This window comes from Kitasatospora sp. NPDC048545 (assembly GCF_040651155.1).
Taxonomy (GTDB): Bacteria; Actinomycetota; Actinomycetes; order Streptomycetales; family Streptomycetaceae; genus Kitasatospora.
In genome coordinates this window covers 57,672-112,462 of sequence record NZ_JBEZIQ010000022.1, presented here as the reverse complement: position 1 = coordinate 112,462, position 54,791 = coordinate 57,672, and the positions used below count along the sequence as shown (strand labels likewise).

At 72.9% G+C, this 54,791-nt stretch carries 53 protein-coding genes and 1 riboswitch (2 of these 54 cut by a window edge); of the genes, 30 read left to right on the top strand and 23 right to left on the bottom strand.

Annotation, left to right across the window (positions count from 1 at the left end; genetic code table 11):
- The 5 genes from AB0D10_RS21850 to AB0D10_RS21830 all read right to left on the bottom strand — a co-directional run.
- Positions 1-681, bottom strand: partial view of a peptidoglycan-binding protein gene (locus tag AB0D10_RS21850; RefSeq protein WP_360258794.1) — the 5' portion only. The gene continues 648 nt to the left of window position 1, outside the view; only the first 681 of its 1,329 coding nucleotides appear in the window; its start codon is at positions 679-681; the stop codon falls past the left edge of the window.
- A gap of 262 nt (positions 682-943) precedes the next feature.
- On the bottom strand, positions 944-1,855 hold the full coding sequence (locus tag AB0D10_RS21845; protein WP_360258791.1) for a pyridoxamine 5'-phosphate oxidase family protein: 912 nt from the start codon (positions 1,853-1,855) through the stop codon (positions 944-946).
- A 120-nt stretch (positions 1,856-1,975) separates the two neighbouring features.
- Positions 1,976-2,446: a VOC family protein gene (locus AB0D10_RS21840; RefSeq protein WP_360258788.1), complete on the bottom strand. Its 471-nt coding sequence runs from the start codon at positions 2,444-2,446 to the stop codon at positions 1,976-1,978.
- A 195-nt stretch (positions 2,447-2,641) separates the two neighbouring features.
- The gene (locus AB0D10_RS21835; RefSeq protein ID WP_360258785.1) at positions 2,642-3,694 is read right to left on the bottom strand and encodes an XRE family transcriptional regulator; all 1,053 of its coding nucleotides are present in this window, start codon (positions 3,692-3,694) and stop codon (positions 2,642-2,644) included.
- Positions 3,695-4,020: 326 nt separating this feature from the next.
- On the bottom strand, positions 4,021-6,183 hold the full coding sequence (locus AB0D10_RS21830; protein ID WP_360258782.1) for a protease pro-enzyme activation domain-containing protein: 2,163 nt from the start codon (positions 6,181-6,183) through the stop codon (positions 4,021-4,023).
- Between the two features lie 256 nt (positions 6,184-6,439).
- Between AB0D10_RS21830 and AB0D10_RS21825 the strand changes: the two genes are divergently transcribed.
- Entirely contained in the window at positions 6,440-7,006 is a 567-nt protein-coding gene (locus AB0D10_RS21825; protein WP_360258779.1) for a CGNR zinc finger domain-containing protein, read from the top strand.
- Between the two features lie 156 nt (positions 7,007-7,162).
- On the opposite strand, the gene AB0D10_RS21820 is transcribed toward AB0D10_RS21825, so the two are convergent.
- From AB0D10_RS21820 to AB0D10_RS21810, 3 genes are all read right to left on the bottom strand, one after another.
- Complete coding sequence (locus AB0D10_RS21820) at positions 7,163-8,653, bottom strand: FAD-dependent monooxygenase (RefSeq protein WP_360258776.1); 1,491 nt, start codon at positions 8,651-8,653, stop codon at positions 7,163-7,165.
- Positions 8,654-8,799: 146 nt separating this feature from the next.
- Positions 8,800-10,500: a phenylacetic acid degradation protein PaaN gene (gene paaN, locus AB0D10_RS21815; protein WP_360258773.1), complete on the bottom strand. Its 1,701-nt coding sequence runs from the start codon at positions 10,498-10,500 to the stop codon at positions 8,800-8,802.
- 153 nt (positions 10,501-10,653) lie between these two features.
- Positions 10,654-11,916 (bottom strand): hypothetical protein, encoded by a 1,263-nt coding sequence (locus AB0D10_RS21810; protein WP_360258770.1) that lies wholly within the window; start codon positions 11,914-11,916, stop codon positions 10,654-10,656.
- Between the two features lie 244 nt (positions 11,917-12,160).
- Here AB0D10_RS21810 and AB0D10_RS21805 point away from each other — a divergent pair, with 244 nt between their 5' ends.
- Positions 12,161-12,745 (top strand): TetR/AcrR family transcriptional regulator, encoded by a 585-nt coding sequence (locus AB0D10_RS21805; RefSeq protein ID WP_360258767.1) that lies wholly within the window; start codon positions 12,161-12,163, stop codon positions 12,743-12,745.
- 135 nt (positions 12,746-12,880) lie between these two features.
- On the opposite strand, the gene AB0D10_RS21800 is transcribed toward AB0D10_RS21805, so the two are convergent.
- Positions 12,881-13,354 carry an Lrp/AsnC family transcriptional regulator gene (locus AB0D10_RS21800; protein WP_360258764.1) on the bottom strand — a complete coding sequence of 158 codons (474 nt, stop codon included), beginning with the start codon at positions 13,352-13,354 and terminating at the stop codon, positions 12,881-12,883.
- Positions 13,355-13,503: 149 nt separating this feature from the next.
- On the opposite strand from AB0D10_RS21800, the gene pdhA reads away from it, so the two are divergent.
- The 4 genes from pdhA to AB0D10_RS21780 all read left to right on the top strand — a co-directional run bounded on the left by pdhA (position 13,504) and on the right by AB0D10_RS21780 (position 19,011).
- Positions 13,504-14,643 (top strand): pyruvate dehydrogenase (acetyl-transferring) E1 component subunit alpha, encoded by a 1,140-nt coding sequence (gene pdhA / locus AB0D10_RS21795; RefSeq protein ID WP_360258761.1) that lies wholly within the window; start codon positions 13,504-13,506, stop codon positions 14,641-14,643.
- Positions 14,643-15,638, top strand: a complete 996-nt coding sequence (locus tag AB0D10_RS21790) for an alpha-ketoacid dehydrogenase subunit beta (RefSeq protein WP_360258758.1) — start codon at positions 14,643-14,645, stop codon at positions 15,636-15,638. The genes pdhA and AB0D10_RS21790 overlap by 1 nt, the downstream gene beginning before the upstream one ends.
- A gap of 5 nt (positions 15,639-15,643) precedes the next feature.
- Entirely contained in the window at positions 15,644-17,035 is a 1,392-nt protein-coding gene (locus tag AB0D10_RS21785) for a dihydrolipoamide acetyltransferase family protein (RefSeq protein WP_360258755.1), read from the top strand.
- Between the two features lie 233 nt (positions 17,036-17,268).
- A complete protein-coding gene (locus AB0D10_RS21780) occupies positions 17,269-19,011 on the top strand; it encodes a globin domain-containing protein (protein ID WP_360258752.1) in 1,743 nt (580 codons plus the stop codon).
- A gap of 62 nt (positions 19,012-19,073) precedes the next feature.
- Here AB0D10_RS21780 and AB0D10_RS21775 read toward each other — a convergent pair whose 3' ends face one another.
- Positions 19,074-19,616, bottom strand: a complete 543-nt coding sequence (locus AB0D10_RS21775) for an NUDIX domain-containing protein (RefSeq protein ID WP_360258749.1) — start codon at positions 19,614-19,616, stop codon at positions 19,074-19,076.
- A 252-nt stretch (positions 19,617-19,868) separates the two neighbouring features.
- On the opposite strand from AB0D10_RS21775, the gene AB0D10_RS21770 reads away from it, so the two are divergent.
- The gene (locus tag AB0D10_RS21770; RefSeq protein WP_360258746.1) at positions 19,869-20,294 is read left to right on the top strand and encodes an SsgA family sporulation/cell division regulator; all 426 of its coding nucleotides are present in this window, start codon (positions 19,869-19,871) and stop codon (positions 20,292-20,294) included.
- Positions 20,295-20,390: 96 nt separating this feature from the next.
- Here AB0D10_RS21770 and AB0D10_RS21765 read toward each other — a convergent pair whose 3' ends face one another.
- Positions 20,391-20,771 carry a phage holin family protein gene (locus AB0D10_RS21765; protein ID WP_360258743.1) on the bottom strand — a complete coding sequence of 127 codons (381 nt, stop codon included), beginning with the start codon at positions 20,769-20,771 and terminating at the stop codon, positions 20,391-20,393.
- 108 nt (positions 20,772-20,879) lie between these two features.
- Between AB0D10_RS21765 and AB0D10_RS21760 the strand changes: the two genes are divergently transcribed.
- The 5 genes from AB0D10_RS21760 to AB0D10_RS21740 all read left to right on the top strand — a co-directional run bounded on the left by AB0D10_RS21760 (position 20,880) and on the right by AB0D10_RS21740 (position 26,970).
- A complete protein-coding gene (locus AB0D10_RS21760; protein WP_360258866.1) occupies positions 20,880-21,197 on the top strand; it encodes a cupin domain-containing protein in 318 nt (105 codons plus the stop codon).
- Between the two features lie 16 nt (positions 21,198-21,213).
- Positions 21,214-21,882: a thiaminase II gene (tenA, locus tag AB0D10_RS21755; RefSeq protein WP_360258740.1), complete on the top strand. Its 669-nt coding sequence runs from the start codon at positions 21,214-21,216 to the stop codon at positions 21,880-21,882.
- A gap of 227 nt (positions 21,883-22,109) precedes the next feature.
- Complete coding sequence (locus AB0D10_RS21750; protein ID WP_360258737.1) at positions 22,110-22,310, top strand: DUF5326 family protein; 201 nt, start codon at positions 22,110-22,112, stop codon at positions 22,308-22,310.
- Positions 22,311-22,469: 159 nt separating this feature from the next.
- A riboswitch (TPP riboswitch) is annotated at positions 22,470-22,605 on the top strand.
- Positions 22,600-24,414 carry a phosphomethylpyrimidine synthase ThiC gene (thiC, locus tag AB0D10_RS21745; RefSeq protein WP_360258733.1) on the top strand — a complete coding sequence of 605 codons (1,815 nt, stop codon included), beginning with the start codon at positions 22,600-22,602 and terminating at the stop codon, positions 24,412-24,414. (Overlaps the previous riboswitch by 6 nt.)
- Positions 24,415-25,146: 732 nt before the next feature.
- Positions 25,147-26,970: an ice-binding family protein gene (locus tag AB0D10_RS21740; protein WP_360258730.1), complete on the top strand. Its 1,824-nt coding sequence runs from the start codon at positions 25,147-25,149 to the stop codon at positions 26,968-26,970.
- Positions 26,971-27,682: 712 nt separating this feature from the next.
- On the opposite strand, the gene AB0D10_RS21735 is transcribed toward AB0D10_RS21740, so the two are convergent.
- Entirely contained in the window at positions 27,683-28,117 is a 435-nt protein-coding gene (locus AB0D10_RS21735) for a CBS domain-containing protein (RefSeq protein WP_360258727.1), read from the bottom strand.
- A gap of 265 nt (positions 28,118-28,382) precedes the next feature.
- Here AB0D10_RS21735 and AB0D10_RS21730 point away from each other — a divergent pair, with 265 nt between their 5' ends.
- On the top strand, positions 28,383-28,832 hold the full coding sequence (locus AB0D10_RS21730) for a DUF5994 family protein (protein ID WP_360258724.1): 450 nt from the start codon (positions 28,383-28,385) through the stop codon (positions 28,830-28,832).
- Positions 28,833-28,964: 132 nt separating this feature from the next.
- Here the strand turns inward: AB0D10_RS21730 and AB0D10_RS21725 are convergent, their stop codons facing one another.
- The gene (locus tag AB0D10_RS21725) at positions 28,965-29,351 is read right to left on the bottom strand and encodes a VOC family protein (protein ID WP_360258720.1); all 387 of its coding nucleotides are present in this window, start codon (positions 29,349-29,351) and stop codon (positions 28,965-28,967) included.
- A 44-nt stretch (positions 29,352-29,395) separates the two neighbouring features.
- A complete protein-coding gene (locus tag AB0D10_RS21720; protein WP_360258717.1) occupies positions 29,396-29,983 on the bottom strand; it encodes a dihydrofolate reductase family protein in 588 nt (195 codons plus the stop codon).
- Between the two features lie 148 nt (positions 29,984-30,131).
- Here AB0D10_RS21720 and AB0D10_RS21715 point away from each other — a divergent pair, with 148 nt between their 5' ends.
- Entirely contained in the window at positions 30,132-31,103 is a 972-nt protein-coding gene (locus AB0D10_RS21715; protein WP_360258714.1) for a LysR family transcriptional regulator, read from the top strand.
- Positions 31,104-31,137: 34 nt separating this feature from the next.
- Here the strand turns inward: AB0D10_RS21715 and AB0D10_RS21710 are convergent, their stop codons facing one another.
- The gene (locus AB0D10_RS21710) at positions 31,138-32,616 is read right to left on the bottom strand and encodes a prolyl oligopeptidase family serine peptidase (protein WP_360258711.1); all 1,479 of its coding nucleotides are present in this window, start codon (positions 32,614-32,616) and stop codon (positions 31,138-31,140) included.
- A gap of 380 nt (positions 32,617-32,996) precedes the next feature.
- On the opposite strand from AB0D10_RS21710, the gene AB0D10_RS21705 reads away from it, so the two are divergent.
- Complete coding sequence (locus AB0D10_RS21705; protein WP_360258708.1) at positions 32,997-33,512, top strand: hypothetical protein; 516 nt, start codon at positions 32,997-32,999, stop codon at positions 33,510-33,512.
- Here AB0D10_RS21705 and AB0D10_RS21700 read toward each other — a convergent pair.
- The 3 genes from AB0D10_RS21700 to AB0D10_RS21690 form a co-directional block, all read right to left on the bottom strand.
- Complete coding sequence (locus AB0D10_RS21700) at positions 33,470-34,414, bottom strand: hypothetical protein (RefSeq protein ID WP_360258705.1); 945 nt, start codon at positions 34,412-34,414, stop codon at positions 33,470-33,472. The genes AB0D10_RS21705 and AB0D10_RS21700 overlap by 43 nt on opposite strands.
- A gap of 239 nt (positions 34,415-34,653) precedes the next feature.
- Positions 34,654-36,000, bottom strand: coding sequence for a metallophosphoesterase (locus AB0D10_RS21695; protein ID WP_360258702.1), 1,347 nt, complete (start codon positions 35,998-36,000; stop codon positions 34,654-34,656).
- 284 nt (positions 36,001-36,284) lie between these two features.
- On the bottom strand, positions 36,285-37,442 hold the full coding sequence (locus tag AB0D10_RS21690; RefSeq protein WP_355668971.1) for a LacI family DNA-binding transcriptional regulator: 1,158 nt from the start codon (positions 37,440-37,442) through the stop codon (positions 36,285-36,287).
- A gap of 346 nt (positions 37,443-37,788) precedes the next feature.
- On the opposite strand from AB0D10_RS21690, the gene hisC reads away from it, so the two are divergent.
- From hisC to AB0D10_RS21665, 5 genes are all read left to right on the top strand, one after another.
- Positions 37,789-38,868 (top strand): histidinol-phosphate transaminase, encoded by a 1,080-nt coding sequence (gene hisC / locus AB0D10_RS21685; RefSeq protein WP_360258698.1) that lies wholly within the window; start codon positions 37,789-37,791, stop codon positions 38,866-38,868.
- 329 nt (positions 38,869-39,197) lie between these two features.
- Positions 39,198-40,583, top strand: a complete 1,386-nt coding sequence (locus AB0D10_RS21680) for a biotin/lipoyl-binding protein (RefSeq protein ID WP_360258695.1) — start codon at positions 39,198-39,200, stop codon at positions 40,581-40,583.
- A gap of 2 nt (positions 40,584-40,585) precedes the next feature.
- The gene (locus AB0D10_RS21675) at positions 40,586-41,389 is read left to right on the top strand and encodes an ABC transporter ATP-binding protein (protein ID WP_360258692.1); all 804 of its coding nucleotides are present in this window, start codon (positions 40,586-40,588) and stop codon (positions 41,387-41,389) included.
- Positions 41,386-42,600 (top strand): ABC transporter permease, encoded by a 1,215-nt coding sequence (locus AB0D10_RS21670; RefSeq protein ID WP_360258689.1) that lies wholly within the window; start codon positions 41,386-41,388, stop codon positions 42,598-42,600. Before AB0D10_RS21675 ends, AB0D10_RS21670 begins: the two co-directional genes overlap by 4 nt.
- A gap of 12 nt (positions 42,601-42,612) precedes the next feature.
- Positions 42,613-43,269 carry a hypothetical protein gene (locus tag AB0D10_RS21665; RefSeq protein ID WP_360258686.1) on the top strand — a complete coding sequence of 219 codons (657 nt, stop codon included), beginning with the start codon at positions 42,613-42,615 and terminating at the stop codon, positions 43,267-43,269.
- A gap of 98 nt (positions 43,270-43,367) precedes the next feature.
- On the opposite strand, the gene AB0D10_RS21660 is transcribed toward AB0D10_RS21665, so the two are convergent.
- Positions 43,368-43,619, bottom strand: coding sequence for a hypothetical protein (locus AB0D10_RS21660; RefSeq protein WP_360258683.1), 252 nt, complete (start codon positions 43,617-43,619; stop codon positions 43,368-43,370).
- Between the two features lie 160 nt (positions 43,620-43,779).
- Here AB0D10_RS21660 and AB0D10_RS21655 point away from each other — a divergent pair, with 160 nt between their 5' ends.
- Together AB0D10_RS21655 and AB0D10_RS21650 are read left to right on the top strand one after the other, a co-directional pair.
- Positions 43,780-44,646, top strand: coding sequence for a helix-turn-helix transcriptional regulator (locus tag AB0D10_RS21655; RefSeq protein WP_360258680.1), 867 nt, complete (start codon positions 43,780-43,782; stop codon positions 44,644-44,646).
- A complete protein-coding gene (locus AB0D10_RS21650) occupies positions 44,639-44,839 on the top strand; it encodes a DUF397 domain-containing protein (protein WP_360258677.1) in 201 nt (66 codons plus the stop codon). The genes AB0D10_RS21655 and AB0D10_RS21650 overlap by 8 nt, the downstream gene beginning before the upstream one ends.
- A 45-nt stretch (positions 44,840-44,884) precedes the next feature.
- Here the strand turns inward: AB0D10_RS21650 and AB0D10_RS21645 are convergent, their stop codons facing one another.
- On the bottom strand, positions 44,885-45,451 hold the full coding sequence (locus AB0D10_RS21645) for a DUF6529 family protein (protein ID WP_360258674.1): 567 nt from the start codon (positions 45,449-45,451) through the stop codon (positions 44,885-44,887).
- 4 nt (positions 45,452-45,455) lie between these two features.
- Positions 45,456-46,028, bottom strand: a complete 573-nt coding sequence (locus tag AB0D10_RS21640) for a hypothetical protein (RefSeq protein WP_360258671.1) — start codon at positions 46,026-46,028, stop codon at positions 45,456-45,458.
- Positions 46,029-46,270: 242 nt separating this feature from the next.
- Here AB0D10_RS21640 and AB0D10_RS21635 point away from each other — a divergent pair, with 242 nt between their 5' ends.
- The 3 genes from AB0D10_RS21635 (at position 46,271) to AB0D10_RS21625 (ending at position 48,383) form a co-directional block, all read left to right on the top strand.
- Positions 46,271-46,663, top strand: a complete 393-nt coding sequence (locus AB0D10_RS21635; protein WP_360258668.1) for a hypothetical protein — start codon at positions 46,271-46,273, stop codon at positions 46,661-46,663.
- Between the two features lie 196 nt (positions 46,664-46,859).
- A complete protein-coding gene (locus tag AB0D10_RS21630; protein ID WP_360258665.1) occupies positions 46,860-47,843 on the top strand; it encodes a methyltransferase domain-containing protein in 984 nt (327 codons plus the stop codon).
- Between the two features lie 180 nt (positions 47,844-48,023).
- On the top strand, positions 48,024-48,383 hold the full coding sequence (locus AB0D10_RS21625; RefSeq protein ID WP_360258662.1) for a YciI family protein: 360 nt from the start codon (positions 48,024-48,026) through the stop codon (positions 48,381-48,383).
- 14 nt (positions 48,384-48,397) lie between these two features.
- Here the strand turns inward: AB0D10_RS21625 and AB0D10_RS21620 are convergent, their stop codons facing one another.
- Positions 48,398-49,069, bottom strand: a complete 672-nt coding sequence (locus AB0D10_RS21620; protein WP_360258659.1) for a DUF4386 domain-containing protein — start codon at positions 49,067-49,069, stop codon at positions 48,398-48,400.
- A gap of 109 nt (positions 49,070-49,178) precedes the next feature.
- On the opposite strand from AB0D10_RS21620, the gene AB0D10_RS21615 reads away from it, so the two are divergent.
- Positions 49,179-49,898 carry a TetR/AcrR family transcriptional regulator C-terminal domain-containing protein gene (locus AB0D10_RS21615; RefSeq protein WP_360258656.1) on the top strand — a complete coding sequence of 240 codons (720 nt, stop codon included), beginning with the start codon at positions 49,179-49,181 and terminating at the stop codon, positions 49,896-49,898.
- Positions 49,899-50,039: 141 nt separating this feature from the next.
- Positions 50,040-51,347 carry an aspartate--tRNA(Asn) ligase gene (gene aspS / locus AB0D10_RS21610; RefSeq protein WP_360258653.1) on the top strand — a complete coding sequence of 436 codons (1,308 nt, stop codon included), beginning with the start codon at positions 50,040-50,042 and terminating at the stop codon, positions 51,345-51,347.
- Positions 51,348-51,658: 311 nt separating this feature from the next.
- Here aspS and AB0D10_RS21605 read toward each other — a convergent pair whose 3' ends face one another.
- On the bottom strand, positions 51,659-52,198 hold the full coding sequence (locus AB0D10_RS21605; protein WP_360258650.1) for a nuclear transport factor 2 family protein: 540 nt from the start codon (positions 52,196-52,198) through the stop codon (positions 51,659-51,661).
- Between the two features lie 201 nt (positions 52,199-52,399).
- On the opposite strand from AB0D10_RS21605, the gene sigJ reads away from it, so the two are divergent.
- The 3 genes from sigJ to AB0D10_RS21590 all read left to right on the top strand — a co-directional run.
- Positions 52,400-53,308 (top strand): RNA polymerase sigma factor SigJ, encoded by a 909-nt coding sequence (gene sigJ / locus AB0D10_RS21600; RefSeq protein WP_360258863.1) that lies wholly within the window; start codon positions 52,400-52,402, stop codon positions 53,306-53,308.
- A 218-nt stretch (positions 53,309-53,526) separates the two neighbouring features.
- Positions 53,527-54,315, top strand: a complete 789-nt coding sequence (locus tag AB0D10_RS21595; RefSeq protein WP_360258647.1) for a response regulator transcription factor — start codon at positions 53,527-53,529, stop codon at positions 54,313-54,315.
- A 15-nt stretch (positions 54,316-54,330) separates the two neighbouring features.
- Positions 54,331-54,791: the start of a HAMP domain-containing sensor histidine kinase gene (locus AB0D10_RS21590; protein ID WP_360258644.1), read on the top strand. Its footprint extends 1,048 nt past the window's final position; only the first 461 of its 1,509 coding nucleotides appear in the window; it begins with the start codon at positions 54,331-54,333; its stop codon lies beyond the right edge, outside the window.

The window sequence follows — 54,791 nt, the reverse complement described above, 5'->3', positions numbered from 1 at the left end:
CGAGGTCTGCTCGTAGGCCACGTACCTGGTGCGGGAGGAGTCCGTCCAGCCGCCGAAGATCGTCACGTGAGAACCGGCCTGCGGGTCGGCCGGGTCGTTGTGGATCAGCACGTCGCCGGGCTGGAGGTCGTCCTTGCCGATCCGTTCGGCGAAGTCCGGCAGGGTCCAGGTGGTCTGGCTGCTGCCGAGGCCCCAGGCCATCGAGACGAAGCCGGAGCAGTCCTGGCGGTAGCCGTCCGACCAGTAGTGGCCCATGCCGTACGGCACGCTCTGGTCGACCCAGCTCTGCGCGCGCCGGATGATCTGCGCCCGGGTGACCGGCTGGGCGGTGCCGGGGGCAGCGGAGGCGCGGGCGCCGACGGATTTGCCGTAGGGCCCGCTGATCTCGCCCTGGGGGTTCTGCGGCAGGGAGGAGCGGTTGCCGCCCGGGGTGGGGCCGGGGGTGGGGGCCGCGAGGGCCGGGCCGGCGGCGGCCGTCCCGCCGCCGATCGCGGTGCCGACGGCGGCCACCAGCACGGCGGCCCGGCGGCGGAGGCTGCGGGCCGCGGCGTGTCCGCCTTCGTGGACCGGCGCGGCGTGCAGCCGGGCCCGGCGGCGGGCACCGCAGCCCCCGCATATGCAGTCGTCCTCCGGTTCGACCTCGTCGAACTCCATGAGCGGGGACAGGTCGGTGAGGGTCATGCTCCGCCTCTTTCCCGCGGTCGCTCCCGGTCACGGCCTGACGGCGTGACAGGACCGGCCTTCCCGGGCCGGCTCCGCGTGTCATCGGGACCAAAGTCCCAAAGCGGGCGGGGTGCGGCGCGGCGGATTGAGCCGGGAGGGTGACGGCCGTTCGGCTCCCGGGCGTGGCGTCGAGGGGTGGTACCGGGTAGGGCCGGGGTGGGGAAGGCGGCGGGCCGAGGTACGGGCCGAGGCGCGGGCCGAAGCGGGGGCTGAGGCCGGGTCAGCGCGGGATGGCCGGCGAGTACTCCGGGTCAGTCCAGGTCAGCGGGGTGGCGTCGGCGAGTTCGACCACGCCGGTGACGGCCAGTTCGACCATCCGCTCGGCGCCCGGGGCGGACTGCCGGGCCTGCTCCGACCAGTCGGTGCGGGCCTCGCCGGTGACCAGCAGCGCCCCGCCGGTCTCCCAGTCGGGCAGCAGCAGGCCGGCCCGCGGGTCCAGTTCCAGGTTGCCGAGTGTCATGAACATGCTGTTGCCGGGATACTCCGGCCAGCGCAGCCGGTCCGGGGCCACCGCCTCCAGGAAGCCGGGGAAGCCGCCGCGGTGCGAGGCGTCCACGCTGCCGCCCGGCCCGGTGGTGGCGACGAAGAAGGTGTCCGCGGTGGCCGCGGTCAGCCGCTGCGCGGTGGTCAGCCGGGGGCCCGCGGCGACGGCCCGGGGCGGGCCGGCGGCCGGACGGTCCAGCGGGGTGCGGCGCTGGATGTACTTCGGGCAGTTGGAGACCACCTCGTCGGCGCTGATCAGCAGCCCGCCCCGGCCGTCCGGGACGGCGTCGCCGTTGAGCCGCATCCGGCGACGTCCGGCCGGGTCCAGGGCGATGGTGCCGACCTTGGCGGGGCGGGCCAGCGCCCCGGCCAGCGGGTCGTCCCCGGCCGGGCGGGCGGCGACCGACACCGTCCGCTCGTCCGGCGCCCGGAGGAAGCCGGCCGGGCCGGCCAGCTGGGTGGCCCAGACCCGGCCGTCGGGGTCGGCGGCGCCGACGACCAGCATCCGCCGTTCGGTCAGGAAGCGGGCGGCGACCGCCGGGACGGTGCCGCGGATCGACCGTCCGGCGTGGTCGGCCCGTTCGGTCCGGCCGGCCCGGGCCTGGGCGGCCCGCTCGCCGGCGTGGTACGGCGTGCTGGTGGTGGTCATGCCGGTCTTTCCTTCCGGAGGTCGCCCGGACCGGGCGGCGTTCGGTCGTGGGCTCGGTCGAGGGCGTGGCCGGGGCCTGGCGGGGCCTTGTCCGGGCCTGGCCGGGGGCTCGGCGGGGGCTTAGAAGAAGCCGCAGGTCGGGGCGCCGGTGGTGGGGGCGGCGGCCTCGGTCGCGTCCACGCCGGTGCGGGTGTAGACCTCCAGCCGGATGCCGTCCGGGTCGGTGAAGAAGATGCCGCCGGAGGCCGAGCCCTCGTTGTGGGGGACGACGCCGTCGTAGGCGAACCCGGCACCGAGGTCGCGCAGCAGCCGCTCGGTGGCGCGGACTTCGTCGAGGCTCTCGACCTCGAAGGAGAGGTGGTGCAGGCCGGGGTTCGCGGTGGCGAAGCCGCCGGTGCTCTGCTGCCAGAGGGTGACCACCAGGCGGCCGTCGCGGCCGAGCAGGGCGAAGCGGCGGTCGGGGTCGGTGCCCTCGTGGGTGACCTGGAGGCCGAGGACGGCGCGGTAGAAGTCGATCGACCGGGCCAGGTCGGTGACGTTCAGGCCCACGTGGCCGGTCTGCAGGGTGCGGATCGCGGTGGTGCTGGACATGGCTGGTCACTCCAGGGGCCGGTGGTTCCGGTGGGGCCGATGCCTAACCGGTACTCATGAGATTAGGAGTTAGGTGATGCGTCGTCAACCGGTACTGAAGGGAGAAGTGGTTAGCTTTTCGGGCGGGCACGCGAAAGCCCCGCCGGACCTGGCGGTCCGACGGGGCTCGGGAGGGGGCGGCGGGGGCGGGCCGGGCTAGGCCCACTCCCACCGGATGCCGATGTGGCCCGGCTGCTGGTCCGGGGCCAGGACGTGGGCACTTGCTGAAGCCCCGATCCACAGCTGCTCGCGGCGGTGGTCGACGTCGGCACCCGGTTCGCGGTCGTAGCGCTCGCAGTGCGCCGGGACGGCGGCCGGGTCGAAGTGCACCTGCAGCACGTACTCGCGCACCGGGGTGGCGAAGCGGCGGCTGTACTCCAGGGTGGGCCCGCCCGGCGGGATCTCCACCTCGTACTCGAAGACCGTGCTGTCGCCGAGGCCGAGCGGGCGGTCCAGCATCAGCTCGGCGACGGTCAGCCCGACCTCGGGGCGGCGGCGCACCCGGCCCAGCCGGCCGTGCCGCACCGCGGTGATCTCCGGGCAGCCGGTGGCCTCTTCGTCGGCCTTGTGGACGACCAGGCAGCGGCCGACGCCGCCGACGGTGGCGCGCACCACCTGGCGCATCCGCAGCAGGTTGCCGCGCCGCTCGGCGTCCACGTAGTACGAGTCGTGGATGCTCAGGCGCTCCAGCTCGCCGGCCGGCGGGGCGTCCAGCTCCGCGAAGATCGAGGCGATCTCCTGCTCGCCCGGCCAGACGTCCTCCAGTCCGAGGTGCAGGGTGTTGGCCGCGGCGGCCCAGCGGCCGCGCGGGCGCGGCGGGCCGAGCAGGGACGACAGCGCGCTGTGCGGCAGCCCGAGGAGTTCCTCCAGCAGGTGGACGGCGCGCAGCGAGCTGGCCCGCTCGGGCTGGCTCCGGCCGCGCCGCCAGTAACTCAGCGTCGTGACGCTGACCCTGACGCCGCGTTGGGCGAGGGCGGCGCGGATCCGGTCCAGGCTGAGGCCGCTGGCCTCGATGGCCAGGTGCAGGGTGTCCGCGAAGCCGCCGACCGGGGCGAGCCGGCCGGGGTTCGGCGTCGGCGCCGGGGCGGACGGGGGTGTCGGGTTCGGTGCGGGCGGCTGGCCCGCCGCGGGTGCGGGTGGTCCTGGGCGCTCCGTGTGCGACCCGACCAGCCGCAGCCGCGCGGCGTCCTGAGGTTGCTGTGCGGCCATGCGGTGACCCTCCCCACCAGGTGAGTTCGGTGGGACCGGACCGACGCCGGGGCGCGCCTCCAGGGGCTTCACCGAGCTTTGGGGAACCCTATGCACGGTCGAGAGGCTACGTCATCAGTCGTGCGTATGACAGTGGTCACGGCAGGTCGACCGGATGATTAGCGATCTTGAAACAGTGTGGAAACACGGACCTTACCGGGCCCGTCGGCCGGGGCGGTGCCGGACGCGACACCGCCGGGGCGGGCCCTGTCGGCGCCGCCCCGGCGGGGGTATCGGTGGTGCCCGCCCGGTAGCACCCGGTGTCACCGGGAGCTACCGGAGGGTGATCAGTTGACGTTCAGCGCGACGTCGTCGACCACGAAGCTGGTCTGCTGGGACGAGTCCTCGGTGCCGGTGAACTTGATCGTCACGGTCTGGCCCGCGAAGGAGGTCAGGTCCAGGGTGCGCTGCACGTAGCCGGCGGCGGCGTTCACGTTGGAGTAGGTCGCCAGCGTGGTGCTGTTCGCCTGGACGGTCAGCTTGTCGTACGCCGTGGAGCCGGTCTCCGCGGTGTCGATGTGCAGCCAGAAGGTCAGCTTCGCGGAGGTGCAGCCGGCCGGGATCGAGACGGTCTGCGACATCGTGTCGGTGTGGGTCGAGCCGTAGCCGTTCATCCAGGCCTTCCAGCTGCCCGAGTGGGCGGCCTGGGAGGAGCTGTTGTCGACCACGCCGCTGGAGGTGGTCCACGGGGCGGCGGTGCCGGTCTCGAAGCCGCCGTTGGCGACCAGCTGGGCGGCGGTGCAGCCGCCGGGCGGCGGGGTGGTGCCGCCGCCGCCACCGAGCAGGGCGGTGGTCAGGGCGTCGGCGACCGGGGAGCCCCAGCCGGTGACCTGGTCGTAGCCGGCCTTGGCGGAGAAGTCCTGGTTTGCGCCGGTGGTCACGTCGTGGAAGACGCTGCCGGAGCTGCTGCTGTTCGCGACCGTGTACAGGCGCGGGCTCGCCTCGCCGAGCACCGGCTGCCCGGCGGCCTTGGCCTTCTGGTTGAACTGGGCCGCGTAGCCGGACCAGAGCGGCGCGGCCGCGCTGGTGCCGCCGTAGACCTGCCAGCCGCCGGCCGTGTAGATCGAGAAGCCGCTCGCCGGGTCGGCGTTGGAGGCGACGTCCGGGACGGTGCGCATGGTGCCGCTGACGCCGGTGCCGGTCTGCCAGCTCGGCTTGGCGAACACGGTGGAGACGCCGCCGCCGGCGGTGCTCCAGGCGCTCTCCGAGGAGTAGGTGTTGCCGCTGCCGACCTTGAGGTTGGTGCCGCCGACACCGGTCTGGTGCGGGCTGGAGGCCGGGAAGTCGACGGCCTTGACGCTCGAACCGCTGGTCGAGCGGGTGCAGTCGCGCGAGCCGTCGTCGCCGGAGGCGGAGAAGATCGAGATGCCCTGGGCGGCGGCCTGCTTGAAGGCGTTGTCGACGGCCGTCATCGAGGAGGCCGTGGTGTCCGGCTCGCAGGAGCCCCACGAGATCGAGATGACCGAGACGCGGTTGTCGGCCACGATCTTGTTGGCCATGTCGATCTCGCCCTGGTCGCTGTTCGGGGCCTCGTAGACCAGCTGGGTGGCCTTGGGCGCCGCGCCGCGCACGATCTCGCTGTCCAGCTCGACCTCGCCCTGGCCCTGGCCGGGGGCGGAGTCGTAGTTGGCGCCGTCCACCGAGACGGTGGAGACGGCCGGGCCGGTCAGGCCGAACTGCGAGTCGTAGGTGGTGAGGTTCGAGGACTTGTAGCCGTCGAACTCCCACAGTGCGACCGTGGTGCCGGTGCCGTCGGCGCCGGTCTTGTTCAGGTTGTACGCACCGGTGTACTGCGCCGGGGACATTCCGCTCGGGCTGGCCGTGGCGGCGTTCGGGGTGATCGCGTTCGGCGTGGCCAGGCGGTTCTTGCGCACCGCGTGGTTGTCCAGACCGCTGACGCCCTGGATCACGGCGGCCAGGTCGGACGGGATCGAGGCGGCGGCGTCGTTGGCGAAGAAGGCGCGCTGCAGCTGCGGGTCGACGTACGCGCTCTCGTGCGTGCCGAAGGCCTGCGAGACCTGGGCGGCGGTGCCGTGGGCGTTGACGACCTGGCGGTTGGCGCTCACCTCGGTGACGGTGAGGCCCTGCTGGGCCAGGTAGGCCTTGACCTGGTCGACGGAGGCCTGGGTCGGGCCGAACTGTGCGGTGAACTGCTCCGGCGTCAGGTAGTGGCCGTACTCCGGGGTTCCGGGCGTGGCGACCGCGGTGAGGAAGCGGTCCAGGGCGTCGGCGTTGCGCAGCTTCAGGCTGACGGCCACCGAGATCTGCTGCTCGGCCGGGACGTCGCCCTTCTTCTCCGAGTGGGCGACCGCCGGGTTCACGGTGTTCGGCAGGGCGATGCGCGGGGCGGCGTTGGGGGTGGCGGCCTGCGCGGTGGAGACGCCGAGCGAGACGGCGGTCAGCGGCAGCACGGCTATCGCCGCGGCGAGAGCAAGGGAGCGGGGGCGCAACGGATCCTCCTCTGGCCGGCTGTGGGGGCCGGCAAGGGGTCAGGCGTTCCGGGGTCGAGAACGCTGGCTCGAACATGACAGAACCGGTGTGCGAAGTGGCTCATGATCAAGCAATTCGTTGCTAAAAAACAGTCAAGTGTGGAGGCCGGGAAACTCGGTGATTTCATACAGTGAATGACCGGAATTCACGACTCGGTCCATACCAATTCACGGCGCGGGGCCCGGACGTAGAATCGGGCCGAACCGAGGGAGGACGATGACCGACGTGAAGGCCGACCCGGGGGATCCGCGACCGCTGATCGGCGAGCCGCTCGCGCTCGACCTGCTCAACACGCGCTGGGCCGGGACACCCGTCAACGACCTGCTCACCGGGGTCGAAGGCTACGGGATCTGGCTCTCCTCCGCCGGGCTCGGCGACCGCTGCACGGCCGACGACGCGGGACTCGCGGCGATCCGGCAGGCCCGCGAGGCGATCCTGCTGGCAGCCCAGGACGCCCGCGAGCAGGGCGAGTTGGGGGACGGGGCCCGGGCGGGACTGGACGCGGTGCTGGCGCACGGGCGGATCCGGCGGACGGCCGGACCGGGCGGCGCGACGGACCTGGTCGAGGCCGACCGGCCGGAGTGGCTGGCGCCCTGGCTCGCCGCGGACGACTTCCTCACGCTGCTCGGGCAGGGGACGCCGCGGGTGAAGCAGTGCGCGCACGAGGCGTGCATTCTGCATTTCTTCGACGCTTCGCAGAACGGGCGTCGGCGGTGGTGCCGGATGGCGGTGTGCGGGAATCGGGCGAAGGCGGCGCGGCACTACGTGAAGGCGCGGGGTTAACGGACGACCGAACGAATGGTCGGGGCCCGGGGGTTCGCCGGGCGGGTTCGTCGGGCGGTGTCCGTGGTGCCCGTGGTGCCTGTGGGGTGTCGGCGGCGGCGGCGGCGTCCGGGCGGTGCGGTCCGGGCGGGCGTCGCAGCCCGCCCGGACCGGGCGTCAGGCCGGGCTGCCGAGCCAGGTGGTGAGGGCGGCGCGGAGTTCGCCCTGACCGGGGTCGACGGCGGCCCAGGCGACGTAGCCGTCCGGGCGGATCAGCAGGACGGTGTCGCGCAGCTTGCCGTGCGGGTCGGCGGGGGCGGCCGAGACCATGCGGTCGGCCCAGGGCTCGGCCGCGGCCAGTTCGTCGTTGCTGACGAGGACGAACGCTCCGGCGCGCAGCGCCTCGTAGAGCCGCTCGGGCGCGGCCGGGGCGCCTTCGACGGGCTTGCTGAGGGCGGTCAGCCGCAGGTCCGGGACGCGCTTGCCGACCTGCGGGTGGGCGTCCTTGGGGGCGGGGTAGGAGATGCCGATGCCGGAGACCAGCCGGGCACCGCGTTCGGTGACCAGGTCGAGGTGGCCGCCCAGCGCGGTGAGCGCCCCGCGCAGGGCGCGGGTGGGGGCGGATTCGGCGAGGGCGAGCCGGATCAGCGCGCCGGAGGTGCGCAGGACCGTCTTGCCGACCGGGTGCCGTTCGGTCTGGTAGGTGTCCAGCAGGGCGTCGGTGGCCCGGCCGCGGAGGGCGGCGGCGAGCTTCCAGGAGAGGTTGGCGGCGTCCTGCAGGCCGGTGTTCATGCCCTGGCCGCCGGCCGGGGAGTGGCAGTGGGCGGCGTCGCCGGCCAGGAAGACCCGGCCGGAGCGGTAGTTGGGGGCCTGGCGCTCGTCGCTGTGGAAGGTCGAGCTCCAGCGGACGTCGCGGAGGCCGAAGTCCTCGCCGAGGATGGCCCGGGTGAGGGCGGTGAGCTGCTCGGTCGTGGGGGTGGTGCCGTCCGGGAAGCGCTCGTGGCGGTCCCAGGCGATGATCCGGAACCAGCCGTCGCCGAACGGGGCGATGAAGGCGAAACCGGCCTCGTTGGCGCCGACGGTGATCGCCTCGTCGGGTTCGTGCTCCAGCCGGACATCGGCCAGGACCACGGAGTCGACCACCGACTCGCCGGGGAACGGGATGCCGAGCAGGTCGCGGACGGCGGAGCGGACGCCGTCGGTACCGACCGCGTATGCGGCGCGGTGGGTCCCCCCGTCGGCGGTCTCCACGGTCACGCCGTCGGCGTCCTGGCGCAGCCCGGTGACCTCGGCGCCGCGCACCAGGGTGGCGCCGGCCTTCTCCGCGCGTTCCAGGAGCAGCCGTTCGACGTTGTACTGCGGCGTGATCAGGACGAACGGGAAGCGGGTCTGCAGCGAGCCGAGGTCGATGCCGAAGCGGCCGAACATCTTCAGCGCGCCGAGCGGCCGGCCGGTGGCGATCAGGTCGTCGGCGAGGCCCCGGGCGTCCAGCAGCTCCAGGCTGCGGGCGTGCACGGCGAAGGCGCGGGTGAGGCCGGACCCGGCGGCCCGCTTCTCCAGCACGGTGACGCCGACGCCGGCGGCGGCGAGGTCGCCGGCGAGCAGCAGCCCGGTGGGTCCGGCGCCGACGATCAGGACGTCGGTTTCGGTCGTCGGCTTCACGGCCATGTATCAGCTCCCGGTGTTCGGAGGGCGGTTGGACGCCGTTCCCGGCGTTCTCCCAGCCTCCATCATCGCGGGCCCGGCGGGAGCTGTGAACCGCCGGGCCCCGGCGGTGGGTGACCGCCGGGGCCCGGGGTGCCGGTGGGGGGTGCTCAGCGGTGCCGGCGGATCTCCACCGTGCGGAACCGGTTGGCGACGAACGCGCCGTCGCAGTAGGCCGAGTTGGCGGCCGGGTTGGCGCCGGTGCCGTGCAGGTCGGAGAAGGCGGCGGTCTGGTTGGGGTAGACGCCGCCGGTCAGGTTGAGCGAGAGCGAGACGCCGGAGTCCAGTGCGGCCTCGACCAGCAGGGCCTCCACCTCGGGCGAGGTGGTGTAGCCGGAGGCGGTCATGGCGCCCTTCTCGCGAACCGTGGTGCGCAGCAGCTCGACGCCGGCGGCGGTGGACTCCACGGCGACGGCGAAGGAGACCGGGCCGAAGCACTCGCTGCGGAAGACCGAGCGGTCGTCCGGCTTGTCGGCGTTCAGCTTGACCAGGGCGGGGGTGCGGACGGTCGCGCCGGGGAAGTCGGGCGAGGTCACCGCGCGCGGGGCGAGGGCGAGTTCGCCGTACTCGCCGCCGGCCGCGGCGGCGGAGCGCTGCAGCACGCCCGGGTTGACCACGGCGCCGAGGATGGCGGCGGCGCGGGCGTCGTCGGAGAGCAGGCCCTCGATCGCGCCGGCGAGGTCGGCGACCACCTCGTCGTAGGTCTTGTCGCCCTGGTCGGTGCTGATGCCGCCGCGCGGGATCAGGACGTTCTGCGGGGTGGTGCACATCTGGCCGCTGTAGAGCGAGAGCGCGAAGGCCAGGTTGCCCAGCATGCCCTTGTAGTCGTCGGTGGAGTCGATGAGGACGGCGTTGACGCCGGCCTTCTCGGTGTACACCTGGGCCTGCTTGGCGTTCTCCTCCAGCCAGTCGCCGAAGGCGGTGGAGCCGGTGTAGTCGATCATCTTGATCTCGGGGCGGACCGCGAGGGTCGCGGCGACGGTGCCGCCGTCGTGCTCGGCGGCCAGGCAGACCAGGTTGGGGTCGTAGCCGGCCTCGGCGAGCACCTCGCGGGCGGTGCGGACGGTCAGCGCGAGCGGCAGCACGGCCCGCGCGTGCGGCTTGACCAGCACCGGGTTGCCGGTGGCCAGCGAGGCGAACAGGCCGGGGTAGCCGTTCCAGGTCGGGAAGGTGTTGCAGCCGATCAGCAGCGCCAGGCCGCGCGGGACGACGGTGAACTCCTTGGTCATCACCAGCGGGTCGCGCTTGCCCTGGGGCTTGGTCCAGTCGGCCCGCGCGGGCAGCCGGGTCTGCTCGGCGTAGGCGTAGGTGACGGCCTCCAGGCCGCGGTCCTGGGCGTGCGGGCCGCCGGCCTGGAAGGCCATGCCGTAGGCCTGGCCGGTGGTGTGCATGACGGCCTGGGCGAACTCGTGGGAGCGGGCGTTGATCCGGTGCAGGATCTCCAGGCAGACGGCGGCGCGCTCCAGCGGGGAGGCGGCGGCCCAGCCGGGGCGGGCGGCGGTGAGCGCGGCGATCAGGGCGTCCGGGCCGGCGTGCGGGTAGGTGATGCCCAGCTCGACGCCGTACGGGGAGGCCTCGCCGCCGACCTGGTCGCCGTCGGTGGGGTGGCCCTCCAGGGCGAAGGGCTTGCCGAGCAGGGCGTCGAAGGCGGCCTTGCCGTCCGCGGGGCCGCTCTCGCCGTACGCCTTGGGGAACTCGGGGTAGGGCGACCAGTAGTCGCGGTCGGCGGCGGCGGCGAGCGCGGCGTCCAGGGTGGCCTGGTGGCGCTCGACCAGCTCGCTGACGAGGGGGTGGGTGACCGCTGCGGACATCTGTGCGCTCCTCAGGGGGGAGGACGGGACACGTCACAGAGTAACCGAACGATCGGTCGGCTCAAGAGGGTGCAGGGGAGGGAATCCGCCGGAACGGACGGAGGGCGCGTCCGTGGCGGACGCGCCCTCCGGGTGCCTGCGGCGGATCCGGGTCTACGGCACGCCCAGCTCGAAGAGCACGTACCCGGCGTACCAGCCGGAGGCGAGCGCGCCGGTGCCCAGGACGGTGGCCAGCACCGGCCAGCTCAGCTTGCGCATCGCGATCGCGAGCGCGATGAACAGCGGGAAGGCGGGCAGCAGGTAGCGCGAGGTGTTGCCGAAGATGCCGAGGCTGCCGAGCACCGAGACGATCGTGGCCAGCGTGTAGGCGGTCAGCACCAGCGGCGGACGCAGCCGGATCATCAGCACGATCAGCACCGGCAGGGTGAACACGATCAGGGTCGCCAGCAGGTCCGGCACCGGGAACGCGAAGGGGTAGTCGCTGCGGCCCAGCAGCACGCCGCGGATCGCGTGCCAGGTGCCCTGGCCGCCGTCGAAGTAGTGCAGCCAGGCGTCGTGCTGCAGCCGGAAGTAGCCGCCCCACTCGCCCATCCGCCAGCCCACCCAGCCGACGTAGCCGAGCAGGCCGACCGGGGCCAGCAGGACGGCGGTCAGCGGGCGCAGCACGCCGCTCTCCCGCCGGTACAGCTCGACCAGTGCGGCCAGGCCCACGGCTCCTATCAGGGCCGCCGCGGTCGGCCGGTTGAGCCCCGAGACCAGGGTGATCACCCCGGCCGCGATCCACCGCTTGGTCATCACGCAGTAGCAGGCCCAGGCGGCCAGCGCCACGAAGGTGGAGTCCGAGTAGACCGCCCACTCGGCGCCGGAGCCCGGGGCGATCGCCCAGATCCCGGCCGCGATCACGCCCGTCCGGGCGTCCCCGGTCATCTTCTCCACCACGGCGTAGATCCCGGCGGCGGCGAACAGCGAGGCCACCACCGAGACCAGCATCCCGGCGCCGTACAGGCCGAAGGGGGTGACCTCCGAGGTCAGCCGCATCAGGCCCGGGTAGAGCGGGAAGAAGGCGGCCGAGTTCTGCTCGACGTTGTAGCCCTCCGAGCCCACGATCGGGACCAGCGCCGGGTGGTAGCCGAACTGCGCGACCTGCTGGTACCACCAGCCGTCCCAGCTGGCCAGCACGTCCCAGGGGTTGGCGCCGCCGCCGAACCGGGCCGGCTTCCTGGCGTAGTCGCCGGCGAAGGAGAGCAGCTTCATGAACGCCGTGAAGCCGATCAACTTGAGCACCGCGTAGCACCACACGGCCGGCCCGAAGCGCACCACCAGTGCGCGGGCCCGCTCCGGCCAGCCGTGCGCCCCGGCCGGCTCCCCGCTGCGCTGCTCGGGCACGTCGGAGGCGACTGCCGGTATTGCGTTCATCAGCCGTGGACCCCAGCCTGCTCTGGACGTGGACGGATCGTCCGCAGAGTCTAGGCCCTGCCCGGCCGATCCTGCCGGGCCCGCGACGCCGGGCATCCCGCCCGACGCCGCGGGCTGATCCGCCGAGATCGGCCGGACAGGACCCGGGCCCTGGCTCCCCCGGCTGGTGTGGACCAGAGCGGGCCGGTGCGGACCGGACGGACCCGATCGACTACCGCCGCGGGGGGCCGGGGATACTCGGAGGATGGCCGATCACACCACGCGCACCGCCTACACCGTGGAGTCACTGCTCGCGGTGACCGTCGACGTCTTCAACGAGCGCGGTTACGACGGCACCTCGATGGAGGACCTGTCCCGGGCGGCCGGGATCTCCAAGTCCTCCATCTACCACCACGTCCGCGGCAAGGAGGAGCTGCTGCGGCTGGCGGTCGGACGGGCGCTGGACGGTCTGTTCGCGATCCTGGCCGAGCCGGCGGCGGTCGGCGGTCCGGCGGTGGAACGGCTGGAGCACGTGGTGCGGCGCACCGCGGAGGTGCTGCTGGCGGAGCTGCCGTACGTGACGCTGCTGCTGCGGGTGCGCGGCAACACGGCCACCGAGCAGTGGGCGCTGGAGCGGCGCCGGGACTTCGACCACCAGGTCGCGGAGCTGCTGCGGGCGGCGGTCGCGGACGGGTCGCTGCGGGCGGACGTGGAGCCGCGGCTGGCCACCCGGCTGCTGTTCGGGATGATCAACTCGATCGTGGAGTGGTACCGGCCGGGGCTCAAGGCCGCGGACGGCGTCGCGGACGCGGTGGTGCACCTGGCCTTCGACGGGCTGCGGGCGCGGTAGCCGGTAGCCGGGCGCCGGTCGCTCGCCGGGACGTCCGGGGGCGGCGGCGCCGGTGGGCGTCAGGGGGCAGCGGGTCCGGGGCAGGGGTCCGGGGCCGCGGGTCCGCGGGGCAGGGGGCCGCGGGGCCCGGGGGCGTCAGGGGGTCTGCGGGTCGGGCGGGACCTGGTCGGTCTCCTCGAAGACCAGCATGGTGCGGGTGCCGAGCACCTGGGGGATGGACTGGATGCGGTTGAGCACGAGCTCCCGCAGGGCCCGGTTGTCGGCGGTGTGCACCAGCAGCAGGACGTCGAAGTCCCCGCCGACCAGAGCGATGTGCGCCACCCCGGGCAGCTCCAGCAGCTGCTCCCGGACCGTGCGCCAGGAGTTCTGGACGATCTTCAGGGTGATGTACGCGGACGCGGCCTGACCTGCCCGTTCGTGGTCCACCCGAGCGGTGAAGCCGCGGATGATGCCGTCCTCGACCATCCTGGAGATCCGGGCGTACGCATTGGCCCGGGACACGTGCACCCGCTCGGCCACCGAGCGGATCGAGGCGCGACCGTCCTGCTGCAGCAGCCGCAGGATCGAACGGTCGACCCGGTCGAGCCTGGACATCTGTTCAGCCGACATGACCCCCCACCCTCACCGATTGGACACCTTGCCACCAGTCGACCGCTGCTCAGGCCGAATGTCCACCACCTTGTCACGCTTCTGGTCAAGATGAACAGACGACCGAACAATCGGTAGGGAGCCCCCGCCACCCCTGGAGGTGCCCCGAGATGACCGTTCTCGACCACAGACACCACACGGGCGTGCCCGGTTGGGCGCCCGGCGCCACCGCCCCGCGCACCGACCCGGCCCCCCTGCTCCCGGACCTCTCCCCCGTCCGGGTGCTCGGCACCCCCGCGCTGGAGAAGTACGACCCGGCGCTGCTGTGCGAGCTCTACCGGCGCCTGGTCGTCGGCCGCCGCTACAACCAGCAGGCGACCACCCTGACCAAGCAGGGCCGCCTCGCCGTCTACCCGGCGTCCACCGGCCAGGAGGCCTGCCAGGTCGCCGCCGCGCTGGTGCTCGGCGAGCGCGACTGGCTGTTCCCCAGCTACCGCGACACCCTCGCCGTGGTCTCCCGGGGCGTCGACCCGCTGGAGGCACTGACCCTGCTGCGCGGCAACGCCCACACCGGCTACGACCCGCGCGCCACCCGCACCGCCCCGCTCTGCACCCCGCTCGCCACCCAGGCTCCGCACGCCGTCGGGCTGGCCCACGCCGCCCGGCTGAGCGGCGAGCCGGCCGTCGCGCTGGCGATGCTCGGCGACGGCGGCACCAGCGAGGGCGACTTCCACGAGGCGCTGAACTTCGCGGCCGTGCTCAACGCGCCGGTGGTCTTCCTGGTGCAGAACAACGGCTACGCGATCTCCGTCCCGCTCAGCGCGCAGTCCGCCGCGCCCAGCCTGGCGCACAAGGCCGTCGGCTACGGCATGCCGGGCCGGCTGGTGGACGGCAACGACGCCCCCGCCGTGCACTCCGTGCTGGCCGAGGCGGTCGAGCGGGCCCGCAGCGGCGGCGGCCCGACCCTGGTCGAGGCGCTGACCTACCGGATCGAGGCGCACACCAACGCCGACGACGCCACCCGCTACCGCACCGAGCCCGAGGTCGCCGCCTGGCGGGAGCACGACCCGATCCTGCTGATGGAGGGCGCGCTGCGCGGACTCGGCGTGCTGGACGACCGGCTCGTACAGGACGCGGCCGAGGAGGCGGAGGCGCTCGCCGCCCGGATGCGGGCCGAGTTCCACGCCGATCCGGAACTCGACCCGATGGCGCTGTTCGCCCACGTCTACGCCGAGCCGACCCCGCAGCTGCGGGAGCAGGCCGCCCAGTTGTCCGCCGAGCTGGCCGCCGAGGCCGAGGTGCAGCACTGATGTCCACTGCCGTTTCCTCCCGTACCGCCTCCATGGCGCAGGCGCTCAACTCCGCGCTGCGGGACACCATGCGCGAGGACCCGGCGGTGCACGTCCTCGGCGAGGACGTCGGCGCGCTCGGCGGCGTCTTCCGGATCACCGACGGGCTGACCGCCGAGTTCGGCCCGGACCGCTGTCTGGACACCCCGCTGGCCGAGGCCGGCATCCTCGGCACCGCGATCGGCATGGCGATGTACGGGCTGCGCCCGGTGGTCGAGATGCAGTTCGACGCCTTCGCCTACCCGGCGCTGGAGCAGCTGTTCTCGCACGTCGCCAAGATGCGCAACCGCACGGCGGGCCGGCTGCCGCTGCCGATCACCGTCCGTGTCCCGTACGGCGGCGGCATCGGCGGGGTCGAGCACCACAGCGACGCTTCCGAGGCCTACTACACCAGCACGCCAGGTCTGCACGTGGTCACGCCCGCGACGGTGGCCGACGCGTACGGGCTGCTGCGCGCCTCGATCGCCTCCGACGACCCGGTGGTCTTCCTGGAGCCCAAGCGGCTCTACTGGGGCAAGGCCGAGTTCGACCCGGCGGCCCCGGTCGAGCCGATCGGCCGGGCCGTGCTGCGGCGCCCCGGCACGTCCGCCGTCCTGATCACCTACGGTCCCTCGCTGCCGGTCTGCCTGGAGGCGGCCGAGACGGCGAAGGCCGAGGGCTGGGACCTGGCGGTGCTGGACCTGCGCACCCTGGTGCCGTTCGACGACGAGACGGTCTGCCGGGTGGTGCGCTCGATCGGCCGGGCCGTCGTGGTGCACGAGGCGACCGGCTTCGGCGGCACCGGCGCGGAGATCGCCGCGCGGGTCACCGAGCGCTGCTTCCACCACCTGGCCGCGCCCGTGCTGCGGGTCACCGGCTTCGACATCCCGTACCCGCCGCCGATGCTGGAGCACCACCACCTGCCCGGGGTGGACCGGATCCTGGACGCGGTCGCCCGGCTGCAGTGGGAGGACTGATCGTGATGCCCGTCGTGCGGGAGTTCCGGCTGCCCGACCTCGGTGAGGGACTCACCGGGGCGGAAGTCGTGCGCTGGATGGTCGAGGTCGGCGAGGTCATTGCCGTCGACCAGCCGGTGGTCGAGGTGGAGACCGCCAAGGCCGTGGTGGAGGTGCCCTGCCCGTACGGCGGGGTGGTCACCGCGCGGTACGGCGAGGAGGGCGAGGAGATCGCCGTCGGCGCGGCGCTGGTGACGGTCGCGGTGGCGGCGGCGGACGGGGGTACCGGAGAGCCGGCCGGCCCCGCCGGTGAGCCTGCGGACCGGCCCTCCGCCGAGGTCGAGCGGCCGCTGGTCGGGTACGGCGTCGCGGAGACCGGCAAGGGCGGCCGGCGGCGCCGGGTCGGGGTGGCCGCCGCAGGTGGCGCCCCGGTCGTGGCCGCCGCCGCCGTGGCTGCTCCGGCTGCCCCGGCTCCGGTGGCGGCCGCTCCGGTCGCGGTGGTGGCCGCCGGTCCGGCCGTCCTGCCGGTGATCTCGCCGCTGGTGCGGCGGCTGGCCCGGGAGCAGGGGGTCGACCTGGCCGCGCTCAGCGGGAGCGGGCCGGACGGACTGATCATGCGGGCGGACGTCGAACGGGCAGTCGCCGCCAGGGTGGCCGCTCCGGCCGTCGCCCGGCCGGTCTCCCCGTCGGCTTCTCCGTCGGCTTCTCCGTCGGCCTCGCCCGTCGGGCCGGAGGTGGTCGTCCCGCTGCGTGGGCTGCGCAAGGCGGTGGCCGAGAAGCTCAGCCGCAGCCACCGGGAGATCCCGGCCGCGACCTGCTGGGTGGACGTCGACGCCACCGAACTGATGGCGCTGCGCCGGCAGTTGAACGCGACGCCGGGCCCGAAGGTGAGCGTGCTGGCCCTGCTGGCCCGGATCTGCACGGTCGCGCTGGCACGCTTCCCCGAGCTCAACTCCTCGGTGACCGAGGACGGTTCGGGCATCGTCCGGCATTCGGCGGTGCACCTGGGCTTCGCCGCGCAGGGCGAGCGCGGCCTGGTCGTCCCGGTGGTGCGGGACGCGCAGGCCCGCAGCACCGAGCAACTCGGCGAGGAGCTGGCCCGGTTGACCGAGTCGGCGCGGGGTGGCTCGCTCACTCCGGCCGAACTGACCGGCGGCACCTTCACGTTGAACAACTACGGGGTGTTCGGCGTGGACGGGTCCACCCCGATCCTCAACCACCCCGAGGCGGCGATGCTCGGGGTCGGGCGGATCGTCGCCAAGCCCTGGGTCCACCACGGGGAGCTGGCGGTGCGCGAGGTGACGCAGCTGTCGTTCACCTTCGACCACCGGGTCTGCGACGGCGGGACGGCGGGCGGCTTCCTGCGCTTCGTCGCGGACTGCGTGGAGCAGCCGGGGATGCTGCTGCGGCAGCTCTGAGCGCGGCCGCCGCGGACGGACGGCGGTTGCCCTGGGTGGACGGGGGGCCACTCAGGGCAACCGCGATCGAGTGAGAGTAGCGCGTTGCCGGGGCGGGTGTCCGGGCTTCGCGTGATTTGTCGGATGAGCAGTTCGGGCATGCCACGCTGCCTAGGCGTCAGCAGAGACAAGCCAGGTGGTGGCGCAGGCCGGCCGGAGGCGAAACGATTCTCTTGGGTACTCGAAACGTAGCGGTGAAGTCCCGCAGAACTCTCCTGGTCCGCACCGGGCACGGCTCGGCGGGGGTCACCGCCGTTCCGGGCCTGCCGGAGCTCCCGCCCCAGGGGCCGCCGCCGGAAGCGCCGGAGGCGACCGTACGGCCGCCGATGCCGCTGGACCCGCCGGACCTGCCGCCGGTGACACCCGCGCAGGCACCCACGGCCGTCCTGCCGCCGGTACCGGGCGCCCGTGGAACGGACGCCCCCGGGCCGGACGTCCGTGGGACGGAACGGCTTCGCCCGGTGATCCCGGCGATGCCGTCCGAACCGCCGGCCGTCCCGGCTCCGGGCCACCTCGCGCCGGGCCACCTCGCTCCGGGCCACCTCGCTCCGAGCCACCTCGCTCCGAGCCACCCGGAGGCGGTCTCGGTCACCGGCACCTCGCCGGCCTTCCGCCCGCTGTTCACCGACGCCCCCGGGCTCAACTGGGCCGGACCGGGGGACAGGTGGAGCGACGCCTGGGCCGTGCGGACGCCGTCGGCGCAGCCCCCGGCCGCGCTCCCGGCGGCCCCGCTGCCGGCCGCGCTGCCCGCCGGGCTCCCCGCCGCCCCCGGGCAGATGATCGTCCCCGCCGTCGAACTGCCGCTCACCGCGCGGGACGTCGAGCTGATCCGGGTCAGCCTCGCCGCCGTCGAGCCGGTCGCCGACCGGGCCACCGCGCACTTCTACGCGCTGCTCTTCCTCCACCACCCCGAGGTCCGCTCGCTCTTCCCCGCCGCCATGGACGTCCAGCGCGACCGGCTGTTCCGCGCCCTGCTGTCCGCCGCGCGCGGCGCCGAGGACCCTGTGGCCCTGCGCACCGGACTGGCCGCGCTCGGCCGTGGCCACCGCCGGTACGGCACACTGACCGGCCACTACGCCCCGGTGGGGGAGTGCCTGGTGCAGGCGCTGGCCCGGTACACGGGCGGCCGCTGGGACACCGACACCGAGCTGGCCTGGCGCCGCGCCTACCGGCTGATCTCCTCGATCATGATCGAGGCCGCCGAGGAGGCCGCCCGCACCTCGCCGCCCTGGTGGCAGGGCGAGGTGGTCCGGCACGAACGCCCGGCCCGGGACGTCGCGGTGATCACCGTCCGTCCGGACCAGGCGTACCCGTTCCGGGCCGGGCAGTACACCAATCTGGAGACGCCCTGGTGGCCGCGGGTCTGGCGGCACTTCTCCTTCGCCTCCGCCCCGCGCCCGGACGGGCTGCTGACCTTCCACGTCAAGGCCGTCCAGGCGGGCTGGGTGAGCAACGCGCTGGTCCACCGGGCCGTGCCCGGGGACGTCCTGAGGCTGGGCCCGGCGGCCGGTTCGATGACCGTCGACCACACCGTCGGCACGGACCTGGTCTGCCTCGGCGGCGGCACCGGCATCGCGCCGGTCCGCGCCCTGGTCGAGGAGGTCGCCGAGTACGGCGCGCACGGCCGCCGGGTCGAGGTCTTCTACGGTGCGCGCCGCGCCCCCGAGCTGTACGCGCTGGCCGGGCTGCGCGAGCTGGCGCGGGTCAACCCCTGGCTGACGGTCCGGCCGGTGCTGTCCGGTGCCGGTCCGGCCGAGGGCGCGCTGACCGGTGAACTGCCCGAGGTGGTCAGCCGGTTCGGTCCGTGGACGGGCCGGGACGCGGTGCTCAGCGGCCCGCCCGCGATGGTGCGCCGGGGTGTCGGGGTGCTGCTGCGCTGCGGAGTGCCGGCTGAGCGGATCCGGCACGACCTGGTCGGCGACCTGGCCGCCGGGTGATCACCCGCGACCGCCCGAGGACCACCCGCGACCGACGGGTGATCACCCGCGACCGCCCGGGATCACCCGAGGTCGGGCGCGAGCAGCGCGCGGATGCCCTCGATGTTGGCCGCCAGGTACGCCCGCAGCCGGGGCGGCACCACGTTGACCGAGGTGACCCCCTCCCGGGTGAACGGCAGCCGGACCACCTCGTACTCGCCGTTCGGCTCCGTCACCTCCGGCCCGTGCCGCCGGCTGAGGTCCATCGACGCGAGCCGGCAGACGAAGAAGTGCTGCACCTTGACCCCGTGCGGGTGCAGCAGCGTGCCGTCGTCGTGGTGCGTGTGGCTGATGGTGTCGACGAAGGCGGGCACCACGTCCACGACCTTGCCGCCGAGTTCCTCGTCCACCTCGCGGTGCAGGGCCTCGACCACCGTCCGGTCACCGCGCTCGACCCCGCCGCCGGGAGTGATCCAGTACGGGTGGGGCGCACCCGGCCGGACCCGCCGGATCAGCACGATCGAGGCCGGGCCGTGCGGGTCGTCCGGGTCCAGCTCCAGCAGGATCGCCCGGGCGGTGCGCTTCACGACCGGGCGCGGTGGCGGGGTTCGGTGTTCGGGGCCCATGGCCACCTCCGGGGCAGGAGCGTTGTGCGGGAGTCTCCCGCGCCGGGAATGCGTCGAAACCCACGGAATGGGTCGAAACGCCGACCCGGTCGGATGCGTCCGTCCGGGGAGCCGTTGTGCTGCAATGGGCGACCACCGGGCGCACGGACGTGGGTCGGTCGCACGAAACCGTCGGGAAACGTCGAAACCGCGTCCGGTCGCCGTCGGACCCAGCGCACCGACCGTCCGGGCAGAACGAGAGGTACTGGCGCCATGCAGCACAGCACAGTCCAGGACCACCTGGTGATGAACCTCGTGGTCTCGCACGAACTCTCCCTCCGCATCATGGTGGACGCGGCGTACGAGGCCGGCGATCCGTACGCCGTCCGGTTCACCTTCCACCTGCCCGGCAACGCCCCGGTCACCTGGTTCTTCGCGCGGGAGCTGCTGCTCGACGGGATCGGCGGCCCGGCGGGCGAGGGCGACGTGCACGTCCGCCCGGACGACGCGGATCCGACGGAGGTCCGGGTCGTGCTGCGCTCCCCCGACGGCGACGCGGTGCTGCGGGCCCCGGCGGCGTCGCTGGCCGCCTTCCTGGCGCGCACCGACCGGCTGGTGCCGGTGGGGCGGGAACTCGACGGGCGGGAGCTCGACGCCGAGCTCGCGGACATCCTCCGGGGGCGCGAGAACGCGGGCTGAGCGCCCGCGGGGCCGTCGCCGACGGGACGGCGAAGGGGCCCGCACCCGGGTGGTCCACCGGGTGCGGGCCCCTTCGCCCGGGTGTGCACGACGCGGTCAGTCGTCGTCCAGGGCCAGGTGCAGGCCCCAGGCCACCAGGCTGATGATCAGCGAGCCGATCAGCGCGGCCCCGAAGCCGGTCACGTGGAAGTCCAGTTCCAGCTTCCCCGACGCCCACGAGGTCAGCATCAGCATCAGGGCGTTGATCACGAAGGTGATCAGGCCCAGCGTGAGGATGAACAGCGGGAACGAGAACAGCTTGACCACCGGCTTGATCAGCCAGTTGACCAGGCCGAAGACGACCGCGACACCGAGCACCGTGAGTGCCTTGTGCTGCCAGTCCGCCGTGCCCTGGGCGAGTTGTATGCCGCTGACGATCCAGGCGGCGACCCAGATGGCGGCCGCGTTGATCAGTGTCTTGATGACGAAACCCTTCATGCCGCCCAAGAGTGGCAGGCAACACCGTCCCGGCGGAACCACCACACGGCGGGTTGGTGTTGAATGCCCCTGGTCCCGGAGGTGGACGACGAGGGGAGGACGGCGGCGGTGAAGCTGTTCCGGCTGGACGAACTGGACGCCGAGCGGGCGGCCAACGACGGCGCGTACCTGAGGTTCCTGCGCGAACCGCGGATGTCCGCCGGGCTCTACGCGCTCTCCCCCGGTGACACCGACCCGCAGACCGCGCACGAGCAGGACGAGATCTACCAGGTGATCAGCGGCCGGGCCGAGTTGACGGTCGGCGCCGAGACCGCGACGGTCGGGCGCGGCACGGTGGTGTACGTCCCGGCCGGCACCCCGCACCGGTTCCACCACGTCACCGAGGAACTGCGGGTGCTGGTGGTGTTCTCGCCGCCGGAGGACTGAGCCTAGGGTCGTCCGCATGACCCGCAGCCTCACCGAAGAACTCTGGGCGGCCATCGAGCCGGTCTACGCCGAGATCCTCGCCCACCCCTTCCTCGCCGGCCTCACCGACGGCACCCTGCCGCGCGAGGTCTTCCGCCACTTCGTCGTCCAGGACTCGCACTACCTGCGCGACTACGCCCGCGCCCTCGCCGTCTGCGCCGCCAAGGCGCCCGGCGAGGAGGACGTCCGGGCCTTCGCCGACGACGCGGTCGGCGCGCTGGCCGCCGAGCAGGGCATGCACGCCGAGTTCCTGACCGCCTTCGGCGGCACCGCCGAGCAGGCCGCCGCCGAACCGGTGCTGCCCACCACCCGGGCCTACACCAGCTACCTGCTGGCCACCGTCTACGGCGGCTCCTTCGCCGAGGCGGTCGGCGCGGTGCTGCCCTGCTACTGGATCTACGCCCGGGTCGGCGAGGCGCTGCTCGCCCAGGGCTCCCCCGACCCGCTCTACGCCAAGTGGATCGCGACCTACGGCGACGAGGCGTTCCAGTCCGTGGTCCGCCGGGTGCTGGCGCTCACCGACCGGCTCGGCGAGGAGCTCTCCCCGGTCGAGCGCCGCAAGGTGGTCGAGCACTTCGTGACCACCTCGCGCTACGAGTGGATGTTCTGGGACGCCGCCTGGTGCGGTGAGCGCTGGCCCGTCTGACCTGCGGCGCAGCCGTTTCCCCGGCCGTTCGGCGGGGGTCTCCCAGGGGGTCGCCCCGTAGACCCGCAGGGGGTGTTCCCGGGGGTCGGGGTCGGGGTGATCTCGGGGTTCTCTCCGGGCCGTTGGCCCTCGTTCCGGCACTCGGGCCCCCGTACGATCGAAGTATCGAAAGCAAGCGGGATGCGGCACCGGACGGCGGCCGACCCGAGGGGAGAAGAGGTACGGACATGGCTGAGCTCTGGAAGTCGCTGCCCTCGTGGGTGCGCAACATCGTCATCCCGGTGCTGGTCCTGGTGCTGGCCTGGAACATCGTCGCCTTCGTCTTCGGCGTGGTCGGTGCCCTGCTGAGCATCGTGCTCAAGCTGCTCGTGGTCGTCGGAATCGCGGCCGCCGTGGTGATCCTGGTGAAGAAGGCCGCCAAGAGCTGACGCCCTCCCCGATCGCCGCCCTGAGGCCCGGTCCCCGTCACGGGGAGCCGGGCCTCGGCCGTTCCCGGCCGGTCACCCGGCGGTCACCCGGCCGTGGACCCGCTCTGGACCTGCGGCAATCGGCTCGCTACCGTGTTGGGCGTCATGTGCAGGCAACACCGCCTGCGACGCGGGAGCTCGGAGCACCGGGCTGAGAGGGCGCTGACCGGGACGTCGACGGACGGACCGACGGCTGCGTCGACCGCAGGAACCTGGACCGGGTAATGCCGGCGTAGGGAGTAGAGGTCAGATGACCACGTTCGACGCACAGCCGCAGTCTGCCCAGAGCGCCCCCAGCAGCGAGCGCACCGGCTACCCGACGCCGGCCTGGAGCAAGGCCTACCGCGAGGGATCCCGCCCCGACCTGCGGGTCCCGTACCGGGAGGTGCGGCTCACCAACGGCAGGTCCGTCCCGCTGTACGACACCTCAGGCCCGTACACCGACCCGGCGTACGAGCCCGACGTGCGGCGCGGCCTGCCCGCGCTGCGCGACCCCTGGATCCGCCAGCGCGGCGACGTCGAGGAGTACGACGGCCGCGAGCCGCGCCCCGAGGACGACGGCATCAAGCACACCGCGCCGCGCGGCGGGAACCTGCGCAACCTGGACGCCGTCTTCCCCGGCCGTCCGCGCCGCCCGCTGCGCGGTCGCGGCGGTACGGCCGTCACCCAACTCGCCTACGCCAAGCGGGGCGTGGTGACGCCGGAGATGGAGTTCGTGGCCCTGCGGGAGGGCCTGGAGCCCGAGTTCGTGCGCGCCGAGGTGGCCCGCGGACGGGCCGTCATCCCGGTGAACGTGAACCACCCGGAGGTGGAGCCGTCCGTCATCGGCACCAACTTCCTGGTGAAGATCAACGCCAACATCGGCAACTCGGCCGTCACCTCCTCGATCGAGGAGGAGGTGGAGAAGATGACCTGGGCCACCCGCTGGGGTGCCGACACCGTCATGGACCTCTCCACCGGCCGCAACATCCACACCACCCGCGAGTGGATCCTGCGCAACTCCCCCGTGCCGATCGGTACCGTGCCGCTCTACCAGGCGCTGGAGAAGGTCGACGGCAAGGCCGAGGAGCTGAGCTGGGATGTCTACCGGGACACCATCGTCGAGCAGTGCGAGCAGGGCGTCGACTACATGACCGTCCACGCCGGTGTGCTGCTGCGCTACGTCCCGCTCACCGCCCGCCGCAAGACCGGCATCGTCTCGCGCGGCGGGTCGATCATGGCGGCCTGGTGCCTGGCGCACCACCAGGAGAACTTCCTCTACACCAACTTCGAGGAACTCTGCGACATCCTCGCCTCCTACGACGTCACCTTCTCGCTCGGTGACGGCCTGCGCCCCGGCTCGATCGCCGACGCCAACGACGAGGCGCAGTTCGCCGAGCTGCAGACCCTCGGCGAGCTCGGCCGGATCGCCCGCGAGCGCGACGTCCAGGTGATGATCGAGGGCCCGGGCCACGTCCCGATGCACAAGATCAAGGAGAACATGGATCTCCAGAAGGAGATCTGCGACGAGGCGCCGTTCTACACCCTCGGCCCGCTGACCACCGACGTCGCCCCCGGCTACGACCACATCACCTCGGGCATCGGCGCCGCGATGATCGCCTGGTGGGGCACCGCGATGCTCTGCTACGTCACGCCCAAGGAGCACCTGGGCCTGCCCAACCGCGACGACGTCAAGACCGGCGTGATCACCTACAAGATCGCCGCCCACGCCGCCGACCTCGCCAAGGGCCACCCCGGCGCCCAGGAGTGGGACGACGCCCTCTCCGACGCCCGCTTCGAGTTCCGCTGGGAGGACCAGTTCAACCTGGCCCTCGACCCGGAGACCGCCCGCGACTTCCACGACGAGACCCTCCCCGCCGAACCCGCCAAGACGGCCCACTTCTGCTCCATGTGCGGCCCGAAGTTCTGTTCGATGAAGATCTCCCAGAAGATCCGCGACGAACACGGCGACGGCGCGACGGCCGTGGCGTCCGGCTACGACGCGGAGGCCGAGGCCGGCATGCAGGCCATGTCCGAGGAGTTCAAGGCCCAGGGCAACCGGGTCTACCTCCCGCTGGCCGACTGACGGCAGGTGCCGAGGCGCTGCGCTGGGCCCCGAAAGCGGTGTCCGGCGCAGCGCCGCGCACGTTCGGGTGCGCAGGTGGAATCCGGTCGGCGGATTCTCGGGTGTGGGTCGGAGCCCGAGGATCTCGCGGACGAGTGCGAGCCCCCGCTCCGGGGAGAGATTCCGGGGACGGCCGGTGAGCAGGCCGTCCAGGACCGTGTCGACGTCGGAGCCGTCGGGAGCCCGGACGGCGTCGAGCGGCAGCGCTCGGCCACCGTGTCGGCGTCACCGGCGGCCGCAGTGAGCGCCTCTTCCTGCGGATTCGTCAGGTCGTTCATGATCGGGCCAACGATTGGGATCACGGGGCGATACGTGATTCACCGGCCCGGGCGCGGCCAAGAGGAAAAAACGGTACTGCTACGACCCTGGCGGCGACCCGAGCAGCCGACGGCTGCCGGAGGATGACAGCCCGCCATTGATGTGTGGACGAACTGTGTGGCGAGGCGGGCGGCATGCCCCGATCGGCGCTGGTGCGTCACTCCGTTGCATCCTTATCGCTCTCTTCTTTCCTGTTGCTGTTGCACGGTGTAGTGAGTTGGTGACTATCCATCACCTGTTCTGGTCGGCTCCAGCTCTTCGAAAGCCCTCCGGCGCGAGTGCGAGGGCGTGAAGCCTGACCGGGCACCACCAGCGTCGCTCCGGATGCCCTCTTCGGGTGACGGAGTTCAACGGCGACAAGAAAGGTCCTGTCCTATGGCAGTCGATGCCATGCTGTCCGCTCCACCGGGACGAGGGCGCAGACGCGCTCGACTCGCGGGGGCGTCCGTCCTGCTGTCCGGACTGACGTTGCTCGCGACGGCCGGTCTGGTCCCCAGCCCCGCGCACGCCGCAACGGCACCGGTGGGGCTGGGAACTGACACCAGCTATGCGATCCTGGCGGGCTCAACCGTCACCAACACCGGCCCCAGCGTCATCAACGGCGACCTGGGGCTCTTCCCGGGCACCAGCGTGACGGGCTTCCCTCCCGGAGCCGTGAACGGGGTTCAGCACGTCAACGACGCGCAGGCGGCGCAGGCCCAGTCAGACCTCGTCATCGCCTACAACGATGCCGCCGGCCGGGCCCCCACGGCCATCCTGACCTCGCCCGGCGACATCGGAGGGCTGACGCTGACGCCCGGCGTCTACAAGGCGAGTTCGTCGCTGAACCTCACCGGGACCGTCACCCTCGACGCGATGGGCGACCCGAACGCCGTCTTCATCTTCCAGATCGGCTCCACCCTCATCACGGCTCCGTCGAGCGTCGTCAGCCTGGTCAACGGAGCGCAGCCCTGCAATGTGTTCTGGCAGGTCGGTAGCTCCGCCACCATCGACGTCAACTCCTTCTTCAAGGGCAACATCCTGGCCCTCACGTCCATCAGCGTGAACCACGCCTCGGTGATCGAAGGCCGCGCCCTGGCCCGCAACGGTGCCGTCACTCTGGACGACAACACCATCACGAGGGCTGCCTGCACCGTCGGCCCTCCCGGACCGAGCGGCCCGCCCGGACCGAGTGGCCCCCCTGGACCGAGTGGGCCCGCTGGTCCTCCCGGTGCCGCGGGTTCCCCGGGTGCACCTGGACCTAACGGTGCTCCGGGCGTGGCGGGCTCCCCGGGCGCTCCGGGTGCTCCCGGTCCCAACGGTGCCCCCGGCGCGCCCGGTGCCAACGGTTCGCCCGGCGCTCCTGGTGCGCCCGGCCCCAACGGTGCTCCGGGTGCTCCTGGCGCCCCCGGTGCACCCGGCCCCAACGGTGCTCCGGGCGTGGCGGGCTCCCCGGGCGCTCCGGGTGCTCCCGGCCCCAACGGTGCCCCCGGCGCTCCCGGCGCCAACGGTGCTCCCGGCGCGCCCGGTGCCAACGGTTCGCCCGGCGCTCCCGGTGCGCCCGGCCCCAACGGTGCTCCGGGTGCTCCTGGCGCCAACGGTTCGCCCGGTGCCAACGGTTTGCCGGGCGCCAACGGTTCGCCGGGCGCTAACGGTTTGCCGGGCGCTAACGGTTTGCCTGGCGCCAATGGTTTGCCTGGCGCCAATGGTTCGCCCGGTGCCAATGGTTTGCCTGGCGCCAATGGTTCGCCCGGTGCCAATGGTTTGCCTGGCGCCAATGGTTCGCCGGGTGCCAACGGTTCGCCGGGTGCCAACGGCTCGCCCGGCCCTGCTGGTCCGGCCGGCCCATCAGGTCCTGCCGGTCCTGCCGGTCCTGCTGGTCCTGCTGGTCCGGCCGGACCGCCCCAGTCTCCGGGCGGTCACGGTGGTCAAGGTCACGGTGGCCACGAACAAGGCGATCACGGGAAGGACCAGGGCAACCACGGCAACGCTCCGGCCGACCACGGCAACGCTCCGGCCGACCACGGCAACGGCAAGGGCGGTCACGAACAGGGTGCGCCGACCGTGCGTCCGCACGAGTCGGGGCAAGCACTCGCTGCCACCGGCTCCGGCAAGTCGATCGTCATCGCGGCCGGCTCGGCGGCTGCCGTCGTGCTGGGAGGCTCAATCCTCATCCTCGTGAGGCGCAGCGGACGAGTCGCAGCTCGCCGTCGGCACTAGCCCTCGCCGTGATGGGCGGCGAGCGTCCGAAGCGGGTCCACTTCCCGCCGACGGACTGATGCTCGACCACGTGTGGCGCTGTCTCGGGCGGCCGGAGGGCCGTCCCGGGACAGCGCCACGCGCCTTGGCCGGAACGGTGGTCGAATCGGTGGTCCCAGCCTTCCCGCCCGACCCGGTACCGTCCGTCGCGGTGGCGAGGAGGACGGACGGTGGGCTCGACCGGCGCATGGGTCGTCGGGCCCGTGTCCGAACAGGAGGCAGCGGGGAGGTGCGCGCACCTCGTCCCACAGCCGACGACTTCCGCACGCCGGAGGGCTGCGCGGAGACGCTCAGGCCCGGGCGGTGACCCCGGGTTCGCGGCCGGGGACCTGCTGGACACCCCGCTCCAGGTGTTGCACCATGCGGCGGCCACCGCCGCCGGCCTGGGCGCCTCCGCGTTCACCCGCTGGTACTGAGCCGCGTGGGTGCGCCGATCGTGGCGTCGGCCCAGCGTCGAGGTGCTGGTCTCGGAACGGAGTTGTCGTCGATGAAGATCCGCGACGGACACCGCGACGGCGCGACGGCCGAGGCCGGCATGCAGGCCGTGTCCGAGGAGTTCAAGGCCGAGGGTAGCCGGGTCTACCTCCCGCTCGCGGACTGATCGCCGCGCGTCGCCGACCCGCTCCGGGAGCCGGACGGGCTTCCCGGGGCGGGGTCGGCGGGGCGTCGCGGGTCACGCGGCCTCGGCGGAGAGCAGGCCGGTGGCGCGGTCCGCGGTGAGCACACCGAGGATGTAGCCGTCCTCGTCGACGACGGGCCAGACCGCCAGGTGCTTGATCTGCATCGCGATCGCGGCCAGGGCCAGGCCCATGGTCGGCCAGGCGAACGGGCCGCGCTGGTGCGAGGTGGAACTGATCGCGGTCAGCTCGCTGTCCGAGGAACGGGCCAGGAACGGGTGGAGTCCGGTGCGGGTGACCAGCCCCTCGCACCGGCCGTCGTGGTCGCGGACGAGCAGGAACTCGATGTCGGCGCCGCGGAGGACGTCGTTGGCCTGGCCGACGGTGTTGTCGTCGGCTATCTGGTAGTCGCAGGGGTCCATGGCGTCGGCGACCGTGAGGCCGTGGCGTGGCCGTGCCCGCTGGGGGGAGTAGGTGGTCACAGTGCTCACCGTTCCCGTCTCCGACTGCCCGCCGGGGGCTGCCGGGCTGTCCTTCACCCAGAACGAAGCCGGAACGGGGACCGGAATGCGGGATGCCCTGGATGCCTTCGACCCTACTCCTGTGGTGCCCGGGCCGACTCCTGTGGTGCCCGGCCGGGGAGACCTGCCGCGGAGTACCGTGGGAAGCAACCGAGGACGTTCCGCACACCGGCGTCAGCGTCGACGTCGCCCTGGGTCATGACGGGTCCCTCGTGGACCGGACGGGCGGCTTCGCATGATGCCGATCCCCCTTCCCATTTCCTCCTCCTCCGGACCGTGGACGGTGGCCGGTGCCCCGCTGCTGCCGCGCCTGGAGCTGGAGCCGACGATGTCGCGGGAGGGCGTCTTCGACGGGGCCTGGTGGCCCCGCTCGAACCGGGTTCTCGCCGAACTGCCGGACCTGATCACCGCGCTCGGTGCCCACTTCGGGCGCATCCTGCGGGTCGGCCTCGACACCTCGGCCTGGGACGGTGTGCCCCGGTCCGTCGACGCGAACGGCCTGACGATCAGGATCAACTGGTTCACCGGCAGCGACGCCACGATCAGCGTCACCCGGGGCCTCCAGGACCACTTCCTCCTGCTGGTGGTGCCGCCCGGCACCGACCCGGCGACGGCCGCCTCGGCGATGGCCGGCGCCTCCGTGACCGGGAACCACACCCCGGCGGCGGAACTCCTGCTCGGCTGACCGGCGTTCGTCGTCGCGCCCGGCCGGATCCGCGGCGAGGCGCGACGTCGAGGTCTTCGCTTCCGTCCGTCCGTCCGTGACGGACGGGTGCCGCCCCGATCCACCCCCGTGGGGCCGGGGCGGCACCCGGGCTCAGTTGGCGGCGTCCTGCGGGTACCAGCGGAGTTCGACGGTGTTGCCGTCGGGGTCCTGGACGTAGACCGAGGTGGCGGTGCCGCGGGCGCCGTAGCGGGAGACGGGGCCTTCGAGGACGGTGAAGGTGCCGGCGTCGATGACCTCCTGCCAGTCGAGGGGTTCGACGGTGAGGCAGATGTGGTCGACGTTGGACTCGTGCCGGGGGCGGTCGGTCAGGTCGATGATGGTCTCGGGCGTGACGCGGACGGAGGGGAAGGACACCTTGCCGGCGCGCCATTCGTCGACGCGGACGGGCTCCAGGCCCAGTTGGCCGGCGTAGAAGGCCAGGGAGCGCTCGACGTCCGAGACGTTGAGGACGAGGTGGTCGAAGGCTACGACGCGCATGGTGGGTGTCCTTTGGTGTGCGAGGGGGAGGGGCGGGTGGGAGGTCAGGCCTGCTGGTAGTGCAGGTGGACCACGCCGGTGCGGAAGGTGGCCGAGTGGGCGAGCCGCAGCGGGATGCGGTCCTGCTCGGTGAAGAGGCGGATGCCGGAGCCCAGGACGACCGGGTGGACGAACAGGTGGAGGTCGTCGATCAGGCCGGCGCGCAGCAGGGACCGGGTGAGCATGATGCTGCCGGTGACGCTGATGTCGCGGCCCGGCTGCCGCTTGAGCTCGGTCAGTTCGGCGACGAGGTCGCCGCCGAGGACGGTGGAGTTGTTCCACTCGGTCTCGGTGAGCGTGGTGGACACGACCAGCTTGCGAACGGCGTTGAGGGCGTCCGCCATGTCGCCGGTCTGGTGGGGCCAGGTGGCGGCGAAGGTCTCGTAGGTGCGCCGGCCGAGCAGCAGGGTGTCGGCCGCGGCGGCGAGGCCGCCGACGACGGCGCCCATCTCTTCGTTCAGATAGGGGAAGTGCCAGGTCTCGGGGGCTTCGACGACACCGTCGAGGGAGATGAAGAGGCCGGCGGTGATCCGGCGCTCGGTGGTGCCGGTCGCGGTGGCGGCGGGGGTTGCGGCGGCGGCGGTGCTGGTCATGGGGTGCTCCGTGCGTGGTGGTGGGATCGCCGCGGGCCGTTCCGCGCGGTCGGTGACGGGTTCTACGATCCTCCGGAGCGGACGCGTCATCAACGCACGATGGACGTACGATCGTTGAGCAGGATTCAACGATCGAGGAGTGGGGCGGATGCTGGAGCGGCTGGAGGTCGAGGTCTTCCTCGCGCTCGTGGAGGAACTGCACTTCGGCCGGACCGCCGAACGCCTGCACCTGACCACCGGGCGGGTGAGCCAGGTGGTGAAGAAGCTGGAACGCCGGATCGGCGGCCCGCTCTTCGAGCGCACCAGCCGCTCGGTCCGACTCACCCCCGTGGGGCGGCAGTTGGCCGACGACCTGGCGCCGGTGGTGGAGGCGATGGCGGCGGCCCTGCGCCGGGCGGAGGACGCCAGCCGGGGCGTCACCGGGGAGCTGCGGGTGGCCTTCCTCGGGGAGTGGACGGCGCCGGTGCTGCTCAGGGCGGTCGCGCTGTTCGGCGAGCGGCACCCCGACTGCCGGGTCGATGTTCGGGAGGTGCAGCTCTCCAACTCGCGGGCGAGCCTGCTGGACGGTTCGGTGGACGTGCTGATCGCCTCCTACCCGTTCGACGGCATGGCCCGCGGTCCGGTGCTGCTGACCGAGCAGCGGGTGCTGGCGGTGGCCGCGGGGCATCCGCTGGCCGCGGAGCGGTCGGTGTCGATCGAGGTGCTGGCCGATAACCCGGTGGTGCAGTACCCGGCGGTCACCTCGGTGACCTTCAAGCGGGACCGCACCCCCGACCACACCCCGGCCGGCCGGCCGGTGCCCAGGGGACCGTCCGGCGGGACGTTCTCCGAGATGCTCAGCCTGGTCGCGATGGGTCGAGGCGTCCTGCCGGTCGGTGAGCACTCCCGCCGCTACTACCCCCGCCCGGACGTCGCCTACGTGCCGATCCACGACGCGCCCCCGATCGAACGCGGCCCGATCTGGCGGGAGGGCAACTCGACGGCCCGGGTGCTGGCGTTCGTCCGCGCGGCGGCGGACGCCGCCGGGCCGGCGGGCGCCGGGCCGGCGGGCGGCGGGGCGGCGGGCGGCGGGGCGACGGGCGGCGGGGCGCCGCCGTCGTGCGTCGTGGCGACGGGCTGACCGACCGCTGCGGGGCGGGGGACCGCGGGAGGAGTCATGGCAGCAGAAGTCCCCAGGAGAGGGCCCAGGGGACGAACACCGCGGCGGCGAGCAGCAGCGCGCCGAGTCGGGCCCGGTCGAGGACGGGGGCGGTGGCGAGGGCGGTCCGTCGCCGCAGGGCGGTGCCGGCGGCGATTGCGGCCGAGCCGACGGCGGTCAGGGCGAGCAGCTGCACCGCCAGCCAGACCACCGGTCGGCCGAGCAGCACCGGGCCGGGGTACATCGCGGCCGTGACCATCAGGAAGAGCAGGTAGCCGAGCCCGCCCACCAGCCCGGCGGTGCCGGTGACGGCCGCCCAGCGGGCGGCGCGGGGCAGGGCGGTGGTGCGCGGGCGGCGGCGGATCCGGCGGACGGCGCCGGTCAGTGCGTAGCCCGCGAAGCCGGTCAGGCAGAGCAGGGTGGCGACGGCCTCGGACCAGGCGGACTCGTACCAGCGCACCGGGGCGAGCGCGTGGCTGTGGGTGGTCTGGTGCGGGGGCGGGTCGGCGGAGGCGGTGGGGAGCGCGGTGGCGAGCCCCCGGACCCAGGCGGCTTCGGCGTCGGCGTAGTCGGGCGGCAGCCGGTCGGGCCGGTCGTACCCGTCGTCGTGGGTGACGTGCAGGTTGTGCCGGACGTCGGGGACCGTCCGCATCGTGTAGTGGGTGTTGCCGGCGCGGTCGAGGGCCTGCCGGATGATCGTGGCGCTCTCCTCGGGGGCGGCCTCGCGGTCGAGGGTGCCCCATTCGGCGAGGACGGGCTGGTGGACCCGCTCCCAGACCGGTACCGGGTCGTAGTCGGCCTCGGGGAAGATCCCGGCGGCGCCGAGCACGCGGATCGAGGTGTCCGGCAGGGCGGTGCGCAGTGAGCCGGAGATGCCGTCGTGGCGCAGGTAGCCGTCGTACGCCCAGGACTGCTGGCGGCCCGGGGTGAGCCCGGCCGCGCCGACGGTGACCAGGTACGCCACGTCGTCGGAGCGGGTGGCGGCGAGCGAGACCACCCAGGCGCCCTCGGAGAGGCCCCACAGGCCGACCCGGTCGGGTTCGACCTCCGGCCGGGAGCGCAGCAGCCGGACGGCGGCGAGGGCGTCGTCGGCGAGCTGCCCGTAGTCGCGGTGGGTCATCGAGTAGCCGTCGGTGCGCTTGTCGAAGACCAGGGTGGTGATGCCGCGCCGGGCGTAGGCCTCGGCGGCGGGCCGCAGGTCGCCGAGCGGGCCCGGGCCGGCTCCGGGGATCATGACCAGCCCGGGGCCGCGGGTGCCGGCCGCCGCCGTGGGCGGTGCCAGCACCAGGCCGTGCAGGACGGTGCCGCCGGCGCCGGTGAACTCGACCACGGTGCTGACCGGCTCGGCCGGACCGGGCGCGGCGGCGGCCCGTCCGGCCCCGGCGAGCAGGACGGCCAGGGCTGCCAGGAGCACGGTGATCAGCGGTGTCGTCGGTGCGGTGCGCAGTGGTCCGTGGCGTGCGGTGCGCAGTGGTCCGTGGCGTCCGGTGCTCATCGCGGTCCTCCCCCGTGCCGGTGTTCTCGTCGGTGTCCAGCCTGGCCCGGCCCGGGGTGGTCGGGCGATGGTGGCCGCCCCCGCGTCACGGGTGGGGAAAACCCCAGGGGTGGGAGAACTGACGGGTCGGCAGACGCGGAGTCGGTCCGAACGGGCGGGATGTCCGAGCGGACGGGATGTCCGAGCGGATCAGGGCGACTGCGCGGCTGCGGCCGCGCGTTCGGACGGCCGTCCCGAGTTGCGGGCGCTGGCGGACGTGCGGAAGCGGAAGCCGTAGTACCGGGGTATGACGGCGGATCCGGCTCCGCGGTGTGACGACCGGGCGGGCGGCGGCACGGGAGTGTGGGGCCATCAGCCGCACGAGGGTGAGGAGCCCGAGAATGTCCGCGATCCGCCGTCATGTCATCACCGCCGCAGGCGCCTTCCTGGCGCTGCCGACCGGGGTGGCGGGGGCGGCACTGGTGCTGGCCGGGCAGCCCCGGCGGGCCGCCCGGTGGCAGGGGCGGGTGTCCGGCGTCTCGGGCTGGACCGGTGGCCGGGTGCTGGGCCGGGTGCTGTTCGGGTTGCCGCTGGACGCGGCGGCGTTCGTCCTGGTGGGGTACGCGCTGTTCAACTCGGTTCGGAACTTCGGCTACCCGGTCTGGTACCTGGACACGGACTACCACCAGGCGTGGGGCGGCCCGACCATGGCCGGCGTCTGGGCGGTGCACGCGGCGGGCTGGGGTCTGTGCCTCTACGTGCTGCTGCGCTGCCCGGTGCGGTGGATCGCGCGCGGCCAGGGAGCGCTGACCGCGAGGCTGCTCGGCGACGGTGCGCGGCGGTCGGGCGGTGCCGCCGCCGGGTTGACGGCGGTTCAGGTGACGTCGTCGGGCCCGGTGAAGGCGGGCGGGGTGTAGCCGGGGCCGGTGAAGTCCGGGGTGGTGAACGCGGCGGGGCGGGTGGTGCGGCCCTCGGGGTCGGTCAGGCCGTCGGGGCCGGGGCTGGTGAAGGAGGGGGAGGTGTAGCCCGGGCTGCTGAAGTCGGGGCTGCTGAAGTCGGGTCCTTCGGCGGGGCCGGGATCCGCGCCGGTGCCGGGCCCTTCGGCTGCCCCTTCACCGCTGCCCCTGCCGCCCCTGCCGGCGTCGGCGCCGCCGACGCTGCCTGAGTTGCCGGGCACGGGCGGGAGTGCGGCGTGCAGGTAGGGCAGCAGGCCGCGGTCGCGCAGGGCGGCGCGCCATTCGCCTCGGGCGTCGGCGAGTTCGGCGGCGAGCTCCGGGTCGGTGCCGGCCGGGGCCGCGGAGGCGCCGTCGCGTATGGCGGTGAGCAACAGGCCGACGATGCCGATGGCCATCGCGGCGACCCCGGCGGCGAGCGCGACCCAGCCGGCGGTGACGAGGGAGCGGGCGAGGGCGAGGTCCGGGTCGGCGGCGCGCAGCAGGTAGCCGATCAGCAGCAGGAGGACGGCGGCGGTCCAGGCCAGGATCGGGGTGAGCACGGTGAGGACGGGGAAGAGCCCGGCGCCGCCGTTCGCGGAGCGCAGCTGGGTGAGCAGGCCGGGGGCGGTGGGCTCGGTGCCGGGCGGCGGTGGGGGTGTGGTGCGCAGGCTCTCGCGGAGCCGGGCGTAGTGCGCGTACTCGGTGGCGGCCGCGGCGTTGATGCCGTCGGCGTCGCGCAGCGCGCGGATGCGCAGTCGGTCGGTGGTGAGCGCGCCGGGGGCGCGCAGGGCGGTGAGGACGGTGCGGTCGCGCAGGGCTTCGGCGAGGAGGCGCTCGTACTCCGGGCGGTCCTCGGCGAGCAGTGGCGGGGGGTTGTCGGACATGGGGACCCCGTTCGTGCGGACCCCGTTCGTTCCGTCCCGGGGGCGCGGGCGCCCTCGGGGCGCCGGAACGGACGCGGAGGCGGGCCGCCGGACGGGCGGCCGGGTGTGGTGTGCCTCATGGTAGGGGCGGGGGCGCCCGGGCTGACAGTCGGTTTCCGGAATTTCGCGCCCCGGGCCGCGCGCGTGCGACGGCCCGGGCGCCGGGAACTGCCGTTCGACGGAGAGGCTTGGCCGGGGCGCTAGTTGATGGGCAGTCGGGCGACCAGCAGGCGCCCTTCCATGGTCACGCCGCCGTCCATCGCCACCGCGAGGTCGTCCGCGTACACGTACGGTCCGGGGATGTGCGGGGGCTGGCCGTCGTCCGCGTGCACCGCGCCGGTGAGGTACGGGATCGGGCTGTGCCCGTGCACGATCCGGCGGCCGCCGTAGGTGTCCAGCAGCTCGTGGACGGCCGTCGGCCCGGCGTCGCCGCGGAAGGCGAAGCGCTTGGTGAAGCGGCGGAAGCAGTCCCACCACTCGTCCACGGTGCCGTCGGCGAGCAGTCCGTGCACGGCGTCGTTGACGTCGGGGATGGACTCGCCGTACTCCAGGTACGCGGTGGTGTCGGAGTGCAGCAGCAGGTGGTCGTCCTCCAGCGCGATGGCGGGGAGCCGGGACAGCCAGCTGATGTGGTGCGCCTCCAGGCGGTCCAGGTCGTTCTGCTGGCCGCCGTTGAGCCGCCAGGCGGCCAGGAAGGAGGCGGTGCCGGCGGTGGACTGGACCGGCTCGTCGCCGTACCTGGCGGCGCCGAGGAAGAGCAGTTCGTGATTGCCCATCAGGGCGCGGCAGTAGCCGCCGGCCGCGGCGGCCTCGGCGGCGAGCTGCATGACCAGGTCGATGACGCCGATGCCGTCGGGGCCGCGGTCGGTGAAGTCGCCGAGGAACCAGATCCGGGCGCGGCCGGCGGACCAGTGGCCGTCGGCGTCGATCAGGCCCTGGTGGTGGAGTTCGGCGCGCAGCTCCTCCAGGTAGCCGTGCACGTCGCCGACGACGTAGACCGGGCCGGGCGGCTCGCCGGGTCCGGGTGCCGGGTACGGGTAGGTCGGGGCGGCCGGGTCCGGCAGCGGCGGGCCGAGTTCGATGGTCGGCGGGTCGTCGCGACCGGCGAGCTGCAGGGCCGGGGAGGGCTGGTCGGGGAGGGTCGGCTCGTAGCCGGCGCGGTCGTCGTAGCCGCTGGTGTCGTCGTAGGCCGCGTGGTCCCGGCTCTCGTAGGTGCCGTGGTCCTGGCCGTCGTAGCCGGGGTGCTCCTGGCCGTCGTAGCCGGGGTGGTCCTGGTGGGCGAACACCGGTGCCTGGTCCTGGGAGTTGCCCGCGCCGTGGCCCTGGGCGTGCACGGTGTGGCCCTGGCCGTCGGTGTGCCAGTGCTGTTCGAGGTAGCGGGCGCCGCCGTAGCCGCTGTACGTCTCGGCGTCGTAGGGGGTGCCCTGGTAGCCCTGGGCGGGCTCGGGTTCGTAATAGGTGCCGTAGGGCAGCACGTCGAGGTCCGGCTGGTGGCGGGGGCCCGAGTGGGGGTGCTCGGGCCCGGGGAAGCGGTCCTCGGGTGTCATTCGCCCATCATAGGAAGACCACTCTCCCGCCGTCGTCACCTGGTGGGCATCCAATCCTCCGGAGCGTCAGCCGGGCGGCCCTTCGTGGTCCGTTTTGTCCTGGCTCGATGTGGTCTGGTCAGCTCTGGCCGGGCGTCTTTCGTGCTCGCCCGGCTCCGGTCGGTGTCCGACCGGGGTCCGACGGGGGTCCGGACGCGGCCCGGACGCGGCCCGGTGGGGGGCCGGTCCGGCGTCCCGTGGGCGTCCAGGCGGACGCCCCGTCGACGCCGGTCGGCGGCAACGGTCTAGACCTCGCCCGGGGGGCGGGGCGGGCTGACGGTGGTGCGCGGGCTCCGGCGCTGGGAGGACGCGCGGACGATCAGCTCGGTCGGCATCAGGGTGCCCGGGGGCGGTCCGGTGCCGGCGGTGCGGAAGCGGGGCGGGAAGAGCCGCGCGATGTCGACGCCCGTCCCGGAGTCCACGCCCTCGATGGCGTCGATGAGCAGGTTGACCACGGTGGTGCCGATCTTGCGCGGCTTGAGCGAGAGCGTGGTGATCGGCGGTTCGGTGGCGGCGTAGACGTCGCTCTCGCTGCAGCAGACCAGCAGCAGGTCGTCGGGCACCCGCAGGCCGTAGCGGCGGGCGGCGGCGAGCAGGTCGGTCCCGTTGGGGTCGAACAGTCCGTAGACGGCGTCCGGCCGGTCGGGGCGGGCGAGCAGCCGGTCGGCGGCGACCGCGCCGGCCGCCGGGTCGTGCGCCGGGTAGGCCTCGTACACCGGTTCCTGCCCGACCTTGGCGCACCAGCCGAGGTAGGCCTCGGTGGAGAGGCGGGTGTAGGTGTCGGTGCTGGTGCCGGTGAGGAGGCCGATCCGGCGGGCGCCGGCTTCGGAGAGGTGGTCGAGGATGCCGAGCACGGCGGCCTCGTGGTCGTTGTCGACCCAGGCGGTGACCGGGCAGTTGCCCGGTTTGCCGTCGCTGACGACCGGGACGCCGGACCGGTAGAGCTCGCTCACCAGCGGGTCCTGGTCGGGCGGGTCGATGACCACGGTGCCGTCCAGGGCGATGTTGCCCCAGACGTCGTGGCGCGAGGAGGCGGGCAGCACCACCAGGGCGTACCCGCGGCCGAGTGCGGCGCTGGTGGCGGCCCGGGCCATTTCGGCGAAGTACGCGAACTCGGTGAAGGTGAAGGGTTCTTCTCCGTAGGTCGTGACGGTCAGCCCGATCAGGCCGGACCGTCCGGTGCGCAGGGTGCGGGCCGCGGCCGAGGGGCGGTAGCCGAGGCGCTCTGCGACTTCGCGCACCCGGCTGCGGGTTTCGTCGGGCAGGCGGCCCTTACCGTTCAGCGCGTCGGAGACGGTGGTGATCGACACTCCGGCGGCTGCCGCCACATCCCGGATGCCGGCCCGCTCCAGGCGCCTTGAGGTGGTGGGTCGCCGACCGCTCTGGTTGGCTGCTGCTGTCATGGCGGACCGATCGTATGGCTCCTGACAAGGGTCTGTGACCGGCGCATCGGGAGCCTTCGGAGATACGTTTCTCCACGAGTGAGCCGGGGTGCGCCCCTTCGATACCCTCCCGAAACCTGGCCTCTTACCTCTGACATGTGCCAAAGGAACCGGGCAGAATGGCTGATCTGCACCGGTAGCCCGTCCGGGCATCTCACTCCTACGGGTGAGGGCGCTCGGTATCGTGCAAAGCACCCGACCGGGGTGGTCCGGGCGCGTCAGGAGATCCCGGGCACGGGGGGCGACCCCGTCCGTGACGGGCGAGCGCACCGGACAGTTGTGCAACTTCTGGAAACGGAGTACGACCGTGAGCAGTGGTACGTCAGCGCAGGGCCCGCGGCTGCGGCCGACCCTGGACGGCATCCCCACCTACAAGCCCGGCAAGCCGGCCGGCGCCGACGCCTACAAGCTGTCCTCGAACGAGAACCCGTACGACCCGCTGCCGGGCGTGCTGGAGGCGGCGGTCAAGGCGGCCGGCTCGCTCAACCGCTACCCCGACATGGGCGTCACCGAGCTCACCGAGGTGCTCGCCGAGCGCTTCGGCGTGCCCGCCGAGCACATCGCCACCGGCACCGGCTCGGTCGGCGTCGCCCAGTCGCTGATCCTCGCCACGGCCGGCCCGGGCGACGAGGTGATCTTCGCCTGGCGCTCCTTCGAGGCCTACCCGATCATCACCCGGATCGCCGGTGCCACCCCCGTCCCGGTGCCGCTCACCGCAGGCGGTGACCACGACCTGGACGCGATGCTCGCCGCGATCACCCCGAACACCCGGCTGATCTTCGTCTGCAACCCCAACAACCCGACCGGCAACGTGATCCACCGCGCCGAGCTGGAGCGCTTCCTGGACGCCGTCCCCGGCGACGTCCTGGTGGTCGTGGACGAGGCCTACATCGAGTTCATCCGCGACGCCGAGGTGCCCAACGGCATCGACCTCTACCGCGACCGCCCCAACGTCTGCGTCCTGCGCACCTTCTCCAAGGCGTACGGCCTGGCGGGCATGCGGGTCGGCTTCGCCGTCGCGCACGAGCCGGTCGCGGCCGCGCTGCGCAAGACCGCCGTCCCGTTCGGCGTGAACCAGCTCGCCCAGAACGCCGCCGTCGCCTCGCTGCGCGCCGAGGAGGCCTTGCTGGAGCGGGTCGACGCGCTGGTCGGGGAGCGCGACCGGGTGGTCGCCGGGCTGCGCGTCCAGGGCTGGGAGATCCCGGACTCGCAGGCCAACTTCGTCTGGCTCGGGCTGGGCGAGCGCTCGGCGGAGTTCGCCGCCGCGTGCACCGAGGCGGGCGTGATGGTGCGGCCGTTCCCGGAGGGCGTGCGGGTGTCGATCGGCGAGACCGAGGGAAACTCGATCTTCCTGTCGGTGGCGGAGGCGTTCCGCAAGACGCTCTGAAACCCCTCCTGAGCTGCTGACAGTCGCAGGGGCGTGCCGGTCGTCGGCGCGCCCCTGCGGCGTTCCGGCGCGGTGCCCCGGTGCTCCGTCCACCGGGCGCGGGCGCCGGTGCGGGCGCCGGGCGCGGGGGCCGGCTCGCTCCCGGCTCGCTCCCGGATGGCTGTGGATCGCTGGGAGCCTGCTGGGAGTTCGGCCAACGGTCGGCCACGGAGCGGCCAAGCGGGCGGCACAGGGAGGATGTTATGTCCGGCATGCCCGGATCCGACCGGTCAGTCTTCTCCCAGCCGGCGCCCAGGGCGACGCAAGAGGTCCCCGCGAAGCTGTCCGGCATGAAGGTGCTCCCACGGCGGCGCGGTGCCGTCCTCGTCAACTCCGCGCTGGGCGTGGCCCTGCTGGGCGGTGCGGCCCTGGTGTACTCCACGGTCAGCGGAAGCTCCGGCCCGGCTTCGGCCAAGCCCACGGCCCGTACGGCGACGGTCGCCAAGGGAACGGTCCTGGCCACCGTGTCCGGAACCGGCACCCTGGTGTCTCCCACCGACGCGGCCCAGGATTTCACCACGGGCGGCAAGCTCACCGCGGTCAAGGTCGCGGTCGGGGACGCCGTCAAGAAGGGCCAGGTGCTCGCCACCGTCGACACCACAGCGGCCCAGCAGCAGGTGGACGCGGCCCGGGTGGCCCTCACCACGGCCAACGCCAACCTCACCAAGGCGCAGGCCGGGGTCACCACCACGACCACCGAGCCGCTGCCCGGCGCGACGAGCGGGGCATCGGGCAGCAGCGGTGGCGGACGCGGGGCGGGCGGGAGCAGTACGCCCGCCCCGCAGACCACCACCATCACCACCACCAAGGTCGACGACGCGGCCGTGGCCCAGGCCCAGCAGCAGGTCGCCACCGCGCAGACCAGCCTCTCCAACGCCCAGGCGGCGCTGGCCGGGACCACCCTGACCGCCACGGTGGACGGCACGGTCGCCTCGATCTCGAACAAGGTCGGCGACACCGTCGGGGCGACCGCCTCCGGCTCCACCGGTTCCGGATCCTCCACCAAGTCGACCGGCACCAGCACGGGTGCGAGCGCGCCCAGCGGCTTCATCGTGCTCACCAACCCGACCGGCATGCAGGTCACCGCGAACTTCTCCGAGCTCGACTCGCTCAAGCTGAAGAAGGGCGAAGCGGCCACTGTCGCGCTGAACGCGCAGTCCGAGACCAAGCTCAACGCGACCGTCCTGTCGATCAGTTCGCTGCCCAGCAGCAGCGGATCCGGCGGCGCGGCCGGCTCCTCCGCCGTCCAGTACTCGGCGACGCTGCAGCTGACCGGCGACACCAGCACGCTGCGCACCGGCCTCAGCGCCACCGTCCAGGTGATCACCGGCGAGGCCGACAACGCGCTCTCGCTGCCCACCGCCGCCCTGTCGGGCACCGGCACCTCCCGCACCGCGACCGTCCTGCACGAGGACGGCAGCTCCGAGCGGGTCGACGTCGGCGTCGGCGTCGAGGGCGACAGCACGGTGCAGGTGGTCTCCGGTCTGAAGGAGGGCGACAAGGTCGAACTCCCCACCACCAGCGGCACCAACGGCTTCCCGAACGGCTCCTTCCCAGGCGCCGGCGGCAACGGCCGGGGCGGCAACGGCGCGGGCGGCGGGGTCTTCCCCGGCGGCACGGGCGGTGGCGGTACCGGTGGCGGCGGAGCGGGCGGCGGCCGGGGCGGTCGAGGCTGAGCATGCGTCACGTCATCGACAAGCGCGTCCCCGCGACGCCCGTGCCGGTGATCCGGATCCGCCGGCTCACCAAGTCGTACGGGCACGGCGACGCCACCGTGCACGCGCTGCGCGGCCCGGACGACCCGGAGACCGGCGAGCCCCAGGGCGTCAGCCTGGACATCGAACAGGGCGACTTCGTCGCCGTGATGGGCAGCTCGGGCTCCGGCAAGTCCACCCTGATGAACATCCTCGGCTGCCTCGACGTCCCGACCTCCGGCCGGTACCTGCTGGACGGCGTCGACGTCGGCCACCTCGACGAGCAGCAGCTCTCCCTGGTGCGCAACCGCAAGATCGGCTTCGTCTTCCAGTCCTTCAACCTGATCCCGCGCACCACCGCCCTCTCCCAGGTCGAGCTGCCGCTCGCCTACGCCGGCGTGCGGGCCTCCGAGCGCCGCCGCCGGGCGCTGGCCGCGCTCTCCCTGGTCGGCCTCGGCGAGCGGTCCGGGCACAAGCCCAACGAGCTCTCCGGCGGCCAGCAGCAGCGCGTCGCGGTGGCGCGGGCACTGGTCACCGCGCCCGCGATGCTGCTCGCCGACGAGCCGACCGGCAACCTCGACAGCCGCTCGACGGAGGAGGTGCTGGGCCTGATCGACGGGCTCAACGCCACCGGCCGCACGGTCGTCCTGATCACCCACGAGGACGAGGTCGCCCGGCACGCCAAGCGGGTGCTGCGACTCGTCGACGGGCAGATCGTCAGCGACATCCGGCAGGCCCCGGTGGAGGGGCCGCCACCTGCCCTCCACGACCTGGGAGTGCCCGCGTGATCCTCTGGCAGACACTCCGCTTCGCGGTCGGCGGCCTGGCCGCCAACAAGGTGCGCTCGGCGCTCACCATGCTCGGCGTGCTGATCGGCGTCGCCTCGGTCATCCTGCTGCTGGCGGTCGGCAACGGCTCGTCGGTCGCGGTCAAGGACTCGATCACCTCGCTCGGCACCAACTCGCTGACCGTCAGCTCCGGTTCGGCGGCCGGCGGCGCCCGGGCGGCCTCCTCGGTGAAGAAGCTCACGGTCGCGGACGCCAAGGCGCTGGCGAGCGACGCCGGCGCCTCCGCCGCGATCAAGTCGGTGGCCCCCGTCGTCACGACCAGCGGGACGGCGCTGTACGGCAACATCTCGTACAGTCCGGGCTCGATCGTCGGCACCTACCCGGCGTACTTCGAGACCTCCAACCAGAAGGTCGCGAAGGGCGAGTACTTCACCAACGACGACGTGCTCGGCTCGCGCAAGGTCGCCGTGCTCGGCGCCACCACGGCCAAGCAGCTGTTCGACACCGAGGACCCGGTCGGCAAGCAGATCGTCCTCGGCGGCACCCCGTTCACCGTGGTCGGCGTGCTGCAGGCCAAGGGCGGCAGCGGCTTCACCGACCCGGACGACGTGGTGATCGCCCCGCTGCCGACCGTGCAGAACGCCTTCACGGGCTTCGGCGCGGTCAACCAGATCCTGGTGCAGGCCGCCTCGGCGGACACCACCACGGCGGCCCAGTCGGAGATCACCCGGGTCCTGCTCGCGGCACATGCGATCAGCGACCCGTCCAAGGCCGACTTCCGGATCACCAACCAGGCCTCGCTGCTCACGGCGAGGGAGAGCACCACCAAGACCTTCACCGTGCTGCTCGGCGCGGTGGCGGCGATCTCGCTGCTCGTCGGCGGGATCGGGATCACCAACATCATGCTGGTGACGGTGACCGAGCGGACCCGGGAGATCGGCATCCGCAAGGCGCTCGGCGCCCCGCGCGCGGTGATCCTCGGGCAGTTCCTGACCGAGTCGACGCTGCTGTCGGTGATCGGAGCGGGGTTGGGCGTGGCGGCCGGCATGGTCGGCTCGCACTTCAGCATCGTCGGCATCAAGCCGGTGGTGATCCCCGAATCCGTGCTCGGAGCGTTCGGCATCGCCGTCGCCATCGGGCTGTTCTTCGGCAGCTACCCCGCCAACCGGGCCGCCTCGCTGCGGCCGATCGACGCCCTCCGGCACGAGTAGGACTCCATACCCATGAGCAGCAACGAGATCGCCACGGTCAGCAGTACCCAGGCCGAGCAGGTCGCCCTGCTCTCCACCCCGCCGGACGCCCGCGACGTCAGCGGTGAACTGGCCGCGCCGCCGCGCCGGAAGCTGCCCTGGATCAGCCTGGTGCTGGCCGGTGGCGTGATCGCGACGGGCGCGTTCGCGGGCGGGGTCTGGTACGAGCAGAACAACGGCTCCCCCGCCGGGAAGTCCTCCCGGCCGGCTGCGGCGGCCGGCGCTCAGCGCCCCGCAGCGGGCGGCGGGTACGGGCAGGCCGGCGCCGGACAGAACGGCTCGGGCCGTAGGGGCCAGGGCACCGGGCAGGGTCAGGGACAGGGCGGACAGCCCGGCTTCGCCCGGGGCACCGTGAAAGCCGTGGACGGCAACGTCGTGTACCTGACAGACTCCAATGGCAACACCGTCAAGGTCACCACCGGCGACGCGACGAAGGTCCAGCTCAACAAGGACGGCAAGGTCACCGACCTGCAGCCCGGCCAGAGCGTGACCGTCGTCGGCACCCCCGACGCCAACGGTGGCTACACCGCCAGTCAGCTCGTCGAAGGCAACGCTGCCGCCGGCGGCTTCGGCGGAGGAGGCTTCGGCGGAGGTGCGGCCGGCGGCAACCGGAACCCGTCCGGCGGCTGACCCGGAGCCTGTCGGACGAACCGCGAGGCCCTCGCCCCTTCCCTGGGCGAGGGCCTTCGCACGTGCTCAGCGCGGTTCGCCGTCCCGGAGGAGCGGCATCACCGGTCCCACGCCGCGTTCCGGTCGGTGTCGCGCAGGAGGTGGAGGAGGTTGAGGAGGGTGCTCACGGGCGCGTTGCCGAAGTCGACGAGCAGACGCCCGTCGAGGGTGCTCTCCCCGGCCGAGGCCGAACCCCAGAGGAGGCCGTACCGCAGGCCCCGCCGGTGCACTTCGCCGAGGAGCGCGGTGATCTGCGGCGCGGTGTAGTCGTGCATCCGGGGGTCGTCCGGCGCGACGGGCGGGCGGCTCACGCGGCGGAGTCCAGCAGGCGCCTACTGCCTGGAATGAAGGCATTGCTGACGGTCCATCCGGACCGTCGGGCATGACCGTAGCGCGACACGCCACAAATCTGTGGCGATCTGTGGGAAGTTCCCCCGAACGTGGTGGCAGCACTGAGGCGGACTGGTCCCCATGGCACTTCGATCGAACCCGACTCTCCGCCAGCTGCGGTTGGGTGCCGAACTGCGCAGGATACGGGAGCAGGCCGGCCTCGGCGGCAGCCAGCTCGCACGTGCGTTGGGCATCAATCCCGCCCACGTGACCCAGATGGAGAGCGGCAGGACCGGCATCAGCGTCGAGCGCCTGCGCACGATCGCTGCACTGTGCATGTGCGTCAATGAGCCGCTGGTCGAGGCGCTGGCGGAGATCATCACAGACCGCGACAGGGGAGGTTGGTGGGAGGAGTACCGCGGAAGTCTGTCATCGGACTTCCTTGAGGTAGCGGAGATCGAAGGCCGTGCGCGTGGACTTTCGACGTACACAATGGCCTTCATCCCGGGGTTGCTCCAGACCAGCGCCTATGCGTCTGCCGTCTTCGCGCGAAATCTGCCGCCCCTCCCGCGCCATGAGGTCGATCTGAGGACGGCCTTCCGCATACAGCGACAGCACGTCGTTCGATCCAGCGAAGTCCCGTACGTTGCGTACATCCACGAGGCTGCGCTGCGGATGCAGTTCAGTGGCCCCGTCGTGCAAGCTGAACAGCTCGGCAGCCTCATCGAGGACTCCGACCGGCCGGCCATTTCGATCCGAGTAGTGCTGTTCGACGTCGACACTCTTCCGCTCGCGCACGAGAACTTCACCTATGCCGAAGGCTCGATCCCAGAGCTGGACACGGCGCAGTTGGATTCAGGGCTCGGCAACGTTCTCTTTGATGCGCCGGCCCATCTGGCCAGGTTTCGCACTCTGATCGCCCGGATCGACTCGGCGGCCCTGTCGGAAGACGAATCCCGAGAGTTCATTCGATCCATGAAGAAGGATACGGAAAGCAAGTATGCGTAACTCCTCCTGGCAGAAGTCCAGTTATTCAGGCGCGAACTCCGAGTGTGTCGAGGTGCGCGGTGCTGACGGAGTGATCGAACTCCGTGAGTCCGACGAGGGCGACGTCATCGTCCGTACGAGCGCTGCCAAGTTCGCGGCCTTCCTCCAGGGTGCGAAGGCCGGCGAGTTCGACCACTTCACCGCAGGCAGCTAGCGAATGTGGCGGCCCCTTGCTCGCTCGCAAGGGGCCGCCACCCGCTCACAGGCCGGGCACCTGGTAGCCGTTGAGGCGCCACAGCGCCGCGCTGTACCAGAGCAGGGCGATCAGGACGACCAGGGCGCCGCCGGCCGTGGGCAGGGCCCAGCCGGGCAGCCGGCGGTGGCGGACCACGATGACCTTGGCGACGAACGCGCCGTAGAGGAAGCACCCGGCGACCGAGTGCAGGGCGACCCGAGCGGTCGTCAGCTGCACCCCGTACGCCGTGATGCAGTGGTAGGCGATCGGCAGGGAGAGCAGGAACGCCCCCAGACCGACCAGCCGGTGCCCGGTCCGGACCGACCGGGGTGCGGCCGACAGACCGGGCAGCCGGCCGTACATCCAGAGCGCCAGCAGGAGCTGGATCAGCGCGAGGCCCAGCAGGGCGGTGCCGAGCTGGGCCTTGAGCTGGTTGGCGTCGTCGTAGCGGTGGCCGAAGAGGCTGCTGGTGTAGTCCGGGGTGTGCGCCCGGCCGTACCAGTAGAGGCCGGCCGTCACCGCCACCGGCAGGAGCGCCCACAGGAGGCCGGGGGCCCGCCGGGGGCGGGACGGCCGTTCGACGCCGTTCATCCGCTCAGCTGCCCTCGATCTTGTTGCCCGCGGTGTTGATCAGGTACCAGGTGGCCCCGAAGGCGCTGGACTCCTCGCCGTTGGTGTCGCCCTGGGCCGTGTCGCCCTCGAAGTAGTAGAGCGGGTGGCCGTTGTAGACGATCTGGGTCGTGCCGTCCTTGCGGGTGCTGGTGGAGAGCTTGGCCTGGTCGACGCCGTTGGTGGCGGTGGGGGCGCCGGTGGTCAGGGCGGGTGGCCAGGCGGTGGCGCAGGCGTCGTAGCAGGTCGAGGCGGACGAGGTGTCGGCCTCGAACAGGTAGAGCGACTTGCCGCGGGCGTCGACCAGGAAGTTCTGGTACTTGCCGACGGTGGTCGACGAGATCGTGGCGGCCGTACCGCTGATCGCGGCGGACGGGCTCGCGCTCTCCGTCGAGGTCGGTGCGGCCGTCGGGCTGCCCGTGGCGGTCGCCGTGACGGTCGCCGGTGCCGTGGTCGCCGTGGACGTCGTGCTCTTGCTGCTGGAGCAGCCGCCGCACACCAGGATGGCCAGGGCGGCGGCGACGGCGGCCGCGGTGGTCAGCGAGCGGGTATTCCTCATGGTCTTCTCTCCGACACAGGTGGGAACGGGTGTCGCCACTTCAGCCTGAACGGGCGCGTCGCTCCGCTCGGCACGCCAGGGGGCGGGCAACGCGGGCCCGCCGTTAACCCTGATGGCCGACGGTGCCACGCCGCCGGGGCCGAGGGTGGGTCCAGCCCCACCCGGGTGTACGGCTGGACCGGTACCCGGGCGGCCCCGTGCTCCCTAGCGTCGTTTCCACCACGACACGGAGGAGCAGGACCATGGTCACCAGCCAGGAGATCTTCGGCACGGTCAAGAAGTGCGTCGCGCTCTACGGCGCTGTCAGCGCCGTCGTCCTCGGCACGGTCGCCGTGATGGCGTCCACCGGCCACGGGACGACCGCGTTCATGTGGATCCGCGGCGGCATCCTCCTCGCAGCCGCCCCGCTGATCCACCGGATGGTCACCCGGGCGGCGGAGGGGTCCGCCAAGGCCTTCGACCGGGTCCGCACTCTCTCCACGATCATGCCGATCGCCGTCATCGGCGTCGATCTCGTCCCCGGCCTCTGCCCGCCCTGGTACGCCGTCCTCCAGGGGCTCTCCGCCCTCGCCCTGGTGGCGGTCGCCGTCCTCACCCGCGGCTCCGCTCTGCGAGCCGTCTTCCCGGAGAGCTGAAACGGCCCGTGCGCCGCCCCTCGAATTTCCCACTTCCCCGATTCACAAGTCTTGACCATGTGTTCACACCTTCGGGAGCATCGGGGGCGCCGGTCGCGGGGGAGGCAGGACGACTGGACGGTCCTTGGCGTTTCGTCAAGAAGGTGGCCGGTATGCCCCGACGTCTGCGACCGACCAGGGAAAGGGACGACCGGGCATGGCGAACGAATTTCACGATGTCGACCAACTTCTTTGCTCGAAGGCCGACTTGGCGTCGGAACTCCAGCAGGAATCCGCAGGCCTGTCGGCCCGAGTGGTCGAGGCATTCCTCGAAGTGCCGCGCCACCTCTTCGTCCCGGTGTTCTACCGCGAGGAGAGCGGCCTCCGGCTCCCCTGGCGCGCCGACGACTTCGCGGACGACTCCTGGCTGCGGGAGGTGTACGCGAACCGGGCGCTGGTCATCGAAGTCGACGGCGTCCACGCCGAGGACGCCGCCCCCGGGGGGTTCCGCGGCGGGGTCGCGACGTCGACCGCCGCTCTGCCGGGCCTGACGGCCGACATGCTCGACGCACTGGACGTCCGGCCCGGCGACCGGGTGCTGGAGATCGGCACCGGCACCGGCCACACCACAGCCCTGCTCTGCCACCTCGCCGGCGCCGCGACCGTCACCAGCATCGACCGCGCCGAGCGCCTGGTGACCGCCGCCCGCACCCGCCTCGGCGAAGCCGGCTTCGCGCCCACCGTCGTCCAGGCCGACGGCGCCGACGGGCACCCGGCCGGGGCGCCGTACGACCGGATCATCGCCACCGGAGAGGTCCGGCGCATCCCCCGGGCATGGCTCGACCAGTGCGCCCCGGGAGGCCTCGTCGTCGCCCCGGTCGCCGGCGCGGTAGCCAGGCTGACCAAGCCGGCGGACGGGCGTGCGGTCGGCCGCTTCCTCCCCCGCCCGGTCGCGTCCGGGCCGGGGTGCCCGGCCGTGGAGTCCGACCCCCGCGTCCTCGACGACCCGGCCTTCGCGTTCTGGGCCGGTCTGCACCTCCTCGGAACCTCCCGGGAACTGCCGGACCTCGAAGCCGCCCACAAGAGCTGGCTCACCCACAACCGCCCCCGCCGCGAGTGGTTCACCCTCGACGCCGGCCCGGAGGCCCAACGCGTGACCTACGCGGCCCCGGACGGCACCACGCTCAGCTGGGACCTCTGACCCCACGGCCCGCCGCGCAGGAAGTCGGCCCACCCGACTCCCTGTGCGCAACCCTGCGGACCACCCACCACAGCGACCCCCTCGCTCACCACAAGGGGCCGCCGAACGGTTGGTTGTGGTCGAACTCGTCGGGGCGGTGCGTCGAGCCGGTGCGGCGGGATCCGGTGCGAGGATCGGGGCATGAAGTACATGGTGCTGATGTACGCGGATCCGGCGGCGACGGCCGCGATGACCGACGAACAGCGAGCCGACGTGTTCGGCCGGCACGAGGCGTTGCACCGGGACCTGGAGGGCTCGGGGGAGATGCTGAACGGGGCGGGTCTGGCCTTTCCGGCGGACACGACGACCCTCCGGTGGAACGGAGGCCGCACGACCGCGGCGGACGGGCCGTTCGCGGAGGCGGCGGAGCACCTCACCGCCTACTACGTGATCGACTGCGCGACGCCCGAACGGGCGCGGGAGATCGCCGCGCGCGTCCTGGACTTCCACGTCGTGGCGGTCGAAGTGCGGCCGGTCCACGACCACTTCGGCATGGGCTGACGCCGCGACCCCGGTCAGGCGGCCGCCGGGTCGAATCCCCTGGTGATCAGCCGGACGGCCAGGCACAGTTCCCAGGCGAACACCGGTACGGCGGCGAGCATCCCGAACCCGGAGACCTGCTGGTAGACGCCGAACAGGACGGCGATCGCGGAGGCGAAGATCAGTGCGCCCCCGACGAGCCCCAGGACGGCGATGAAGCGCGGTACCAGCCGTGCGCGGTACAGCAGGAGCGCGAGCACCGCCGTGTTGGCTCCGCAGATGAAGTTGGGGCCGAGCAGGAACGTCCAGTCGTGGACGGCGACCAGGGCTCGGCCCACGGTGAGGAGTGAGGCGTTGTCCGCTCCCTGCGGCGGGTGTTGGCGAAGCGTCACCACGGCCAGCAGGCTGACGATGCCGACGGCGATGACGGCGGCTTCCAGGGTGCGGAGGCCGAGGTACCCGGCGGCGAGGCCTTCGCCGTGCCGCCGGGCGACGGGGTACAGCGTGAACGCGGTGCCGATGATGCCGATGGTGAGGAGTACCTCGAACAGGGCGCCCAGGAGCAGCCGGGTGTCCGGTCCGGCGCCGACCACGTAGTCGGCGGTCTTCAGGACCGGTCCGTACAGGACGAGCCCGCCGATCGAGGTGACGTGGGTGGCGAGGAAGCACGTGCCCGCCGCTGTCGCGAGGGTTCTCGGTGAGGCCATGGGGGGCTCCTTCGGCGAGGGGACGGAACAGGGGAGGTGTACGCCGTACACCTGCCTGCCCGACGCTAGGGTGTACCCCGTACACCTGTCAAGGAGATCGGTGAGGACCATGGCTCAACAGGCAGACACCGAGCGCCGGAAGCCGCTCAACCGCGACCGCGTGCTGCGCGCCGCCGTCGCGCGCGCCGACCAGTCCGGGATCGAGGCGTTGAGCATGCGCGGCCTCGCCCAGGAGTTGGGCGTCGTGCCGATGGCCCTCTACAAGCACGTGGCCAACAAGGAGCAGCTGTTCGACGGGATGGTCGAACTCGTCGTCGGCGAGATCGACGCGCCGGCCGACGGCCCCGACTGGCGCGGTGCGGTCCGTGAGCGCGTCCTGTCCGCCCGGCGGGCGCTGCTGCGGCACCCGTGGGCCCTGCGTGCCATCGAGTCCCGCGGCACCCCCACGCCCGCCGTGCTGGACTACCTGGACTCCGTCATCGGCACGTTCCGCAGGGGTGGCCTGTCCGTCGACCTCACCCACCACGCGATGCACGCGCTGGGCAGCCGCGTCTGGGGCGTCACCCAGGAGCTGTTCCCGGCTTCCCCGGCCGCCGATGCCGCCGATCCCGCCGGTCGGGTCGATCAAGGCGAGCAGGCGGCCGCGCTGCGGGCGATGGCGGCCAGGTACCCGCACATCGCCGAGATCGCCACGGCCCGGGCCCACGACGGTGCGTCGGTCGTCGGTGGCGGCTGCGACGACCAGTTCGAGTTCGAGTTCGCCCTCGACCTGCTCCTCGACGGCTTCGCCCGACTCCACGAGTGCGGCTGGAGCTCCGACGGCGGGTGAGCGGGCCGGGCGAGCGGGCCGGGTGAAAACCGGGCGACCGTCGGTAGCGCGACCGCCTAGGGTGGGCACGTCCCCCGGGCGGCCGTTTACCGCTCGTCGTTCGGCGCGACCAACGCGCCCGCAACCCAGGGAGTTGCCGCTATGACGCGCACCCTTGTCGCAGACCTCCCCGCACGCATCGGCGGGACGGTCACCGTCTACGGCTGGGTGAACACGCTGCGGCTGCAGCGGCGCCTGCAGTTCGTCCTGGTCCGCGACCACACCGGCCTTGTCCAGGTCACCCACCCGCGCGGCGGGGAGGGCGACGTCATCGAGGCGGCCTTCGAGCAGGTGACGGTCGAGTCGGCGGTGAAGATCACCGGCAGGGTGGTGGCGAACCCGCAGGTCAAGCTGGGCGGTCTGGAGATCGTCCCGTCCCGCGTGGAGATCGTCTCGCCCGCCGAGCCGAAGCTGCCGATCGACGAGAGGACCGGCATCGACCAGCGCCTGGACTGGCGGTTCCTCGACATCCGACGTCCCGCCCAGCACCTGGTCTTCGACGTCCAGACGACCGTCGAGCGGGCGATGCGCGAGGTGACCGCGGAGGAGGGGTTCACCGAGCTGCACACGCCGAAGCTGATGGGGACGGCCTCCGAGTCCGGCGCCGAGGTGTTCGAGGTCGGCTACTTCGGCCGGACCGCCTACCTCGCCCAGTCGCCGCAGTTCTACAAGCAGATGGCGATCGCCGGCGGCATCGACAGGGTCTTCGAGATCGGGCCGGTGTTCCGGGCGGAGCCGTCCTTCACCTCCCGGCACGCCACGGAGTTCACCGGCGTCGACGCCGAGATCGCCTGGATCGACGGGGTCGAGGACGTGATGGCCTTCGAGGAGCGGCTGCTGCGCCGGGTCCTCGTCGCCGTGGCCGAGCGCCACGGCGGGGCGATCGCCGAGCACTTCGGCACGCCGGTGGTCGTCCCCGAGCTGCCGTTCCCCCGGATCACGATGGCCGACGCCCTGGCGCGGCTGCGGGCGACGGGCTGGGACCCGGAGGGGGTGAAGGACGACCTCGACCCGGAGGGCGAGCGGACGCTGTGCGCCCTGGTCGCGGAGGAGACCGGGCACGAGTTCGTCTTCGTCACCCGCTTCCCGGCCTCGGTGCGGCCGTTCTACCACCTGCGGCCGGAGGACGACCCGACCGTCACCGAGTCCTTCGACCTGCTGTGGAAGGGCGTCGAGATCACCACCGGCGCCCAGCGCGAGCACCGGTACGACCGGCTGGTGGCACAGGCCCGCGAGAAGGGCATGGACACGGGGCCGCTCTCCGGCTACCTGGACTGCTTCCGTTACGGGACCCCGCCGCACGGCGGCTTCGGGTTGGGGCTGGGCCGGCTGCTGATGCTCGCCCTCGGCCTGCCGTCGATCCGCGAGGCGACGTTCCTGTTCCGGGGGCCGCACCGCCTGGAGCCGTAGGCGTGGACGGTTCGGCACAGGAAGGGTTCGGCGCAGGAAGTCGGCCAGGCCGACTTCCTGCGCCGAAGGCGTCCCTCGGTAGCCGATGGCCTCGCGCAGCAGCAGGACCGTTCCTGGCGTCATGCGTGCCGGGGCGTTGAGCACCAGCAGCTGGTTGACGGCGCTCGGCTGCCCGTAGGCGGTCTCGGCCCGGGCGGACTCCAGCGGGAGCGCGTGGTCCTGCACGCGGCGCAGGGCGGTGGGCAGGTCGAGAACCACCTTCTGCGCGCCGACGACCCGGACCGCCCGGCCGGCGCCGCCGACGTACGCGGTCAGCCGGCTGCCGCCGGCGGAGGCGGCGACGAGGGCGCCGGTTCGGTGTACGGGGCCGGCGCGGCGGCGTGCCGGGCGGGATCGGCCGCGTGCGGCCCGGTGGAGCCCGGTGCCGAGCCCGCCAGCGGGGTGGTGTCGAGGTAGCGCACCTCGTAGACCCGCTCGGTGAACCGCCAGCCGTCCGGCGTCCGTTGGTAACGGTCGTGGTAGACAGCGTAGTTGAGCCCCTGGAAGCCGCTCTTGAGGCGGGCGAGTTCATGCAGGTAGGCGCGGCCGGTGGCGGTGTCGCCGTCGATCTCGATCGCGCCCGGGTGGGTGGTCTGGACGAAGAAGTCCCACTGCTCCTGGAGTTTCTCGCCGCCGAGGCGGATCTGTTCGGGGCCGACCAGCTCGATCGGCACGTTCGGCATCCGCAGCACGCCGTCCGCGGTGAACAGCCGCGCGAGGCGGGCACGGTCGCGCATCATCACGGCGTCGGTGAACTCGCCCTGCAGAGCCTGGATCTCGACGCGGTCGGCGGTCGCCTGGAAGTCGTTCATCGGGTCCTCCGTTTCCCTCTGTCCGGTACGACCGGACGGCGCGCCGGAATGTGAGGCGGGGGCCGGACGTCACGTTCCGGTGTGCTGTGCTGTCGAAGCAGTGAGGGGACCGACGAGACGAAGGGGTGGGGAACGGTGCAGGACGAGGGAACGGACGACGACACCGCGACCGGGCGGCCCGATCCGGGCCTGGGCGCGATCATGGGCGAGCGGCGCCGGCTGACCAATCTGGCGTACCGGCTGCTCGGTTCGCTGGCCGATGCCGAGGACGTGGTGCAGGAGACCTACGCCCGCTGGTACGCGATGCCCCGGCGGGAGCGGGAGGCGATCGGCTCGCCCGGCGGCTGGCTGACGACGGTCGCCAGCCGGATCTGCCTCAACCTGCTGGGCTCGGCCCGGGTGCGGCGGGAGCGCTACGTGGGCGAGTGGATCCCCGAGCCGCTGCCCGAGCACCGGGAGTGGACGTCGTCCGCGACGGCCGCGGCGGCGGATCCGGCGGACCGGGTCACCCTGGACGAGTCGGTCGACATGGCGTTCCTGGTCGTCCTGGAGGCGATGACGCCGGCTGAGCGCGTCGCCTTCATCCTGCACGACGTCTTCCGCTACCCGTTCGCGGAGGTGGCCGCGATCGTCGGCCGGTCGCCGGCGGCCTGCCGGCAGCTGGCCTCCGCCGCCCGCCGCCGGGTCCGCGCCGCGCAGGCCCCGGTGGCGCCGACAGGCGCGCAGGCAGCCGTGGTGCGGGAGTTCAAGCGGGCCTGGGAGGCGAGGGACCTGAAGTCGCTGATGGGTGTGCTCGACCCGGACGCCACCGTGGTCGCGGACAGCGGCGGTCTGGTCGGTGCGCTGCCGCAGCCGCTCTCGGGGAACGGGCCGATCGCCCGCGCCTACCTGGAGATCGCCCGTGTCGCGCCGGCCACGACGCTGCTGGAGTGCACCGTCAACGGCCGGCCCGGGCTGGTCGCCCAGCAGGGCGGGGTGACCGTCACCGTGCTCGCGTTCCGGATCGTCGAGGGCCTGATCACGCACGTCTGGGCGGTGCGCAATCCGGATAAGCTCCGCCCGTGGACGGACCCGCGCCCGGTGGGCGGAGGCCCGTCCGTGCCGGAGTGACCTGGGTCATACCGGTGGAGGGGTGGGGGCGGGCACTGTTGCGCGGGAGCGCACTGGTCGTGTGCACGCCCGTGCGCACACCACCGAGCGCCCCTCTATGGGCTTGTCGGCGTAAAACCGACCGATAAGGTGTTAATCCAACATTCATCCATGCCGCGTAGCCTCCGGGGGCTAGCCTCATGCTGAACGTCATCGTCCGACCGGGAGGCGAAAGCCCCGTGCAAGGCACTGTCACCACACCAGGCGGCTCCACGGTGGCCGGAGGCCAGGGCGAGGCGTTCCTGCTCGTCGTGGACGACGAACCCAACATCCGCGAGCTGCTCGCGGCCTCGCTGCGCTTCTCCGGCTTCCGCGTCGCCTCCGCCGCCAGCGGCACCGAGGCGCTCGACCTCATCGCCGTCGAACGCCCCGACCTCGTCGTGCTCGACGTGATGCTCCCCGACCTCGACGGCTTCACCGTCGTCGAGAAGCTGCGCGAGCGCACCAGCCGCGGCCAGATAGCCGGGCCCGCGCACGGACACCCCGGCGACCACCTGCCGGTGCTCTTCCTCACCGCCAAGGACGGCGTCGGCGACAAGGTCCAGGGCCTCGCCGCGGGCGCGGACGACTACGTCACCAAGCCGTTCAGCCTCGAAGAGCTGATCGCCCGGATCCGCGCCATCCTGCGCCGGGCCGGCGGCCCGGCCGAGGACGGCCGGCTGATCGTCGCCGACCTCAGCCTCGACCCCGTCGCCCACGAGGTCACCCGCGCCGGCACCCCGGTCTCGCTCTCCCCGACCGAGTTCAAGCTGCTGCACTACCTGATGGCCAACGTCGGCCGGGTGGTCTCCAAGGCGCAGATCCTCGACCACGTCTGGGCCTACGACTTCGGCGGCGACCTCTCCATCGTCGAGTCGTACATCTCCTACCTGCGCCGCAAGCTCGACTCCGGCCCCGCCCACGGCCCCAAGCTGATCCACACCGTGCGCGGCATCGGCTACGCACTGCGCCGCCCCCCGCAGGGCTGACCGGTACCGACGCCCGTGTTCGCCCGCTTCTCCTCACGGCTGTCGCTGCGCGCCCGGCTGCTGGTGCTCGCGCTCGTCCTGGTCACCACCGGGCTCGCGGTCAGCGACACCTTCGTCCTCGGCACCGTCCGGTCCCAGCTGGTCGAGCAGCTCGACGAGCAGCTCCAGCGCTACGGGCTGCCGCTGTCCCGCAAGCCTCCGGCGCAGGCCACCTCGCCGGCCCCCGGCCGGCCCGGCCTCACCGGGCGCCGGGTCAGCCTGCCCAGCCAGTACCTGGTGCAGTTCCTGTCCTCGGACGGCAAGGTCCAGACGGTCATGCGCCAGCCCGTCTCCGACAGCGACCCGGCACCCCAGCTGGCCGGGCTGGACCCGACCCGGACCGCCCCCGACGTCCCCTTCGACCTGCCCGACCAGCGCGGCCAGCACCGCTGGCGGGTCCTGGTGCTGCCGCTCCAGACGCCCCGCGGACAGACCGT

Excerpts from the sequence above, each read along its gene's own strand:
- AB0D10_RS21845 (WP_360258791.1), bottom strand. The coding sequence starts at position 1,855 with ATGACCACCACCAGCACGCCGTACCACGCCGGCGAGCGGGCCGCCCAG.
- AB0D10_RS21840 (WP_360258788.1), bottom strand. The coding sequence starts at position 2,446 with ATGTCCAGCACCACCGCGATCCGCACCCTGCAGACCGGCCACGTGGGC.
- AB0D10_RS21835 (WP_360258785.1), bottom strand. The coding sequence starts at position 3,694 with ATGGCCGCACAGCAACCTCAGGACGCCGCGCGGCTGCGGCTGGTCGGG.
- AB0D10_RS21825 (WP_360258779.1), top strand. The coding sequence starts at position 6,440 with ATGACCGACGTGAAGGCCGACCCGGGGGATCCGCGACCGCTGATCGGC.
- AB0D10_RS21820 (WP_360258776.1), bottom strand. The coding sequence starts at position 8,653 with ATGGCCGTGAAGCCGACGACCGAAACCGACGTCCTGATCGTCGGCGCC.
- paaN (WP_360258773.1), bottom strand. The coding sequence starts at position 10,500 with ATGTCCGCAGCGGTCACCCACCCCCTCGTCAGCGAGCTGGTCGAGCGC.
- AB0D10_RS21810 (WP_360258770.1), bottom strand. The coding sequence starts at position 11,916 with ATGAACGCAATACCGGCAGTCGCCTCCGACGTGCCCGAGCAGCGCAGC.
- AB0D10_RS21805 (WP_360258767.1), top strand. The coding sequence starts at position 12,161 with ATGGCCGATCACACCACGCGCACCGCCTACACCGTGGAGTCACTGCTC.
- AB0D10_RS21800 (WP_360258764.1), bottom strand. The coding sequence starts at position 13,354 with ATGTCGGCTGAACAGATGTCCAGGCTCGACCGGGTCGACCGTTCGATC.
- pdhA (WP_360258761.1), top strand. The coding sequence starts at position 13,504 with ATGACCGTTCTCGACCACAGACACCACACGGGCGTGCCCGGTTGGGCG.
- AB0D10_RS21790 (WP_360258758.1), top strand. The coding sequence starts at position 14,643 with ATGTCCACTGCCGTTTCCTCCCGTACCGCCTCCATGGCGCAGGCGCTC.
- AB0D10_RS21785 (WP_360258755.1), top strand. The coding sequence starts at position 15,644 with ATGCCCGTCGTGCGGGAGTTCCGGCTGCCCGACCTCGGTGAGGGACTC.
- AB0D10_RS21775 (WP_360258749.1), bottom strand. The coding sequence starts at position 19,616 with ATGGGCCCCGAACACCGAACCCCGCCACCGCGCCCGGTCGTGAAGCGC.
- AB0D10_RS21770 (WP_360258746.1), top strand. The coding sequence starts at position 19,869 with ATGCAGCACAGCACAGTCCAGGACCACCTGGTGATGAACCTCGTGGTC.
- AB0D10_RS21765 (WP_360258743.1), bottom strand. The coding sequence starts at position 20,771 with ATGAAGGGTTTCGTCATCAAGACACTGATCAACGCGGCCGCCATCTGG.
- tenA (WP_360258740.1), top strand. The coding sequence starts at position 21,214 with ATGACCCGCAGCCTCACCGAAGAACTCTGGGCGGCCATCGAGCCGGTC.
- AB0D10_RS21750 (WP_360258737.1), top strand. The coding sequence starts at position 22,110 with ATGGCTGAGCTCTGGAAGTCGCTGCCCTCGTGGGTGCGCAACATCGTC.
- thiC (WP_360258733.1), top strand. The coding sequence starts at position 22,600 with ATGACCACGTTCGACGCACAGCCGCAGTCTGCCCAGAGCGCCCCCAGC.
- AB0D10_RS21740 (WP_360258730.1), top strand. The coding sequence starts at position 25,147 with ATGGCAGTCGATGCCATGCTGTCCGCTCCACCGGGACGAGGGCGCAGA.
- AB0D10_RS21730 (WP_360258724.1), top strand. The coding sequence starts at position 28,383 with ATGATGCCGATCCCCCTTCCCATTTCCTCCTCCTCCGGACCGTGGACG.
- AB0D10_RS21725 (WP_360258720.1), bottom strand. The coding sequence starts at position 29,351 with ATGCGCGTCGTAGCCTTCGACCACCTCGTCCTCAACGTCTCGGACGTC.
- AB0D10_RS21720 (WP_360258717.1), bottom strand. The coding sequence starts at position 29,983 with ATGACCAGCACCGCCGCCGCCGCAACCCCCGCCGCCACCGCGACCGGC.
- AB0D10_RS21715 (WP_360258714.1), top strand. The coding sequence starts at position 30,132 with ATGCTGGAGCGGCTGGAGGTCGAGGTCTTCCTCGCGCTCGTGGAGGAA.
- AB0D10_RS21710 (WP_360258711.1), bottom strand. The coding sequence starts at position 32,616 with ATGAGCACCGGACGCCACGGACCACTGCGCACCGCACGCCACGGACCA.
- AB0D10_RS21705 (WP_360258708.1), top strand. The coding sequence starts at position 32,997 with ATGTCCGCGATCCGCCGTCATGTCATCACCGCCGCAGGCGCCTTCCTG.
- AB0D10_RS21700 (WP_360258705.1), bottom strand. The coding sequence starts at position 34,414 with ATGTCCGACAACCCCCCGCCACTGCTCGCCGAGGACCGCCCGGAGTAC.
- AB0D10_RS21695 (WP_360258702.1), bottom strand. The coding sequence starts at position 36,000 with ATGACACCCGAGGACCGCTTCCCCGGGCCCGAGCACCCCCACTCGGGC.
- AB0D10_RS21690 (WP_355668971.1), bottom strand. The coding sequence starts at position 37,442 with ATGACAGCAGCAGCCAACCAGAGCGGTCGGCGACCCACCACCTCAAGG.
- AB0D10_RS21680 (WP_360258695.1), top strand. The coding sequence starts at position 39,198 with ATGAAGGTGCTCCCACGGCGGCGCGGTGCCGTCCTCGTCAACTCCGCG.
- AB0D10_RS21675 (WP_360258692.1), top strand. The coding sequence starts at position 40,586 with ATGCGTCACGTCATCGACAAGCGCGTCCCCGCGACGCCCGTGCCGGTG.
- AB0D10_RS21665 (WP_360258686.1), top strand. The coding sequence starts at position 42,613 with ATGAGCAGCAACGAGATCGCCACGGTCAGCAGTACCCAGGCCGAGCAG.
- AB0D10_RS21655 (WP_360258680.1), top strand. The coding sequence starts at position 43,780 with ATGGCACTTCGATCGAACCCGACTCTCCGCCAGCTGCGGTTGGGTGCC.
- AB0D10_RS21650 (WP_360258677.1), top strand. The coding sequence starts at position 44,639 with ATGCGTAACTCCTCCTGGCAGAAGTCCAGTTATTCAGGCGCGAACTCC.
- AB0D10_RS21645 (WP_360258674.1), bottom strand. The coding sequence starts at position 45,451 with ATGAACGGCGTCGAACGGCCGTCCCGCCCCCGGCGGGCCCCCGGCCTC.
- AB0D10_RS21640 (WP_360258671.1), bottom strand. The coding sequence starts at position 46,028 with ATGAGGAATACCCGCTCGCTGACCACCGCGGCCGCCGTCGCCGCCGCC.
- AB0D10_RS21635 (WP_360258668.1), top strand. The coding sequence starts at position 46,271 with ATGGTCACCAGCCAGGAGATCTTCGGCACGGTCAAGAAGTGCGTCGCG.
- AB0D10_RS21630 (WP_360258665.1), top strand. The coding sequence starts at position 46,860 with ATGGCGAACGAATTTCACGATGTCGACCAACTTCTTTGCTCGAAGGCC.
- AB0D10_RS21625 (WP_360258662.1), top strand. The coding sequence starts at position 48,024 with ATGAAGTACATGGTGCTGATGTACGCGGATCCGGCGGCGACGGCCGCG.
- AB0D10_RS21620 (WP_360258659.1), bottom strand. The coding sequence starts at position 49,069 with ATGGCCTCACCGAGAACCCTCGCGACAGCGGCGGGCACGTGCTTCCTC.
- AB0D10_RS21615 (WP_360258656.1), top strand. The coding sequence starts at position 49,179 with ATGGCTCAACAGGCAGACACCGAGCGCCGGAAGCCGCTCAACCGCGAC.
- aspS (WP_360258653.1), top strand. The coding sequence starts at position 50,040 with ATGACGCGCACCCTTGTCGCAGACCTCCCCGCACGCATCGGCGGGACG.
- AB0D10_RS21605 (WP_360258650.1), bottom strand. The coding sequence starts at position 52,198 with ATGAACGACTTCCAGGCGACCGCCGACCGCGTCGAGATCCAGGCTCTG.
- sigJ (WP_360258863.1), top strand. The coding sequence starts at position 52,400 with ATGGGCGAGCGGCGCCGGCTGACCAATCTGGCGTACCGGCTGCTCGGT.